The organism is Shewanella olleyana (genome assembly GCF_023283825.1).
In the GTDB taxonomy this organism is placed as follows: domain Bacteria; phylum Pseudomonadota; class Gammaproteobacteria; order Enterobacterales; family Shewanellaceae; genus Shewanella; species Shewanella olleyana.
Genome location: NZ_JAKILD010000012.1, coordinates 1 through 57,671, shown reverse-complemented (window position 1 = coordinate 57,671; position 57,671 = coordinate 1). Strand labels below are relative to the sequence as shown.

Below are 57,671 nucleotides of genomic sequence, written 5' to 3'. Positions count from 1 at the left end.
TTTTCGATAGCTCTGTTGACCGTGGTCAAAGTATTGATTTCCCACTTAACCGCGTTATTCCAGGCTGGACTGAGGGCGTACAATTAATGAATGTTGGCGACAAATTTAAGTTTTTTGTACCAAGTACATTAGCTTATGGAAATCGTGCTGCAGGTAAAATTGAAGGCGGCTCAGTGCTGATTTTTGAAGTTGAGCTTTTAGCGATTAACTAATATCTAATTGCTGATAGTTAATTATTAATAGCTAATTACTAATAGCTTCTTCAATCCAATAAAAATGCCCGATTGGTTTAGCCAATCGGGCATTTTTCTGCCTCTTATTACAGCTAGTCTGTTATATAGATCGAATATATTAATTAAATCAGCTTTAGGTCTGTGCAGTAAAATCAGCCTAGATAAAATGGGTCATCAATAGATTTTGCCGGCAGCGTGAACCAAACAGGGCCAGATTCTGTCATGTAAAAATGATCTTCATGACGCACACCAAACTCACCAGGAACACATAACATAGGTTCGTTGCTAAAACACATACCTGCTTCTAAAGGTGTGTGATCATTTAACACTAAATAAGGCCACTCATGAATATCAAGTCCTACACCATGACCTGTTCGGTGCGGCAATCCAGGTACATCATATCCAGGTCCAAAACCAGCATCGACAATCACTGCTCTAGCGGCTTTATCGACATTAGCGCAGGTTTCACCAATTTGTGCTGCAGCAAAAGCGGCTAATTGGGCCTCTTGTTCAAGTGCCCACAAACTGCGTTGACGATCATTTGCCTCACCATAAACATAAGTTCGAGTAATATCAGAGTTATAGCCGCCTAACTGACAACCAGTATCAATCAAAACAGTATCATTTTTTTCGAGTGTTTTAGGAGATTTAACGCCATGCGGATAAGCGGTATCTTCACCAAATAGCACGATACAAAAATACGAACCAGCAGCTGCGCCAACACGTTTATGGGCTTCATGGATAAAGGCTTCAACCTCTGATGTGCTAATCCCTTCATGTAGCATGCTGGCTGTAGCAACATGCACAGCTAAAGTCATATCTTTAGCGCGTTGAAGTAAAGCAAGCTCAGCTGCAGACTTAATCATTCTGCAACCTGCAGTAATGCTTTTAGCATTAATGTAGTTATAGCTGTCATCAGCAAGTCGCATACCATCAAAAATGAAAAAAGCAGTCGACTCATCAATGCCTACCTTTCCGTCTTTAATCCCCATATTTGCCAAGATCTTAGCGAATAAAGCATATGGACTTTCATCTTCTTGCCAAGTATTTACCTTGCCTTTAATTGCCATATACCCTTCTAAGGTATCTAACTCAAATGCTGGAGCAATATACTCAACCTCGCCAACAGCGGGAATAATAGCGCCTACAACTCGCTCACTGGCGTACCATTTTGTGCCCGTAAAATAGTACAGGTTGGTGCCTGCATTAACATAAATGGCTTCAATACCTTGCTGTTGCATTAAGCGCTGAGCTTTAGCAATACGCTGTTCAAATTCATGTAAACCTATGCTAGCAACATCCATTGTCATATCCGACAAACTAGATAATGCCTGCTCTTGGGTTTGAGTACCGACACCTATGGTCATAAGTGACTCCAAAATTAAGGGTGATGAGATATTTGCCATAGTGTAAACTGCAAATCAAAAATGTATACAATATAAAGTTACAAAATATGTTTAATGGTTTATCACAAATGCAACAGCAAAGCATGCAAGCTCTTTACTTGCAAAGCACCTAATGCAATTGCGATAATCGCCTTTCCTTAATAAGACTGAGCCAATCAGCAACCTCCAATGGAGCTACCATGTCAGAGATCATTAATCAGCGCCTTGATGCCATTCGTCAGGAACTTACCAAACATAATCTAGATGCATTCATTATTCCTAGAGCTGATGAATACCTCGGGGAATATGTCCCAGAGCGAAATGAGCGCCTACTTTGGGCAACGGATTTTACCGGTTCAGCTGGCATGGCTATCGTATTAAAAGATAGCGCAGCAATTTTCATTGATGGTCGTTATACCGTTCAAGTTAAGCAACAAGTGAGTGCTGAGTTATTTAGTTACCAAAGCTTATATGACACACCACAAGTAGAATGGTTAATTGAGCAACTTGGCGCAGGTAAAAGAGTGGGTATCGATAGTCGCTTACACACGCTAGCTTGGTTTGAACAAGCCGAGCAGAAACTGATTAAAGCTAATTTGAGTTTAGTTTGTGTTGATGAAAACCCAATTGATATCCATTGGCATGACCGACCTGCGCTTTCAAGTGAGTTAATTACCTTATTTAGCCATGAAGGTGCGGGCCGTAACAGTCTAGACAAACGCCAACAAATAGGTGAGTTAGTTGCGAAAGAAGGCGCTGATATGGCTTTGATTTCTGCACTTGATTCATTTTGCTGGTTATTGAACATTCGTGGCAGCGATGTGCCACGACTCCCTGTGACACTTGGTTGTGCCCTGTTATCAGCTAATGGTGATATGACCTTATTTGCTGACAGTAATAAACTGCCAGAAGGCTTTATTGAGCATGTAGGCAGCGGCGTTGAATTTAAAGATGAGTCATTACTTGCCGATGCTCTAGCTCAATTAGACGGTGTTAAATTACTTGCTGACCCAAATACAGCAAATGCTTGGAGTCAATTAACAGCTAAAAATGCTGGGGCAATTCTAATCGCAGGTAGCGATCCTGTCGCACTACCTAAAGCACAAAAGAATGCAGCAGAACTTAATGGTATGCGTGAAAGCCATGTCAGAGATGGCGTTGCTGTCAGCCGTTTTCTTGCCTGGCTTGACCGTGAAGTGGCTGCAAATATCATGCACGATGAAGCAGAACTCGCTGATAAACTTGAATCGTTTCGCTTAACCGACCCGCTATATCGCGAGCCAAGTTTTGATACCATTTCTGCCACTGGCGGCAATGGCGCTATGTGTCATTACAACCACCTCGATGGCACTCCAAGTAAAATGACCATGAACAGCATTTACCTTGTTGATTCTGGTGCACAGTATATTGATGGCACCACTGATGTTACCCGTACGGTAGCCATTGGCGATGTGACTGCTGAGCAGCAAAAAATGTTCACATTAGTCTTAAAGGGACATATCGCGTTAGACCAAGCTAAGTTTCCTAAAGGAACTTCAGGTCAGCAACTTGATGGCTTTGCTCGTCAATACTTATGGCAGCAGGGTTTTGATTACGATCATGGTACTGGCCACGGTGTTGGTCACTTCTTGAGTGTTCATGAAGGGCCGCAGCGTATCGGTAAAAATGTCAATGGTGTAGCACTTGTACCAGGTATGGTGCTTTCAAACGAGCCGGGATATTACCGCGCAGATGAATTTGGGATCCGTATTGAAAACCTAGTCGCCGTCGTGCCGTCTAAGCTCGTAAATCCTGAAAGAGAAATGATGGAATTTGATGCACTTACACTTATCCCAATGGATAAGCGTTTAGTTGATAAGTCACTATTGTCTGATGCTGAAGTGAACTGGTTTAACGCATATCACGCGCTAGTATTTAAGACGATTTCACCATTGATGCAAGGTGAAGACTTAGCGTGGTTAACTGAAGTAACTCAAGCAATTTAATCGCTGCGTAACTGAATTTAGTTAAAGTTAATTCTTTCGAAAGCCAAGCTAGTTAAAGCTTGGCTTTTTTATGCCTACATTTGAGGTAACTTCTAACCGAACAAAACACAACTAAAACCCTGATTAATCAACTAAACCAGTTCGTTAAAAATTAAGTTAAGAATTAATCAATTTTATTTGTTATACTCCGCCGCCGCTTGTAATAGCCGTTATACTTCTATCTACAATCGGCAAGCATTTAAACTGTTGAATAATGTGATTACCATAGGAATATAAACCGATGAAATTTGAATCTTTTAGCTTCGCCCCAGAAATATTAAGTGCGATCGCTGATTGCGGCTATAAAACTATGACACCTGTTCAGCAGCAAGCTATTCCAGCGATTCGCCGCGGTGAAGATGTACTCGCAAGTGCACAAACAGGTACGGGGAAAACCGCAGCGTTTGCCTTACCAATGCTGCAAAAAATGGTAGAAAACCCACGTGAACTTCACCACTCAAACACTCGCGCATTAATTCTTACCCCAACACGCGAATTAGCTGCGCAAGTTGCCGAAAACATTAACGACTACAGCAAGAACATCAACATTGAAGTGTTGACTATTTATGGTGGCGTTAAAGTCGCAACGCAAGCGCAAAAGCTTAAACGTGGTGCTGACATTATTGTCGCTACACCAGGTCGTTTATTAGAGCACCTTCTAGCGTGTAACTTGAGCTTATCAAACGTTGAGTTTCTAGTACTTGATGAAGCTGACCGTATGCTAGATATGGGTTTTAGTACTGACATTCAAAAGATCCTTCAAGCAGTCAATAAGCAACGTCAGAACTTACTATTTTCGGCGACTTTCTCAACGGAAGTTAAAAAGCTGGCAAACGAAATGCTCGATAAGCCAAAAGTGATTACTGCCGATAAACAAAACACCACAGCAGCAACGGTAAGCCAAGTAGTTTACCCTGTTGAGCAGCGTCGTAAACGTGAGTTGTTATCTGAATTAATTGGCACTAAAAATTGGCAACAAGTGTTAGTGTTCACTGCAACTCGTGATGCTGCAGATGTATTAGTAAAAGAGTTAAACCTTGATGGTATTCCATCAGCTGTAGTACATGGCGAAAAGGCACAAGGTAGCCGCCGCCGTGCATTACGTGAGTTTGTTGAAGGTAAAGTTCGCGTGTTAGTCGCAACAGAAGTGGCTGCACGTGGCTTAGATATTCAAAACCTTGGCTATGTAGTTAACTACGACTTGCCTTTCTTAGCAGAAGATTATGTTCACCGTATTGGTCGTACTGGCCGCGCGGGTAAATCAGGTACAGCTATTTCGTTTGTAAGTCGCGAAGAAGAGCGCACATTAGCCGATATTGAAAAGTTAATTGGTCAGCCGATTCGTCGTATCACAGTGGCTGGCTATGAAGTTGGCAGCCGTGAGCTATTACTTAAGCAAATTCAAAAACGTCGTAGTTTTGCTAAAAAACAACAGCGTTCAGACAGTGCTGGCGCTCAGGTTGCTGCAGAACGCAACATGCAAGGCCGTCGAGTCACCGTCGGTAAATCTAGCAGCACAGTAAAATACAAAAAACTTAAGTAATCTATATATTTGAGCTGTGAATCCATTAAAGACGCCGATAGCGCCTTTTTTATTGCTTGCTGCTTATCTTTGATAACAAAAAAGTAAATCCATATTCACTTTTATTTTAATTTGATGAAATAAAAACTGCTATGCTCGGGTCTAGTAAAAGTCAGGGTGATATCAAATGATATTACGGATAACACTCGACATTAACAAATAGCCAAATACCCATTTATGGCATTCAACCAGATCTTCCCTTTTAATTGAATATGGATTTCAGCATGTTAAAAAAAATTATCTTAGCCGCCGCAGTGACTCTATTTAGCTTACCTTCATTGGCTAAACCTATTGCTAGTGATGAATACCACGTCATGCCATTAATGAATGGCCAGCAAATCCCTAATGTCGAGCTTCAGGATGTAGAAGGGAATAAAGTTAACCTTGAAGAGCTCACAGCAAAAAAACCAACGATCTTCTTTTTCTATCGTGGCGGTTGGTGTCCTTTTTGTAACGTGCAAATGGGCCAATTAAAGGCAATTGAGCCAAAACTGATTGAAATGGGCTTTCAATTAGTAGGGATTTCACCAGATTCACCAGAAAAATTAAAAGCGTCAATCAACGACAACGAATTAGATTACTTACTCTTGTCTGATGAGAAAATGGAAGCATCACAAGCATTTGGTATTGCGTTCTACACCAGCGAAAAAGTGACTTCTATGTATCAAGCAAAGCTCAAAGTAAACAACACTCTTTGGACTACGCCTGAAGGTGACAAGCGTTTAGTGTTACCTGTTCCAGCCGTTTATGTAGCTGATAAATCAGGTCTGGTACATTTTCAGTACATCAATCCAAACTATAAAGTTCGCCCAGCTCCAGAGCTAATTTTAACTGCTGCGAAATTACTTCAAAACCAGTAGTTTTTAGCTCACCGTTACATTAAGCGACATATATCCTTAGCAGTACATTAAGTTTGTAGCGGCGGTTTAACCACCTCTGCTACAATACAGCTAGAGTTATTTATCCAGTTGCAACGTTCCATCATCGAAAATTTCTGTGATGGAACAATTTAATGAACGGTGCCCCAATAGTGCAAACCCAAACATACAATCAAGCCATTTTAGACGTCGCTGAAGCAGGTATTCAAGCACTGCAAGATTCTGCTGAAAATCAAAAAGCCAAACGCACTCCCGCTCAAGAAAGTCATTTTTTGTGTGCATGGCTAGTTGAATCTTTTCGTATTAAACGTTTTTCAAAATTGGTAGCCGATGACCTATCAGCTTGGATAAGAATGGCTCGTAGTCAAGGTGCTGGTGCTATGCTACCTCAGCTATTTGAGCGCATAGCCAAGCAATACCGACAAGTACAGCAATCTGAATTATCCCAACATCAAGGCATAACTCAATTATTGGCAGAACTTGAAAGCGAAGATTGGTTTGTTATCGCTGATAGCGCTTTTTCTGATGACCGCGGCACTAAGCTCAAACTTGCAGGTAATGGTCAATCAAGCCTTGTGGTGTGTGAGTTGCAACTTGAAAGCCATTTTGATGGTGAAAAGTTAGTTAAATCACTGCCTATTTATGTTCGCGGTGATGAGAACCATTTTGCTGAAAAAGCCTTAGAGAAAGGCTTGTTAGTCAGTCCTGGCAACAAGAAAACCAGCATGATAAAACATCATAAAACTTATCTTATTGCCCCTAATAACCAACTGAAGCAACTGTGTTTTTTGATTAAATAATCTTATTTCTTATTTCTTATTGATAATTAAAGTCGTGGCAAGCTGTCACGACTTTTGTTTTTTAGCAGCCTCATCCACAATCTCATCTGCATGTAGTCGACGAATAGCTATAAACTAATCGCCATAAACTAATAGTCATAAACGAATAGCTATATACGAAAAGCCATGGAATGTTCTAAACATGTCACATCAATCTCTCCTTTAGCCCAGACTTTAAAAGTAAGAGTTTAGAAATAAAAGTTTTGAAGTAAGAGTTTAAAAGTAAGAAGCTACAAATAGAAAATAACAACTAGAAACTGACAAATTTGGATTTCCACTAAAGCTTTCTTATACTGATTTGGATGTGAGTCAACATCACTTTCGAACAGTCAGCTTTCATTCAAATCAGAGGAAATGAAACATGGACGTGCTTTATAGTGTTTTATCTTGGGGATCACCTGTTGGATTAGGGTTATTCTTTTTCCTTTCTTGCTCAGGAACTGGCATTTTATTCTGGGGCATATCTCATTTAAAAAATGACCGCCAGTAGTATGACTATAGCGCTATAAACTCTCGCTTCGATGTTCTGCTACACTGCGGTTGGTTTTACTCATCTAAAGATTTATTTGTTATGCAACGTCAAACTCTTCGCCAAGCCAAAACCATTGATAATGTGTTTAACAGTGCCTATTGGCACTTAAGTCAGCAGGATTTCACTATTAGTGAAATTCGAACCAAGTTAGAAAGAAAAACTGACAATCAACAATGGGTTGATACTGTTCTCGCTAAACTGATTGAAAACGGTTATTTGAAAAATAATCAAGACTTTGCGGTGCGTTACTGTGAATTGGCTTTTCATAACGAAATTGGTACTGGCGCCATAAAACGTAAATTACAGCAGCGAGGTATATCAATAACCGAAATTGATAATGCGATTAAACAAGTCATGGAAACTCAACAAGTTGATACCTTTGAAATGGCAAAATCACGATTGCTCAATAAGTTTGAACACTTCCAAAGCACTAATAAAGAAAAAGTCTATGCTCAGATGACCAATAAAGGGTTCTCAAGAGCTGAAATCGATCATGCTCTATCAGTACATCCACAGCGGGAAACATTACGCAGTAAATTAGCTTTAAAAGCTGACAAAGCTGATTTAAGAACTGAAATCATCAAGCTTTATAATAAAGGCAAAGGCGAGAAGGTTATTTTACAAGAATTAAAACAACGCCTGATTGATGTCAGTGAGTTTGAAGATACGATTTATCAGTTAAGCTTGGCTGAAGAAGTCGATTTTTATCAAAGCTGTAAAGAGCAGTTGATGAAAAAGCGTTACGACTTATCAGACTATAAAGATAAATCGAAAGCCTATGCCTATTTATCACGTAAGGGGTTTGGCAGTGATGAGATTAAACAAGCGATGCAACTTGATGATGATTAACATCGCCGCTTAGTTTTAGTAGCTCAGTTAATCTAGATTCAAAACCAGTCAGCCATGACATCCTAAAATGGATTTAAGCTATAACCTTGCTGCGCCAATACAGCATGTGCTGTCATAGCCGATAACGCCATTTCAACTCCTGGCAACAAGGACGCATTATCTAATCCGTAATAAGCGGCGCTTTGACCACAAATATATATTTTTACGCCATAGTTAACCAATTGCTCAACTAAATCTTTGTTGGCATTAACCAGCTGCTTATTTGCTAACTCTTTGGGTAATTGCCCCTGGTAAAATGAATCCTTTGCTAAATCAGCAACCGATGCGCCATGAACCACCATTGCTAATTGAATATTCTCAGCCTTCACACCTACCGCTAAATGCATATTAATAAAACGTGCTAAGGTATTTAAATTGCGATTAACCTCACCTGGTTTGGCAGCTTTACTCATATCAAAAGCAACTTTAAACACCATATCTTTGGGAATAGATAACTGAGACTCAATTTTTGCAATCTGACCATACCCCTTGATTGCACTGCCATCTTTAAATGCTTCCATCCCAGCATGAGCTGGAATCGCCATAACTTGTAAAGCCAACCCTATGACGCCAATCACCATCATCTTAAGACTTACAGACATTCTCTTTTCCTTTTTGTATTGTGCCCAAATGGCATCCCTAGCAACTCATCGTCGCTCATCTAATTAAAAACAGCTTTCGGTTTGGTTTATGACAAGGTTAACCATGTTTTAATTGCCAGTAAAAGCTATTCAACAGTGCTATCTTGCACCTTCAGCTTTCGTTATAATAGCCAACTTATTACAGCCGTGTCAGCATGAAAAGTGCAGCTGCTTATTTAGCCGTATGAGTTTATTTCCACTCATACCTCAGAACCCGATTTTAGGAGTTTCCATGGCTCGCCAAGTCATTTATATCTTTAAAGGTAAAACCAAAGTTATCCCGTTTAGCTATGACATTCATCATGACTTATATGAAGCCGCAGCTGAAGCCGAAGGCATAGATTTAACCCGCTTTCTAGCGATGGAACAACAAGTAGCGATGACCTCAAAAAAAGGCGCTAAGGCTGAAAAAGAATTCCGTAAAACTGAGTTTGCTCGTTTTGGATTTAGCAGCATTAAATTTGTCAGAGAAGACGACGAAGAAACACCAACTAGCTAATTCAAAGGGTTTACATGATTAATTCAGAACACGCGAACTTTCCTCGAGCCAGCTTTATCAAACGCTGTGGCGCTATGATTTATGATGCTTTACTTGCAGTAGCCGTTTATATGGTTGCAGGTGTGATTGGCTTCGGACTCTTTTTTGGCTTAACCAGCACTGGTGTTATCAGTATTAATGGCCATGAACATGTTTCTGATTTACTAAACCAAACACCGCTTTACCAAGGCTTTTACCAACTTTGGTTAGTGATTTGTGTAGCTGGCTTTTACGCTATATTTTGGAGCCGTGGTGGACAAACATTAGGCATGCGTGCTTGGCGTTTGAAAGTACAACACCCAAATGGGCAAAACTTAAGTTTTATTACCGCTGTCGCCCGTGTGGTTTGGTCTTTTGCAGGAATAGGCAATTTATTTATCCTGATTAATCCAGACAAACTGGCCTTACAAGATAAAATGACTCGCTCTGAAGTTGTGGTTTTATCTGTTGAAGCCAACCAAATGCGAAATTGGCATGGCGCCTAGACTTAGCATTTAAGACTTAGGACTTGGACTTGGTATTTAAGGCTTAGCGCATAAAACTATTTTATAAAGAGTCAGTTTTACTTTTGTAGCAAGAGCCATCCCATTAAAGCCAATTGTTTAATCAATTGGCTTTTTTCATGCTTAATCTTTACCCCAATCTCTCAGTGCTGAGTGCTTTAGGTACGTCATAAAGCAACAGTAAACTTCCAGAGACAAACACATTATTACCAATCGGGAGAAATAAGTGATCAGATATTGCGTAGCAAAAATCGCTTAGTTCAAGGCAGAAATTGCCGCTAGCTAGTTGCTCTACCTACAAAATTTATAGCGAAGTTTTAAAGGATTTTAACCAGTAAGAATGTTCACATTCTTATACTGATTGGTATAAGCCAACATACGATTGTTACTTGGCGAGATTGATATAGTGGAGTATCTTAGGAAGAAACGGCTTTCAGTTTATTAATGGAATATATTGCGTAAAGGGATGAACGGAAAACTTTGAATACCATAATTGCGATTAAAAAATTGCTTTTAAACTATCTGAACCGAGGTACAGAGCTTTATGACGATCCTGAAAAACGTCATAAAATCCTGATTATTAATTGGTTTGGTATGGTTGGGTTTTCAATTACCTTTATTCTCGGCATCAATGCATATATTGACAATAACTCCACCCTCGCGATGGTATTATTGCTCTCCAGTATCTTGTTTTTTCTCTCGCTACAAAATCATTGGCTTTTCCTCAAACAGTACAGGTTCGAAACTTCTAGCACCCTGATTCAGCTAAGTTTACTTACGTTAATGCTGTATCTAGTTTATAGCGGAGGAGCAAACAACACTGGACCATTATGGATATTTTTAGTCCCACCTGTGATGATGTTTTTTGGTGGTTTAAAAGGTGGACTTAGAAACACCCTCATATTTATTGCCTGTTATTGCCTAATAATGTTTTACCCTAATGATGAATTATTATTAGCCACTTACACTTACGAATTTAAAACCCGTGTGCTTTACTCATTAATGACCTTAACGTTTTTAGCAGGTTATTATGAATACTCGCGCCATCAATCTTTCTTGCACGTAAAACAGCTCAGCGAAAAATTTGAGCAACAAGCCCTTCGTGATCACCTCACCAATATTCCAAATCGCCGTGCGATGATGGAGCAACTTAGCTATGAATATGCCAGAGTATTACGCAATAAACATTCGATGAGCATTTTATTGATTGATGTTGATTTTTTTAAGCAAGTTAATGATCAATATGGCCATTCTTATGGTGACGAAGTATTAGTAAAACTGGCTAAATTATTTGTTGGCACTTTACGCAAACAAGATATGATTTCGCGCTGGGGTGGGGAAGAATTTTTAATTTTACTACCGCAAACTCCTTTTGAGGACGCTTATGAAGTGGCCGAAAAGATCAGAAATATCATTCATGCCAATCCGATTGTTTATGAAAATATCACCATTCCTATCACTGTGAGTATTGGTATAGGTAAAGCTGATATCACTCACTCTGTCGACTCCGCCATATCCCAAGCTGACGAGTACCTCTATTATGCTAAAGAACATGGTAGAGACAGTGTTTACCCGAAAAAAGCGAGTTAACTCAACTTACCCTTATAAAGCGTAATTCTATTTGAAGGCATAAAAAAACCAGCCATTATTTGGCTGGTTTTAGTTTATTTTATTGTTGCTGAGTTAGACACCGAATAAAGCTCGAGGCACCTAGGCCCCCTGATTAATCCTTGATACAGCTTATCTTCTAATGCTGGTTATTTCCTAATGCAGCTTATTTCCTAATAAAATATAGCGCCCCTGCACTAAACAACACCGCAGGCATACTGGCACTAATGTATGCAGGTAAGCCATAAACAATACTTAATGGCCCAAATATTTCACTACAGATATAAAAGCTGAAACCTGCAACAACACCCAGTAACACCCTGGCGCCCATAGTTACCGTTCTTAAAGGACCAAACACAAATGACAATGCCACGAGTATCATTACTGCAACGGTAATGGGTTGCATAATTTTACGCCACAGCGCTAGCTCATATCGACTTGGATCTTGTTGGTTCACTTTCAAATAATCCAAATAACCAATCAAGCCCTGAATACTTAATGCTTCAGGCTTTACTGACACCACACTTAATTTGTCTGGCGTCAATGTCGAGTTCCATACACGCTCTTCTTGGTACTCCAAGGTAATTTGGTCTTCGGTAATGTGGGTATTTTTAACGTCGAATAAACGCCAGACACCATTAGCAAAGTTAGCTCGCATTGCTTGGGTCATGGTCTTTAGCTTTAAATCATCGTCAAATTCATAAAAGGTGATGTTATTGAGGGTGTTGATGGTTTCAACTTCACCAATATTAACGAATAAATCACCATCTCGAGCCCAAACCCCTCGATGGGATTTTATCAAGCTGCCGCCAGACACTTTGGTGGCTTGTAACTCTTTAGCGCTTCGCTCTGCAACGGGTGCGCCCCACTCACCTAACGCCATCACGATAATCATCAGCGGAATAGCGGTTTTCATCGCTGAAATAGTAATTTGTAGACGTGACATGCCTGACGCTTGCATCACCACAAGCTCAGAATTTGACGCAAGCATTCCCATACCGATTAATGCGCCTAGTAACACCGCAATAGGAAAGAACATTTCAATATCACGCGGAATTAAGAAGATGACATAAATCATCGCATCCAACATGGTATAAGCACCGCGCCCTACCACTCGTAACTGATCTACCCACTTAATAATACCGGACAAGCCTGTCAAGATAAGTAGACACAAAGCTGATGTGCTAATAATAACGCGCGCAATATAGAGATCTAATATCTTCATGATGCCACCTGCTTGCGCTTAAAGCTTTGCAGTATTTTAGCCCCACTTGGACGCTCTTTACCCAGTAAAAACAAGCCCATCACCAGAGCAGAACCATGGATCCACCACATACCTAACGCTAGCGGAATGACTTCATCTTCTAATGCTTTACGCCCAGCGACCATCAAACCAAAATATCCAAGGTACAATAATATCGCGGGGAACATCTTGGCAAACTTACCTTGTCTGACATTCACCCTCGCTAATGGCACAGCAATGAGTGTCATTAATGGAATAGCCAGTGGCAATGCAAGACGCCACTGGAATTCAGCAACAGCTTCAGGCCCAGGGGTACTTAATAGCTCATTAACAGGCAAAGCTGATAACTTTCTGCGCCTTTCATCAACTTCCTGCTCTTTAATTTCCATTCGATAACCACCAAACTCAATCATTTGGTAATCAAGATGATGGGCACTGCCCTGATAACGAATACCGTTATCAAGCTGTAACTGTTGACTACCAAAGCGATCTTCGACCACTCGACCTTGCTCAGACACCACAATATTAGTGAGGCCTTCTTCATCTTCAGGATCAGGAAGTTGCGCTACAAAAACTTTTTGTAACTCATTGGATTTCGATATTTTTTCAACGAATAATACGGCTCGGCCATTGGGGCTTGCTTGAAAACGCCCTTGCACAATAGCTGCTAGACCCGCTTCAGACTGAGCCTGCTCTAACACTTGGTTTTGCTTCTCTTCGGCCCAGGGTCCGACATAAAGCGATAAAATACCAGTAAACACTAAGTTAGCGACTGCAATAAGCAAGGTCACTCGTGTCACATACCATTCACTAATGCCAACGCCATGGAGTACCACCATTTCGTTTTCGGCATACATTCGCCCATGAGCAAGCAAAATCGCTAAGAAAAAACTCAGCGGCAGTACCAGTACGGTAAGTTGCGGTAGATTAAGCCCTAACAATGTCAGCACTAAAGATGCAGGGAAATCGCCATCTGAGGCATCCCCTAATACACGTACAAATTGCTGGCTAATAAAAATAGTTAACAGCACCAAAAGTATCGCAAATTGGGCTTTTAAAACTTCAACGATCAAGTATCTAAATACAATCACAGGTAGGATCCACTGTCTAAACTTGTCTTTTTGCTGGTATCAGAGTAAGTTCACTATAAAATGTCTGCTTTTAGCAGTTATTGATAGTTTTCTGACCAGCTCGTGAGCTTCTTTAAGTGTAATTCATTTAGCTGCGTAGCAGAAAATTACCAAGGATTTATTTCCTTAAAGGTTTGTAAATATGGCCTAACAGGCCTAATTAAAACATTATCTAATAAATATAAAAATTTGTCTTTAATAATCTAGGAGTGCTCATGGAGTTTAGCGTAAAGAGCGGCAGCCCCGAAAAGCAACGTTCAGCTTGTATCGTTGTCGGTGTATACGAACCTCGTCGTTTATCTGGTATCGCAGAGCAATTGGATAAAATCAGTGAAGGTTACATCAGTAACCTACTTCGACGTGGTGATTTAGAAGGCAAACCAGGACAGATGCTATTGTTGCATCATGTACCAAACGTGCTCAGTGAGCGCGTTTTGTTAGTCGGTTGTGGCAAAGAGCGTGAACTCGATGAGCGCCAATACAAACAAATTATCACCAAAACCATTAACACTTTAAATGAAACTGGTTCAATGGAAGCTGTTTGTTTCCTAACTGAATTACACGTTAAAGGTCGCGACACATATTGGAAAGTGCGCCAAGCTGTTGAAACAACTTATAACAGTTTATACAGTTTCGATACCTTAAAAACCCGCAAAGGCGAAACTCGTCGTCCACTTCGTAAAATGGTATTCAATGTTCCGACTCGTCGTGAACTGACCATCGGCGAACGTGCTATTGAGCACGGAATGGCAGTTGCTGCAGGTATGGACTTATGTCGTGATGTGGCAAACATGCCACCAAACATTTGTAACCCTGCTTATTTAGCTTCTCAAGCTCGTCAGATTGGTGAAGTTCATGAGAACTTAACTGTTACCACCATTGGTGAAGAACAAATGGCTAAACTAGGTATGAATTCATACTTAGCAGTGGGCCGTGCAAGTGCTAATGAATCAATCATGACCATAATGGAATACAAAGGCGCGGTTGATGAAACTGAAAAGCCAATTGTGCTTGTGGGTAAAGGTTTAACCTTCGATTCAGGCGGCATCTCATTAAAACCAGGCGATGGTATGGATGAGATGAAATATGACATGGGCGGGGCAGCCGGTGTTATCGGCACGATGAAAGCTTTATGTGAAATGAATTTGCCAATCAACGTTATTGGTATTCTTGCGGGTTGTGAAAACATGCCTGCAGGTGATGCATACCGCCCTGGTGATATCCTTACTACCATGTCAGGTCAAACTGTTGAAGTGCTTAATACCGATGCTGAAGGTCGCTTAGTATTATGTGATGTTCTAACTTATGTAGAACGTTTCGACCCTGAATTAGTCATTGATACTGCTACGCTAACGGGTGCATGTGTTATCGCACTCGGTAAGCACGCTTCAGGTTTATTCTCATCTCACAACCCATTAGCTCACGAGCTGTTAAATGCGGGCGAACAATCTGGTGACCGCGCATGGCGCATGCCGATTTGGGATGAGTACCAAGAAATGCTTGAAAGCCCATTTGCTGACATGACTAACTTAGGCGGTCGTCCAGCAGGTTCTATTACTGCAGCATGTTTCTTATCTCGCTTTACTAAGAAATATAACTGGGCACATATTGATGTTGCTGGTACTGCATGGAATAGTGGCGCAAATAAAGGGTCAACAGGTCGTCCTGTACCATTATTAAGTCAGTTCCTAATCAATCGCGCAGGTGTAGATCAAGGCGAATAAGCCTTATTGAAGCAAGCCGATAGATTGAGCTTTATAAGAAAAGGTGAAGAAGCAATTCTTCACCTTTTTTATTTTTCTAAATGAATTAAATAACAAACACATCTAAATGTTAATTTAACCGCTGTCCGCCCTAGCCCCACGAGTTGCTTTTAGTGTAAAATCCGTCTTTACTTCGTCAAATATAGTAAAAGCATGCCAAAGACTCTGTTTTACTTAATGCCCGCCATCAATACACAGCCCAGTGCTATCGAAAGTGTATTGTTAAGCGCCTGCCAATTAGCAGAAAAGCATTACCGTCAGCAGCAATTAATTTATATTCATTGCCAAGATAAACAGCAGGCATACGCCATTGACGAATTACTTTGGCAATTTGAGCCAACGGCATTTGTTCCTCACAATTTAAAAGGGGAAGGACCTGTAACCGGTTCACCTGTCGAAATTGGTTTTGATAAATTAGGCGCCAATAAAAGTCGTCATTTACTCATTAACCTCGCAGATCAAGTGCCATCATTTGCGGTTAACTTTCCGCATATTATCGATTTTGTTGCTAATGATGATGCGCTTAAACAAATTGCACGTGCTCGCTATCGTGAATACAAGCAATTAGGCATTGAACTCACTACAACTGAGTTCACTGGCGTTTAAGCCAGTTGATTCGTTAACAATACCAACTATTAATTTAGATTGAGAAAACAAAAATCCCATGGAAAAAACATATAATCCGCAGTCAATTGAGCAATCTCTTTACCAAAACTGGGAAGAGCAAGGCTACTTCAAACCACATGGCGATGAGTCAAAAGGTAATTATTGCATCATGATCCCGCCACCGAATGTGACGGGTAGCTTGCACATGGGTCATGCATTCCAAGACACCATTATGGATACGTTGACTCGTTATCAACGCATGAAGGGTAAAAATACCCTTTGGCAAGTGGGTACTGATCACGCAGGTATTGCTACCCAAATGCTGGTTGAGCGTAAAGTGTTTGCTGAAGAAGGTTTAGGCCGTCACGATTTAGGTCGTGAAAACTTCATCGATCGCATCTGGGACTGGAAAAAAGAATCTGGCGGAACTATCACCAAACAACTACGTCGCCTTGGCGCATCGGTAGATTGGGAACGTGAACGTTTTACTATGGATGAAGGCATGTCTGAAGCCGTACAAGAAGTGTTTGTACGTTTATATGATGATGAATTAATTTACCGTGGTAAACGTCTGGTTAACTGGGATCCAAAACTACACACCGCAATTTCAGACTTAGAAGTTGAAAACAAAGAAAAGCAAGGCAGCATGTGGCATTTCCGCTACCCGCTTGCTGAAGGCGCATTGACTGCTGACGGTAAAGACTACTTAGAAGTGGCAACGACTCGTCCAGAAACCATGCTAGGCGATAGCGCTGTTGCTGTACATCCAGATGACGAACGTTACCAGTCATTAATTGGCAAGTTCATTCTACTGCCAATTGTTAACCGTCTTATCCCAATCGTTGCTGACGACTATGTCGACATGGAATTTGGTACTGGCTGTGTGAAAATCACTCCAGCTCATGACTTTAACGATTATGAAGTCGGTAAGCGTCACGCTTTGCCTATGTTTAACATATTAACCATCAATGCTGACATTCGCAGTGAAGCTGAAGTGGTTAATACTGACGGCACTGCAAATAACGATTTAGATAACAGTTTACCTGAGCGTTATGCAGGTCTTGAGCGTTTTGCAGCTCGTAAAGCCATTGTTGAAGAATTCGAAACTTTAGGTCTATTGGGTAAAATTGATCCACATGGACTTAAAGTGCCATACGGCGATCGCTCTGGTGTGGTAATCGAACCATTACTGACCGACCAATGGTATGTATCAGTTGCACCTATGGCTAAAACGGCCATGGAAGCGGTTGATAATGGCGACATTAAGTTTGTACCGCAGCAATACGAGAACATGTACAACTCTTGGATGCGCGATATTCAAGACTGGTGTATCTCACGTCAGCTTTGGTGGGGACATCGTATCCCTGCATGGTATGACGAGTCAGGAAAAGTCTATGTTGGGCGTGACGAAACAGAAGTTCGCACTAAACATAAACTAGATGACTCGGTGGTACTACGCCAAGACAACGATGTATTAGATACATGGTTTAGCTCTGCGTTATGGACATTCTCAACTTTAGGTTGGCCAAAAAATACTGAAGAGTTAAAAGCATTCCACCCAACAGATGTGTTGGTTACAGGCTTTGACATTATCTTCTTCTGGGTTGCCCGCATGATCATGATGACCATGCATTTCATCAAAGATGAAAACGGTAAACCACAAGTGCCATTCAAAACGGTTTACGTCACCGGACTTATCCGTGATGAAGCCGGTAATAAGATGTCAAAGTCTAAAGGTAATGTCCTTGATCCGCTTGATATGATTGACGGTATCGACCTTGAGTCATTAGTTGAAAAGCGTACTGGCAATATGATGCAGCCTAAAATGGCCGCAAAAATTGAAAAAAGTACCCGTAAAGAGTTTGCTGAAGGTATCGAGCCACATGGTACTGATGCATTGCGCTTTACCTTAGCATCAATGGCTTCAACAGGTCGCGACATCAACTGGGACATGAAACGCTTAGATGGTTACCGTAGCTTCTGTAACAAGATTTGGAACGCCTCACGCTACGTATTAATGAACACCGAAGTGCAAACTGAAGGTGCTGATGAAGATGCGATTGGCGAAGCATTAGATTGTGGTCAATTACTTGTTGATGGCAAGCCTGGTGAAATGGAACTGTCACTTGCTGATCGTTGGATTATCGGTTTGTTTAATCAAACCGTTAAAGCCTATGACGAGCATATGGCTAACTACCGTTTCGACTTAGCAGCAAATACCATTTACGAGTTCACTTGGAACCAATTCTGTGACTGGTACTTAGAATTAACTAAGCCTGTTATGCAAAATGGCACTGAAGCTCAGCTTCGTGGTACTCGTCATACTTTGGTCACTGTATTAGAACAAATGCAGCGCTTAATGCACCCAATGATGCCTTACCTTACTGAAACCATTTGGCAGCGTGTTAAACCGCTTGCAGGTGTTGAAGGTGACACATTAATGCTAGCTGCATTCCCTGAGTTTGATGCTGCTAAAGTTGATGACCAAGCGATGGAAGATCTTGAATGGGTTAAGCAAGTCATTACTGCTGTGCGTAATATCCGCGCCGAGCTAAATATTGCCCCTTCTAAACCACTTAATGCACTATTACGTGGCGTAAGTGAGCAAGATAAAGCGCGTATTGAAGCAAACCAAACCTTCTTTAAAACCCTAGCAAAACTTGAGTCTATGACTATTCTTGCTGACGGTGAAACTGCGCCAATGTCTACCACACAGCTTGTGGGTGACATGGAGCTATTAATCCCTATGGCAGGGCTTATCGATGTGGCTAAAGAAGTTGCCCGTATCGACAAGTTACTTGAAAAAGCTGCAGGTGAGTTTAAACGTATTGAAGGTAAGTTATCTAACCAAGGTTTTGTTGCTAAAGCACCTGCTGCCGTTATTGAAAAAGAACGCGCTAAGCAAGCTGAATATCAACGCGATATTGAAAAGCTTACTGAGCAGAAGGCTGAGCTTGCTAAGCTCGAAGGCTAAATTCTAGCAGCAATTGCAATGAGGAAAGCTATCAATTTTTATTGGTAGCTTTTTTATTTGCAACACAGCGAAATTGAGGGTGCTTCCTTAATTCAACTATGGACGGTTATATACCTCTACTTATTAGCATTGAATCCATTTTTTATTAGGCAAACAAGCTCAAGTCCTGTATAAAGCTTCGCCTCTGGTTCTATTTTTCAATAACCGCAGTTTTAAATTGCCGTTATTAAAACTGTTTTACACTCTTAATATTTACGATGGGCAGGTACGATCATGTCAGACAAATTTTTCTTTAAAGGCCGTCAAACGCCAAAACCTGCCTATGGCGAAAGTGGTTATAATACTAAGCGACAAGCTAAAGTCGGTACACCCACTAACCCACTTGCACTAACTGTTCAAACTGAGGAACGCCAGCAAGCAGTTCAGCTTATTGTCGAGCAGCAAAAGTTAGTGGCAAATATTACTATCAATCCAGAAGTGGCTGAAGATATCCTCCAACTTGAAGGGATTTTGAATAAGCCTAAAGCGATTACTGCTGAAGCGAAAATCAACCGTAACGATCCATGTATTTGTGGCAGCGGCAAAAAATACAAAAAGTGCTGCGGATAAGCTCTTTACCTAGCAACACTTTATTTACAAGCGAGCATTAAGCTCGCTTTTTTGTGCAAAAAATCCACCACCAATTAAATAATTTGTTATTCCCTCATTGTTGCTTTGGTAAATCCAGTTAAATTAGGTAAAGTGTCTGCCGACCTATTGTTAATAACAATTATAATAAAGGGTGAGACATGAGTAACAATTCACACTCAGGTAACGACCTAAGTGAAGTTAAACAGCTGGGAATGTGGGCATCTATTGCCAGCTTAAGTTATATATTTTGGATCGTCGGCGGCATGGAGCTGGTTGAACGTATTGCTTACTACGGTGTAAAAGCCAGTGCGGGCTTATACGCGAAAACACCGGTTTCTGAAGGCGGCTTAGGGATCAGCCTTAGCGATTACGGTGTTATTATTGCTATCTGGGCAATGATGCAAACCTTTATTCCTGTGTTTACCGGCGGTATCTCAGATCGCGTTGGTTACAAAGAAACAATTTTTGCCTCCACCATAATCAAGATCTGTGGTTATTTGGTGATGGCACTGTTCCCAAGCTTTTATGGTTTCCTCTTTGGGGCGATACTGCTCGCTGCAGGTACCGGGATATTTAAGCCAGGGATCCAAGGAACCTTAGTTCTCTCAACGGGAAGGCAAAACACCTCAATGGCTTGGGGTATCTTTTACCAAGTGGTTAATATTGGTGGCTTCTTAGGCCCGTTAGTTGCTGTACATATGCGTCAGCTTTCTTGGGACAATGTGTTTTATGCCTGCGCCGCGATTATCTCACTTAACTTTCTATTTTTGCTGGCCTACAAAGAGCCAGGTAAAGAAGAACGTTTAGAGCGAAACCGTAAAATTAAAAGCGGTGAAATCAAACAAGAAGCACTATGGCGTGATGCACTGCATGAACTGAAAAAGCCTGTGGTTATCTACTACATGCTAGTGTTTGCAGGCTTCTGGTTCTTATTTAATGCCTTGTTCGACGTATTACCTATTCACATTGCTGAGTGGGTCGATACCAGTGTGATTGTGACCTCTTTATTTGGCCCTGAAGGTACATCTAATGGCTTTTTCCAATTCTGGCTTGGACTAGATAACACCGGTACTAAAGTCATGCCTGAAGGCATGCTTAACTTGAATGCCGGTATGATCATGACTACGTGTTTCTTGGTTGCTGCGCTTACTGCTAAGTACCGAATTACCACGGCCATGCTTGGCGGTTGTTTACTGAGTATTCTGGCATTTGTATTAATTGGCGCAACCAATGCAGCTTGGATGATTGTTTTAGCCATCGCCCTATTCTCTTTTGGCGAAATGATGATTAGCCCGAAGAAAAACGAATTTATGGGCAATATCGCTCCTGAAGGTAAAAAAGCCATGTATCTTGGCTTTGTGATGTTACCTCAAGGGATAGGCTGGACATTAGAAGGTTATTTTGGTCCTAAGCTATATGAAATGTACGCATCAAAAGAGATATTTTCATTACAGCTATTAGGTGAGCGCGGTATGGATGCAGCAACAGTTGCCGCCATCCCGCAAGGTGAAGCTTTTAGTACCTTAGTTGCCTTTACTGGAGAACCAGCTCAAGAACTAACGACCTTACTTTATAACACCCATAATATCGGTATGGCGTGGTACATCATTGCCGCTATCGGTACTATTTCTGCTGTCGGGATTTTCTTGTACGGTAAATGGTTATATCGTTTACAACAAAGCTGATTCTAATTTTAATTTTTAAAATAAGTTGATGGTAAAGCTGGCAAGTGTTCAGCTTTACCTTTATCTCTGAACACTTAAACACAATATGCTATTTATTTACTGCAAACCACTTACCCTTCGGTTACTCAGACAGCTTTCAATTAAAATATATTATCGACATACATTAGGTTCCCATAAAAGGATAAGCTTGCAACTTCCTCATCGTATGCACCTCCCATTCGGTGAGGTGGCGATATTCTCCTGCATCTAAATTATTATCAAGAATAATGCCTCCGATAGATTCACGATGTAGCGCCACAACAGGGTTTCGAAAGCGGCCAAACATTCGCTTAATTTGATGGTACTTGCCTTCTTGTAATGTCACCCTTGCTTGAAATTTTGACACCAACTCAAACTTTGCAGGTTTTGTAGTGATATCTTCGTAACCAAAGTACATTCCATCAGCAAAAGCCTTTATATAACTCTCATCAATAGGGTTTGCCAGCGTCACTAGGTATTGTTTGTCGACTTTCGTTTCTGGCGCCATTAAGGCTTGTGACCACTGACTATCGTTGGTGATTAACAAAAGTCCGGTTGAATTCAAATCTAATCGCCCTGCAATATGCATTAACTCAGGGTCGACATCTTTAAGTAAAGACAAAGCCGTAGGATGAATATCATCTATCGTAGCGCTCACAACACCCACAGGTTTATTGAGCATGTAGTATTGACTACTTCGGTGTTGTAACCATGTCTCATCTAATCGAATGCGGCTAAATTCATTAATCTGCTTATCCACTTCCTTACAGATTTTATCATCCAGTTCAATCCTATTATCAATCAATAGCTGTCTAACCGCTTTTTTGGAAATCTGCAGTTTTTGAGCAATAAACTGGTCTAATCGGCTTCTTTTACTGCGCATTAATTATTTATTCTCATTTAACTAGTTAAAAGAATTAACTTATTCCTATTCATTTTAGCGGTTCGTTTGAGTTAATAAACCAAATCGAATACTCTGTTTGTGGGCAAAACAATAAGGAGTAACATGTCTTTGCAACCAGCTTATCCGATTTTACAACCAGAAATGAGCATTGTAGAGCTTAAACAAGCCATTACTGAGTTTGATACCTGGTTAGAACAACAAATCAGTAGTTGTTCTATCGCAGAAATCCTGCAGCATCGCGCGCAGTTTTTCGACATATTACTTAGCCATATATGGCATGCTTTTCAATTTGAAGCTAAAACCATCTCCCTTAATGCCGTCGGCGGCTATGGCCGCAAAACCCTCCATCCATTTTCAGATATTGATATCTGTATTATCCATGACGACGAGATATCCAATAACGATGCCAGTGCCCTTGGAGACTTTTTAACTCAACTTTGGGATTTAGGGCTAGACCTTGGCCACGCAGTAAGAAGATTAGATGATACTTTTATTGCCTGTGCTGAAGATGTCACCATTGCCACCACTTTGTTAGAGATACGTCATATTTGTGGCCATGAAAACCATCAACATCAGGTGCTAAGCAAGCTATACGGTGAAACAATTTGGTCTAGTGAAGCCTTTTTTGAAGCGAAATTTAATGAGCAAAAAGGTCGTCATCATAAAGCCCAAGGTACCGCATTTAATATTGAACCTAATTTAAAAAATAGCCCAGGCGGAATGCGTGACATCCAAACCATCACTTGGATTGCACGAAAACATTTCTCCATTGATGGCCTGAAAGATTTACGACGCCTCAAGTTTTTAACTGACGATGAATATGCTGAATTCATGGAGTGTCAAAACTTCATTTGGCGGGTGCGTTTTGCATTACATCAAGCCTCGAACCGACCTGAAAATAGACTGCTCTTGCAACATCAAGCAGAAGTGGCTCGTCTTCAAGGTTTTGGTGACAGTGGTAATATTGCCATCGAAAAAATGATGCGCCAGTTATTTAGAGCTATGAAACGAATTCGTGAGCTCAACCTAATGCTAATGGCTTATTTTGAACGTGAAATTGTGCCACAAAAAAAACCAAAAATAGTTAACATCAACGAAGACTTTCAAATTTACAACGGCCAAATTCACGCAGAGAACCAAGACGTATTTATCGACCGCTCACAAATTATGGCCATGTTTAACTACATAGCCGTTCATCATGAGCAAGTCACAGGGATCACCCCTGAAACACTAAGATTATTAAGACAAGTTCGTCGCCGTTTAATGGGTGACTTGCAAGACTACCAAGTTTGTCGTGAATTATTCGTCAGGTTATTTAAAAACCCTCATGGAATGGGTTTAGCAATAACCTTAATGCATCAACATGGCATTTTGGCTTCATATTTACCTCAGTGGCGTGAAGTCGTAGGCCAAATGCAATTCGATTTATTTCATGCATATACAGTCGATGAGCATACACATAAGCTATTAAAAAACTTATACAAACTCACTCAAGATAGTGTGTCACCAGATCAAAAATTAGCCGCTGATATTTATGAACGATTCCAAGCTAAAGAGTCGATTCTTTTTGCTGCTTTATTTCACGATCTAGCAAAAGGTCGTGGTGGTGACCATAGTGAACTCGGTGCAGTCGATGCCAAATTATTTGCCAAGTTTCATGGGCTGAAAACGTCTCAGCAACAATTAATCAGTTGGTTAGTGGAGCAACATTTATTAATGTCGATCACTTCCCAGCGAATGGATATTCACGATCCAGAGGTGGTAAAAACCTTCGCTAAATCGGTAGGTAGTGTGACTAAATTAGATGCACTCTATTGCCTTACGGTTGCAGATATTCAAGCAACTAACGACGACTTATGGAATGACTGGAAAGCAAGCTTACTCACAGATTTGTACTTTGCGACCCGTAAAGCATTGCGTAACGGCCTAGAAAACGTATTACAGCTCAGAACAGTTGTCAGGGAACACAAGCAAGAAGCTTTAGGATTAATTAATGCCGATGAAGCTCAACTTGTAGCCGTAAATAGATTATGGAAACGCTTACCGTTATCATTTTTCAGTAATGCTATCCCCACTGAGATAGCCAAATATACACTTGGAATATTAGCTCATGAGTCCCAGCATGAACACGGGCCATCTGTCTCGGAAGCTCATGCGACTGAAGCTAATGCTACTGAAGCTAATGCGCCTGAAGATAATGCTCTCAAAGATAATATAGCTGTAGATAGTATTCCTGAGAAGAATTTCAGTGAGCCACCTTCACTCATCATACTCGATGACAGTAGTGTTAAAGGCTGTAGCGATGTGTTTGTTTATACTAAAGACAGACCAGGCTTATTTATCTCACTGTTTAATACCTTGTCGACATTGAAAATATCGGTCAATCAAGCGCAAATATCTAAAACTAAAGATGGCTATGTTGTAGAAGCTTTTAAAGTGCTCGACTTTGACGGCAAACCTATCTTTAGCTCTCAAAGACGTAAACAAGTCACTAAAAAACTACGACAGATTTTAGATGACAATATGTCACCACCTAAAAACCGGCCTTCAAGACACACCAAAAACTTTGATAACAAGCCGACAATTGAGTTCATCCATTCTAAAAAAGCAGATCGCACCTTAGTGCATATTTTGGCGTTAGAGACCCATGAGTTTATGGGACAAATAGCAAGTGCATTCAGAACGCTAGATCTTAATATTCACTCTGCTGCTATCAGTACTGTTGGTGAACGGGCCGATAATGTGTTTGCTTTATCGAATCAGCATGGTGCTCAATTAACGGAATTAGAACAAATTGAGTTACAGGAGAAATTAGTTAAATCGATTACCTCAAGCTAATACTCAAGCATAAATAAGTTCGAACTATTTGGCTTTTAATTGATAGGTTATGAGCTGTGAGGATGTGTCAACGACCTATAAGCTGATTTAATGACTTTGGCATGCTGCTCTTTTCTATCAAATCTAAATAACAAATTTAGATAACAGGCTTAAATAACAGACATAGATAACAGACTTTGCGAACTGGTTTAAATAACAGGTCTTACTCTAGCTTAGCTGCAGGAAAAACTAGTCAATTAGTTCACTTCAACCTTATAATTACCCCATTAAGATTGATTATGAGCACATTATGTCTGCTAGCAATACTCCAACGACTGAAACCGATAACTTAACTGATATCGGTTTTAACTTTTCTAAAGAATATATTCTAGATAAATCTCACTTCGCTGAAACCTTTGACGAGTCTGTGGTCATTAACCATAGCCCAAAGCGTTATTTAAAAGCTTTAGCTTTTATTGTAGCTGGGGTCTTAATGACTCAAACCGATGTCTCCCCTTATCTTGCGTACTTTTTCATTGGCTTAGGAGCCGTTGAAGCACTTCAAGTACGCTTTAATCGAGCTTGGTGGTTGATGAGGCAACTCATCAGTAAGTCTGCGAATAACCCTGTCACATTAACCATCAATGACCAAGGCATTCACTCCAAGTCTGCATATATTGATCATTTGCTCAAATGGACTGATATTTATCAAGCGCAAGAAACAGAACAAGGTTTTTTATTAACGACAGAAAAGCTTAAACATTACGTTTCAAAGCGTTGTTTAAACGATGCAGCAATTGAATTTATAAAACAAAAAATGAACTAATCGTGCATCTATTTGACTAACTATCTGTTCAATTTACAAACAAAGCTGTTATTACAAACAAATCGATTTACAAAGAATATATGCAAAAGTCTATTGCAAAATGATTTGCAAAAGTCTATTGCAAAAAAACTCGATAAATTCACAAGATATTAATAATAAGTTCTCATAAAGGACAACCCATGCAAAATTTATCATTATCAGCCCTACTGGCAACGACTGTTATATTGAGTACTTCAGCTTTAGCAAATGACGTTAAAGCGCCTAAAGAAACGCTAATTTCTCTTACGGATATTTGTACTAAAGCCGCTGCAGAAGAACAAATTGAATCCGGTGAAGCGCAACAATTTGTATCTGATTGCGTCAATGCTCAATTGATCGAAATGGGATATCAACGCCAATTTTCTCTAGCTAAAACAGAGTTAACAAAAGACAACTTATAACATACAAAAACAAAGGCTTGACCAAAATCAACGCAACCAACAACATCATTAACAACCAAGAACTACAAGTATCAGTTTGTATCATTTTAATTAAAGCAATTTTTCCGACTTCATTTTAGTGATAAAGTCGCTTTTATTAGGTGTTTTTATTTTGATATTACGAAGGTTGTTTGTTGTTGATGTATAAATTTCTTATCATTTTCACACTGTTTTTTCTGTCCGTTGCACCAGCAATGGCTGATGAACCTTGTCAAAGAGATGGAGATTGTATCGTTGTCGGTGAGTGGGATATCAGTGTTGCATTTGGTTATGGCAATAAGACTAACCCATTAACAAGCTATGACGACATACCTCTTTATGTAATACCTTCAATAGCTTACTACGGCGAAAACTGGTTTTTTGATAACTTCAACTTTGGTTATACATTAACGGAACAAGAAAGCTTTACTATTAATCTCGCGACCAGTTACAGCGACGAACGTGCATTTTTCTATCGTTGGGATCCTTCCAATATTTTTTTACCTCAATCAGCAAGTATTAACAATGCGAAAGACTTACGACCATCGGATGATTTTGGAATTGAAGAAGTAAGTCAACCTGCTGTTTTAAATGAACTTGAAAGTAGAAACTTCACCGTATATGGTGGGGTTGAACTTTTCTGGTATGGCAAATTAGGCGTTTTAAAAATTGCCGCCGCTCATGACTTGTTAAATGTACATAATGGTCAAGAAATAGATATCAACTGGACATATTCACTTGCCATTTCTGACTGGCGTTTTGATTTAGCGTTAAAAACAGCCTGGAAAAGCTCAGAAGTTATTGACTATTACTTTGGTGTTCGAGCCAGTGAAAATGCATACTGGAGTGAAAAATACCAACCCAACTCAGATTGGAGTAATTCAATAGAATTGACAACGCGTTACCATATTTCACCCAGCTGGGACTTACTTTTAGCAGCGCGTTATACCCAATTAGCCAATGAAATTATCGACAGTCCAATTATTAATGAAGATTACACAAGCTCATATTTTGTTGGAGCTGCATACAGGTTTTAACCTTGTCCTATAAAGAACCTAAGGTCTATCACCTTTTAGGTATCTTAATACTGATTTTTAGTGCTTTCTATGCCAAAGCTGATACGCTTACCGGGCAAGCACAGTTTTCGGCTACCCCTCGTTTATGTCTAATTGATGCTGGTGACAGTATTTGTGAAATTGACATTAAACTAAATTGGAATGTCGATACTGATCAATTGGTGTGTATTATCTCAAATTACCCATCTTTATCGCGGTGGTGTAGTGATTCAATCAATGAACGCTCATTGCAAATTTCTGTAAAAACAAACAAAAACATTCATTTTGTTTTAATAAATAAGAATAATAATAAAGAACTGGCGGACGTATTACTTAAAGTCACAACTACGTCAGAAACAAAAGTACGTAGACGTTACCGTAACCCTTGGAGTTTATTTTAATGGCAACCCCCCCATCAACTCATAGAGTTTTGTTGGTCGAAGATGATATTCGTCTTGCCAACTTAATTGTGGATTACCTTAAGTCACACGATATGCACGTCGAAGTTGAACGACGTGGTGATACCGTTTTAACACGATTAATTAGTTACAAGCCTGACATCATTTTACTTGATATCATGCTACCTGGACTTGATGGATTAAGCCTGTGTGAAAAACTACCTGATTACTTTGCAGGTCCGATTTTATTAATGAGTGCGCTAGGTTCTCCCGAAGACCAAATCAAAGGCTTAGAGTTAGGTGCTGATGATTATGTGGTTAAGCCTGTAGAACCAAGCCTATTAGTTGCTCGAATCAATAATTTACTGCGCCGTCAGGCTCAACCTTCAAAACCTGAGTCTCACTGTTTAAGCTTTGGGAAACTCAGTATTGATCCTCACACCCAAGCAATCCGTTTAGGCAATACAGAAGTAGACCTTACTAGCCACGAGTTTGAATTATTGTGGTTATTAGCCTCACAAGCAGGTCAGGTACTAAGTCGTCAGTATATTTATCAATACCTTCTTAATATCGATTTTGACGGTAAAGATAGAAAAATTGATGTTCGTATCTCGCGCTTACGTAAGAAGTTAGGTGATAGCATCGAAACACCATTCAGGATTAAAACTGTTTGGGGACAAGGTTATTTATTCGCGCCGGAAGCGTGGAATAATTAATCAGGTTATAGAAGACTTTGAAAAGACTCTTCATCAGCCTATACCTATTACTAAGCTTAAGCTTTTTAGGTATAGGCTGGACACTAGATAGCCTATGGCAAAAACAAGTCGAAGATAACGACCACCTTGACTCACCTTTAATTGCCTTTGCATTACTTCTTGCTCAGCAACCTAAACCCGATCGCCAAGCCTTACTTGATAACATCAGTAAACAATTCCTTTATCCACTGCAATTATTTGAACAAAATGAAATAGCCTTAAGTGGCGATGTGGTCTTGTCGAACAATCAACTTGTTACTACAACTACTGCAGATAAAAGTCATGAATTACAGTTCATTGCTGTCGGTGACCAAGTGCTTATGGCCGGGCCAATTGATGTTGACCCACGTGGTCAATTACGTAGTTTATTTACTATTTTCTTCTATTTATCATTAGCTTTTGTTGCATTAATTTGGGTTTGGCCACTGTCTAAAGATTTAAAGACCTTAAAAAAGGCCACTCAAAATTTTGGTGAAGCAAAATGGAATACCCGAATTGAGCTAAATGCCAGTTCTCAAGTCGCGCCACTAGCTAATACCTTCAACGATATGGCGCAACATATTAGTGACCTTATCGAAAACCAAAAACATTTATCTAATGCGGTTTCTCATGAAATAAGAACTCCGCTCGCGAGGCTCAAATTTGCTCTTGCCCTGCTTCCACAATATTGTCAGCCCAAAAATGATGAGCAGCGAACGCAAGAGTTTCTAGAAGAAATGCAACTTGATATCAAGGAAATGGAAACCTTGCTACAAGAACTACTAACCTATGCAAGCCTTGAAGTGCAACAAGAACCTACTTTTGAAAAGTGCGAGCTAATTAGCATGACAGAGGAGTTAACAGCGCGCTTAACACCACTTAGTGATAAGCCTATCAACTTCCATTATTCTATGGACAATATGCTGATTATGGCTGAGCCACCTCTAGTTGAACGTGCTATTCAGAACCTCATCACCAATGCCCAACGTTACACTCAAACCAGTATTGAACTGTATTTGAGTTACGATGAAAGGTTAGTGTTCTTATCTGTTGTAAATGATGGTGAAGCAATTCCAGAAGAGGACCAAGAAAAACTGTTTGAGCCTTTTTATCGCAGTAAATCTCAACATATAGGTAATAAAGGGCATGGTTTAGGCTTAGCGATTATTAAACGGATCATGCATCGCCATAAAGGCCGAGTTAACTTAGTTAGTGATGAAGATAATACTTCGTTCACATTAATTTGGCCAAGAGACCATTTATTTGTGAAGCCAAAGATGGATGTTTAATTTGCCAACAAATTAATCTAAAGAAAAATCACCAAAATCTAGTTTGTCTTCTTTCTCTTCTTCGAAATCGAGTTGAGTGTTAACTTCAGCCTGCTGTTCTTTAATCGCTATCTGTTGCGCTTTATACTTTGCATATTGCCTACGGCGTTTACGCTGTAAACACAGGCGAATAATATTATGTTTTTGCGCATCACTGAAATGCAGCCAATTGAAGCGTTCATCTCTGTTACGTAAGCAACCCGCACAATAACCACGCGCATCAGTTTGACACACGCCTATACACGGACTAGGTACTGATAGAAAACTAAGTTGTTCCATATCCTCACTAACTTGTGGTCATTTATTACTCTAACTTAGCACTAAACTGGCCAAAAGGCATATTCATACATGCTTATTTATCAAATAAATCAGCACGTAAGATCAACTAAGATTGGTTTAAACAGCCAAATTACATTAAGCTCATAAAAAGGCTTAACCGCTGTACCACTAAATTTGTGAATAAATTTGCGTGTATATTACCCTGCTGACAGCCATCAATGTTTAACCCTATGCCATACTAAAATTGAAGCCTGCCACAAATGGAGAGTGCTATGTTATTGCGAAACCTAATCCTGCTTTCGGTGATACTGTGTTTCACCGCTTGTAAAAGTACCAACAGTAATTCTGACTATGACACCAAGTACGATTTTAGCCAGCTTCAAACTTTTTACTTTATTGAAACACCAGATCAAGGCGATCAGCTGAGTGCTGAGCGAATTCGAGCTAATATCAGAACCTCTCTAACCGAGAAAGGGTTTGTTGAAAAAACAGATCAAAGTGATTTTGCTGTTAGCTATGCATTTTTAACTAAAGACAAGCCAAAAAGTTCAGGCCTTTCAATTGGATTAGGCACAGGAACCAGCGGTAGTCACGGTGGAGTTGGCGTCGGTACCAGTATGGGGATCCCAATCGGTAGTGACAGTGCAAAAATTCAAGTAATTCAAGTTGATATTATTGATGCCAAAGAAAATCGCTTAATCTGGCGTGGCACCGACGAATTTGATTTTGAATCCGGCGGCGATGAAAAGGTGGCTGAAACCAGTAAGACCATTAGCAACATATTGGCACAGTTCCCTCCCTTACCCGAGACAAAGTAATTTTCTTATAGCTGAAGCTATTTCAATAAAAAAAGTCCGCTATATGCGGACTTTTTAGTAAAAATAATTACTCTATCAATCGATACTTAGCGGGCAATTATTTTAGTGTCCTTCAGCAAATAAGTAATTCAACCAACCTTGCATTCGCAGTAACACTTTACGAATAATTGACACATGACTGAAATGTTCTGTGTATATCGCTGATTGTCCAGCAACACCAGCGGGTAATGTAGCAAGGAGTTCATTATCATCATTAAGTTCAATTAAGACCAGCGCGCGACCACGTTGAAAAAGTTGATTTGATGAACGTAGCGCACCACCGAATTGCAGCTCACCTTCAGCCATTGCAGGTAATACTTTCGCAACTCGCCCTTTAAGAACGACCCCAGGCATAGCATCTAAAATAATCTCTGCATCATCCCCTTCTTTAAGACGTAAAAGTGAATTTTGCCAGAATGCACCAGCAAAATACCTGTCTTCATCTGGAATAAATGTCATTGCTGGGCGCAATGGAATAGGTACAGCCATGACACCAGGACGTAATGCCATTTGCGTTACAATACCATCAACAGGCGCTCTTACTTCGGTACGATCTAAGTTAAACTGCGCTTCATCAAGCTCAGCCTGAACGACTGCGACATCGGTATTCACACCATCAATGTTTGATTCATACGCCAATCTATATCGAATTTCCTCAGCTTCAGCCGCTTTAAACTGTGCCTCAGCCGATAAGTATGTTTGTCTTTTATTGTCTAATTCAAGTTCTGAGAATGGCGAGTTTTTACCGCCTTTACGCTTACCTTCATCGTATCTCTCATAGGCAGATTTAGCTCTATCACGATTAGCTTCAGCTTGTGTAACACGCGCAATTGCGCTGTCCCATGATGCTTTAAGCTGCGGCACAGCTTGTTTTGCATCTTCTAATGCAGCTTGTTTTTGTTTTACCGCTGCAATAAATGGAGTTGGATCGATTTTAAATAGTAAGTCGCCTTTCTTAACAGGCACATTCGGTTTTACATTCACTTCAACGACCAAGCCACGAACTGCGGGGTTGATAGGAATAGAAACAAAATACTCTCTAGCAAATCGACTATATGGATGATTGTAATTCATCAAAATTAACAAGGTGCCAATAAGCACAATGCCACCTAATACCGCTGTTGGCACAGTCCATTTGTTTAATGGTATTTTGAATATTTTGAATATCGCAACACAAAAAGCGGTGTAGGTTAAAATCAGTAGCAGATCCATAATTACGCCTCTTGTTCTGGTTGTTGTGGTTTCTGACTTGGTTCAGCATTACCTTTTGCTTCAGGTGCGGCTGTTGAGGACTCTGGCGTCTCTATAGATGCAAGTCGTTGGTTTAGGTTCTCAACTTTCTCCATCAGTTCACGCACTTCTCCTTCGAGGATAAATTCACGTTTCTTACCATTACTAAAGCCCCAACCTCTATCTTCACGATATAAGGTTGCCCAAATCCATAAAAATGGCCAAATCGCATGCAAGGTAAATAAGCTCACCCAACCCGCGATATGCAACGCATCTTGTTGCGGGTGGTTACGCTTCTTGGCAATTTCATAGGGAATATCATGAATTGCAATCACACCATAAAAAATGACTAGAGCGACAAAAAAAAGTAGCCCTAACGCAAAATAATCCAAAAACATATAGCTCTCCTATCAACCCACCAACAAGAAAAATACCGAGTTTTCATTAGTGCTAAACCGTAAACTGTTTAACCTAAAATCTAAATTTGATAAATCGGTAATTCACCCAACATAAAACGCAACACAAGCACAACCTAAAGGTAACACAAGAATATCAATAAATATCTGTAAAAGACTGTTTATTCGCTAAAAAAATAACTCTTTTCTCGTGATCTTTTACACATTTATAGCCTTTGCTAATCAATCAATTTCGAATACAAGATAAAATCCTGATGCAATAACCCTACGAAGCTTCCTAGAAGGTAAAACAATGAACGCGAAGACCCCATTTGATTTTGGTACAGCTGGCACTGATGGCTCAATTAAAGCGATGCTGTTAGGTTGTGGTGAACTTGGCAAAGAAGTTGCCATTGAACTTCAACGATTTGGAATCGAAGTCATTGGTGTAGATCGCTACCCTAATGCGCCTGCAATGCAAGTTGCTCATCGTTTTCATGTGGTCAACATGCTTGATGAAGTTGCTTTAAAAAATGTGGTTGAACTAGAGAAGCCACACTTAGTTATCCCAGAGATTGAAGCGATTGCGACTCAAACCTTAGTTGAAATGGAAGCCTGTGGGATTAACATTATCCCAACAGCCAAAGCAACTCAGTTGACCATGGACAGAGAAGGTATTAGACGTCTTGCTGCTGAGACCTTATCAATCCCAACTTCACCTTATTTCTTTTGTGATACGCTCGCTGAGTTTAAAGCAGCAATTGTACAAATAGGCCTTCCTTGCGTTGTTAAACCTGTCATGAGTTCATCAGGCAAAGGTCAAAGCGTTATTAAAACTGAACAGCAAATAGAGCAAGCTTGGCAATATGCCCAAGAAGGAGGAAGAGCTGGCGGTGGACGCGTTATTGTAGAAGGTTTTATTGATTTTGATTATGAAATCACTCTGCTAACAATTAGTGCGATTAATGGCATTCATTATTGTGCTCCAATCGGTCATAGACAAGAAGATGGCGACTATCGTGAATCTTGGCAGCCACAAGCTATGTCAGCAATTGCGTTAGCTAAATCTCAAGAGATTGGTCAATTGGTTGTTAAAGCCTTAGGTGGATTTGGTTTATTTGGCGTAGAGCTATTCATTAAAGGCGATGAAGTCTATTTCTCTGAAGTTTCACCACGCCCACATGATACCGGGTTAGTGACGTTAATTAGCCAAGATACCTCTGAATTTGCATTGCATGTTCGAGCAATCTTGGGACTACCTATTACAGATATTAAGCAGCATGGCGCAAGTGCATCTGCGGTCATTCTTGCTGAAGGTCAATCATCAAACATTCGCTACCAAGGCGTGGCTAATGCCTTAAAAGAGGCCGACACTCAAGTTAAGTTGTTTGGTAAACCCGATATTGATGGCCGAAGAAGACTTGGTGTCGCGCTTGCTAGAGATAAAGATATTGAATCTTCAATCGCGAAAGCCAAACGTTCTGCTGCAGAAGTTAAAGTCATTTTTTAACTCGTTATTTAAAATAGAATGACTTAGTTGCGATACGAAAAGCCTAACATATGAGTGTTAGGCTTTTTATTTGAGACTGCAAGTTAACTGAATTTATGAGACATGCTAGTTAACAGTATTAATAGGTGTTCCCTTCAAAAACTGCTGCACATTATTCAGGGCAATATTCAATAGGTTCTGTCTAGCTTCTATCGTTGCCCAAGCAATATGTGGAGTAATGATAATATTATCGGCTGAAAGCAAAGGATTATCTTTGTCTGGTGGTTCTGTAGAGAGCACATCAACAGCAGCGAATAATTGTTGCTGAGATAATGCTTGAGCCAATGCTCCTTCATCAATTAATCCTCCCCGTGCAGTATTCACCAACAAAGCACCTTTTTTTAATAGCGATAAACTATCCGTATTAATCATCTTATCTGTCGCCTCATTAAGCGGGCAATGCAGTGAAATAATATCGGCTTGAGTAAGTAAGCTATCTAAAGGCTGCCAACTGATGTTATCGGCTAAACCTGTTTTCTCACGACTACTCGTAATGATGACCTTCATATTAAATGCTAGCGCTAATTTAGCCACTTGTTGGCCAATGTCACCAAAGCCTACAATCCCGATTGTTTTTCCTTTAAGCGACATTAACGGCGATAAAGTGAAACAAAAATCCCGAGACTGTGTCCATTGACCTTGTTTAACGGCATTGTCATGCAAAGACACTTGCTGACTGTGCTGCAAAATTAATGCAAAAACCATCTGGGCTACCGCATCAGGGCCGTACGCTGGGACATTAGTGACGACAACATTACGTGCACTCGCGGCTTTCACATCGACAACATTGGTGCCTGTTGCTGTCACACCAATGTATTTAAGCTTGCTACATTGCTGAAGAACAGCATCAGAGATAACCGCTTTATTAGTCAATACTATATCGGCTTGATGGCAACGAGGAACGATTTGATCAACTGTACTGTGCTCAAAAACGTCTACATCACCTAAGGCTGACAATTCTGACCAGCTAAGATCGCCAGGGTTTAATGTATAGCCATCAAGTACCACTATTTTCATGCGCAAAGACCTATTTAAAATTTAAACTCTAAACCGACATTGGCTTGTCCTTGCCACATCACATCTGCCGATATATTCCATATACATTCATCGGGGCCACAAAAAAATGTGTTATCAGAATTAACGAATGTCGCATAACCCCTTACATCAGCAAACAAGGCAACTTGAGGGGTAATCTCAAATGCAGCGCCACCACCAAACCCCATTGAGAAACGTGTTTCTGAAGAGTAGTTACCACTAGGGCGCATATGCGTCGCGCCCGCACTGACAGTCACATAAGGCTTAAACTTGCCTTTAGGGAAATATAAACTGCCGCCTAAATGGAAATAATCAACGTCTAGTTCATTGAAGACTTCATCAGTAAAGGCGCCATTTCTGATATCCGTCGCTTGAGTGCTGTATAAAAAGTAAATGTTGCCAGGATCTTTGGTGGTGGTACCAATCATCACGCCATAATGTTCAGCCTCAGTAATTTTTAACTTACCACTCTCATTAGTATTAGGATCTGAAATATCAAATTCACTACTACCGAAACTATAACCACCGAAAGGCGATACATAAATTTCAGCTTTAACAGGAAAAGTCATCGCGGCAGAACAGACAGTAGCAACAAAACTAGCAATAACAGTTTTTCTCATGTGTAACTCCATATACAACAATCAAGCTTTATCGAAATCGCTCGAACATTTCAATCCGAACGATTCTTTTTAGTTATAAGTTCTTTTAGCGCATCCCTCTGGACGTTTTTACTGTTTCATAAGCAGATTGAATATCTTGAGCTTTTGCTTTGGCTAGCTCCATCATTTCTTCAGGAAGTCCCTTGGCAACTAATTTATCTGGGTGATGTTCATTCATCAATTTCCGATAAGCCCGTTTAATCTCTTGATCACTTGAAGACTCTTGCTTGCCTAACAAGGAATAGGCGTCGTCAAGTTGCATTGTGTTGCCTTGCCCCGACTGATGATGGTGAAACTCAGCTTGCCAGCGATTTAATAACGCATCTAAATGAGCTTGTCCCAACCCTAACTCTTTGGCAACGGTAGATAAAATTTGCTTTTCTTTGCTGTGTAACTCGCCATCAGATAAGGCTGTTTGGATTTGAATTTCTAAAAACATCTGCAGAATTTCATTACGGCCTTGAGTCATTGTCCTAAATTCACGGAGCGTCTGCACCAAGTCGAAGTCAGCATCACGGCCTTTTCTGAATGCAGCTTGTGCATCTCGTCTGGCATCGCCAGTTAACTTCATTTGATCCATCAACATCGACGCTATGCGAATATCCACATCGGTTACATGACCAGATGCTTTGGCCACATGTCCCATTACAGTAAATGTGGTATTGAAAAACTGCGCTTGCCTTGCTTGACCTTTACGCAGCATGTCGGCGAAGCCAGCTCGCTTATCAAATAAATGGCCTAACCATAGTCCAATGAGGGCACCAAAAAATCTGCCAAACATAAAACCAATGATAACCCCAAAAAACTTACCCCAAATACGCATCAAACTTCCCGCTAAATAACACCGGCATATGTAAAGTGTGCCGGTTAAATGAATTAATGCTTTTCAACAACTTGCTAAAGGCTTTTTATAAGTCGCTAAAAACTTAAACTAACCAGCTAATGGCTCATTCATAAACCGCTAAAGGCTTTTAATAACCAACTAATGGCACATATATAAACCGCTAATGGCTCATCTATAAACCGCTAATGGCTTTCAATATACCGTGTCAGTTGCTCTAACCGCTCGACAGTGCCTACGTCACACCAATACGACGAGCTATGACTTCCGGCTACTTTATGTTGCGACATTTTCTGTCTTAATATCGGCCCTAAGGCTCTTTTACCCGGTGCGATATCTGCAAACATTTTCGGATGATAAATTCCCATACCGGAATACGTCAGCTTATTTTCAGTAGATTCAGCTAATTGATTATCAATAATAGCAAAATCTCCGTGTGGGTTGTGCTGTGGATTATCAACTAGCCATAAAAAAGCATCTAATGCTAAATTATTTTGCATAATCGTTTTAGCATGCTCTAAATCAGGTAATTCATCGATATAAATATCGCCATTGATCACCAGAAAAGGTTCTGTACCAAGCAAAGGCAAAGCGTGTTTTATTCCGCCAGCGGTTTCTAGTGCGGTATCTTCAGCGCTATATCGAATACTTAACCCCCAGTTACTGCCATCACCTAATAACTCTGGTAATTTATGCCCTAACCAAGCATGGTTAATGACAATGTCTTTAAAACCTGCCGCGGCCAGTTTTTCTAAGTGGTAGACAATTAATGCTTTCCCTGCAGCTTTAACCAAAGGTTTAGGTAACGAATCCGTTAGGGGTCTTAAGCGTTCACCACGACCGGCAGCCAAAATCATTGCTTTCATCGTTTATCCTTTATCACTCATTCTAGTTAAAACATGTTGCTCAACCCATTGACTAAATGGCATTAGCTTGGGATACAAGGCAGCTATTTCAACGATATAAGACAATGTGAGTGGAATATCTTTTAAGTAACCTGATTTAGCATCACGATGATTTAATCTGGCAAATATCCCTGCCGCTTTTATATGTCGCTGCAAACCCATCAAGTCAAACCAAGACTGATATTGCTCAAAGGTAACACTTTCACTAATTAATTGATTATTTTGGCATAATGTAAAGTGCTCATGCTTTAGCGTATCAATAACCTCTACAGGCCATTTTATATAACAGTCTCTCAGCAATGAAACGGCATCATAAGTCACAGGGCCGATAACAGCATCTTGAAAATCGATTAAAGCTAATGCTTTATCAACCACTAAAATATTTCGGCTATGGAAATCTCGATGCATGCCGAATGCAGGCTGCTCAAGCGCAGACACTGTCAATTCAGCAAATGCATTTTCAATTATCGATTTATCTTGTTCAGATAACGTTATACCTAAATGCTTAATCAACAACCACTCAACGAAAATATCCAATTCTCGCTTCACAAATGCTTGGTCATAGGTAGGAAGTGGGCCATTTTCTGTCTCAGTTACAGCGGCAACTTGAGGTAACAATGCCAACGCTTTTTGATAAAGCTGGGTCGCGGTTTCCTCATTTAATTGATTTAAAAGCTGCTCATCACCTAAATCTGACTGTAAAACAAAACCATTTTTATCATCTTGAGCAATTATTTCAGGGACTAACAGACCCGCTTTTTTATAAGCATCGGCCATTTGAATGAAAGGTAAAATAGGAACCAGCTCAATAGGTGAATCAGAGACGATATAAGAGTTTGCTAAATGTTGAACTCGAAAGTAACGACGAAAACTGGCATCTCCGCATATAAGTTCTACAGACACTTCTGTCTTGAAATATTGACTTAACCAGTTCGTTAATAAAATAAATCTTGTATCAGATAAACTCATCTCAATGGCTCTTATTGGAAAATTGCTTTATTATAGCCACATTACACTTGGAAACAGCTAAAGATAAATTGTTAGCTGCGGCTTTTTTTCGATTCATTTTGTCTAGACTAAGAATTCAAATCATTAATTAAAATGCAGATCCGCTACTTTCTGGCATTAAGCCTGTTACCTAACCTAGTCTTGGCACAAGAACCCTCTGACACAGAAGCGGTTGAGCTTCATTGTGTAATTAACCCTCCGGTTTCTAGCTCTATTGACGAACGTCAACAAGTCCCTAATTTATCAGCAGAAGATATTGTGATCATTTCAGATCGCTCCGAAGCTGCTATGGGAGATAAAGCCCATTTTTCTGGTAACGTTAGTTTCAGCCAAGGCGCTCGTCACATTAGTGCAGATGAAGCTATTTTGGACCAAAAAAATGAACAGCTAGACGCCAATGGCAACTTAATTTTTTCCGATGAAATGTTTACCGTTACGGCAGACTCTCTCAATGCTCAGATGCTTTCTAATAGCGCAACGTTAAAAGGTGCGCAGTATTGGTTACACGGCCAGCAGATTCATGGTGATGCCGAGCAACTAAAAGTAACAGAGCAAAATAACCTTGAATTAAAGAATACCAATTTTACCACTTGTCCTGTCGGAGATAATTCTTGGCTGTTAGAAGCAAAAGAGATCAAAATTGATAGCACTGAAGAGTGGGGAGAAATTTGGGAAGCTAAAATTCGAATTGCAGGTGTACCAGTTATGTATGTGCCTTACATGACTATCCCTGTTTCAGATAAACGTAAATCAGGCTTTTTATTCCCAGGTTTCAGTACCAGTACCACTAATGGTGTGGAAGTCAGTGTACCTTATTATTGGAATATTGCTCCTGAATACGATTTAACCTTTACCCCAACTTATATGTCGTCCCGTGGATTTTACTCCAAAACTGAATTCCGTTACTTGGCTGGTGAAGACCAAGATGGTCAATTCAACCTCGAATATTTAGCCAATGATGACAAACTCGACAATAGTCCTGACCGATACCTCTACCATTGGCGTCATCAAGGATCCATCAATGAAAACTGGCGGGTACAGGCAAACTTTACTGATGTTTCAGACAATAACTATTTCAATGATTTAAGTTCTGACGTCAATCGCTCGACCGATAATCAGCTGTCACGTGTTGGTGAAATCAATTACTTTGAAAAAGATTGGGATTTCGGTATGAAAGTCCAAGATATTAAAGTGCTCGGTGAAGATGAAGTCCCTTATCAGGTTATGCCGCAACTTAACTTTAATTATCAAACGAATAACTTTTGGGAAGGGTTAGACTTTAAATTCAATTCTGAGTTAACTAACTTCCAACACAAAGAAAATGAATACTCGACAGCGACTCGATTACACATGGAACCGAGTATTACACTACCAATTCAAGGGCCTGCAGGCTCACTAACCAGTGAAGTTAAACTACTGCAAACCCAATACTGGCAAAATAATATCGATGAAAGCAGTGAACTAGAAGACTCTGTTAACCGTACAATCCCGCAAGTTCGGCTTCACGGTCAAGTCAACTTCGAGCGTCAAACTCATTTATTCGATGCTGACTTTAAACAAACATTGGAGCCTCAATTTCAATACCTATATGTTGGTTATGAAGACCAAGATAACATCGGAATTTATGATTCTGCCCAACTGCAAGAAGATTATTTCGGTCTATTTAGGGATAGACGCTACTCAGGTTTAGATAGAGTTGCTGATGCAAACCAAATGACTCTAGGTGTGACAACTCGGTTGTTTGACGATGCAAATATTGAAAAATTTAAATTCAGTATTGGCCAAATCATCTTTTTCGAAAACAGCAAGATTAACTTCACGGATGAGAATATAGAAGCAGCCCCGTCGACTTCTGTATTAGCCGCAGAAATAGATGCCAATCTTTATGAAGATTGGTTTATCAGTGGTGCAGTTCAATTTGATACTGAAAACGGTGACACGAAAAAGAGTGAAGTAACCTTAGATTTTAGACCGAGTAATGATAAATTACTTCAATTCAGCTACCGCTATGTACCTGACTTATTGAATACTAATACTAATGACCGCGTTGATATCTCTCAAGTTGGTATGAGAACCTCTTGGCCAATCAATGATGATTTGTATTTTGTAGGTAATTTTTATTACGATATTAATGAATCTCGCAGTATCGAAACCTACACTGGCGTTCAGTATGAGTCATGCTGCTGGGCAATGCGCTTGAGTTACCATTACCGTATTAAAACCAATTATGATGATGATCTAAACCCAAGCCTTGATGCTAGAGAACAATTTGAGAGCGGCGTATACCTCAACTTTATTATTAAAGGTTTAGGTGGTTCTGGCCCTCTCGGTGTTGAAGATATGTTAGATGAAGGGTTATTTAACTATCGTAAACCACTTTACTTAAGCAATTAGCCATCATTTATGCATCATTTGTGATAGATTGCTGAACCTAGTGGAAAACAAATAGTCCTATTAAACGTTAACAACACTATTTTGGCGAACGTGCCAATAATAATTAAAAAATTTAAGTGCCAAGGATTCTGTGGATGAAACACTGTAAGAAAATGATTTTAGCTTTATTTACTCTGGCTGTTAGCCAAGTATCGATAGCCGCTCCCGTACCATTAGATAGCGTCGCCGTACAAATAAATGAAGGCATCATACTAGAAAGCGAAATCAGCCATATGGTCACTTCAGTAAAAGCCAATGCTGAAAAGGCAGGTCAAGGCTTACCTTCTGATAATGCCTTACGTACTCAGGTTATTGAGCGTTTAATACTGACTCATTTACAGTTACAAATGGCCGAGAGAATTGGTTTATCAATTGGTGATTTACAGCTTGATCAAACCATCGAAAACATTGCAAAAGAACAAAACCTCACTGTTAGTCAAATGCAGCAGCAAATTGAAAGTGAAGGGATGAGCTTTGGCCAGTACCGTGAGCAATTGCGTGAAGAAATCACTATTGGTGAAATTCAACGAATCCAAGTTCAGCGTCGTATCCAAGTTTCACCGCAAGAGATCAATAACTTAGTTAAAATGATCCAAGAGCAAGGCCTTAAAGATGTCGAGTTCCAAATCGGTCATATTTTGATTGAAGTGCCAAGCAACCCAACAAGTGAGCAACTTGAAGCTTCAAGCAAACGTGCCAACATCGTACTAGAACGTTTAAATGACGGCGAAGACTTCCGCAGCACAGCCATTGCATCATCTTCAGGCCCGAAAGCACTAGAAGGTGGCATTTGGGATTATATGAGCATTAACGAAATGCCGACGCTATTTGCTGAAGTCGTAACAGATGCCAAAAATGGCGATGTGATTGGCCCGATTAAAAGTGGTTCAGGTTTTCATATCATCAAAATCATGGATGCTCGCGGATTACAGACCCAAGAAATTAAAGAAGTACGCTCACGTCACATATTGTTGAAGCCTTCTCCAATCCTTTCAGAAGATCGCGCTAAAGCGATGTTAGAAAGCTTTTTATCGCAAATACGTTCTGGTGAAGCTGACTTTGCAGACCTTGCCCGCCAATATTCTGAAGATCCAGGTTCAGGGGCAAAAGGTGGTGAATTGGGTTGGGCTGAACCTTCTGTTTATGTGCCTGAATTTGCCCAAACACTGAACAGTCTAGAGATTTATGAAATCAGTGAACCATTCCGTACCACACATGGATGGCACATTGCCCAGCTAGAAGAAAAACGTACCACTGACGCAACGGAGCAGTTTAATAGTAACCGTGCTCACCAGTTAATCTATCGTCGTAAGTTTAACGAAGAACTACAAAACTGGTTAGATGAAATGCGTACAGATGCTTACATTGAAGTTTTTGAGCCAGAGAGTACGCGAGGTTAATCTAACTTAATGACACAAAGAATTGCGATTACGCCGGGTGAACCGGCGAGTATCGGCCCAGATATTGTTATTAAACTTGCTCAGCAGGCTTGGCCTGCTGAGTTAGTTGTTTGTGCAGATCCACAATTATTAACCAGCCGAGCTAAAATGCTTGGCTTACCACTGAGCTTACGTCCTTACCAGCCTACTCTTGATGCTAAACCTCAAGAGGCCGGCACATTGACGATAGCGCCTTTTACCCTTGCTGCTGATGTTGAATGTGGCAAGTTAAATGAATTAAACAGTGCTTATGTTGTAGATACCTTGCGTTACGCTGGTGAAAAAAACATGAGTAATGAGTTTGCCGCTGTGGTTACTGGCCCTGTTCATAAGGGAATCATTAACCAAGCGGGTATTCCATTCAGTGGCCATACCGAATTTTTTGCTCTTCAAGCTAATTGCCAAGATGTGGTCATGATGCTTGCAGCTCCAGGGCTGCAAGTGGCATTAATGACCACTCATATTCCATTAGCTTATGTTGCAAAAGCGATTACTCGCGAACGTTTACACCATATTATCCAAATTTTGCATAGCGAATTAGTGCAGAAATTTGGCATCACTTCACCAAAGATTTATGTATGTGGCTTAAACCCCCATGCAGGTGAAGATGGACACTTAGGTCGGGAAGAGATAGATATCATGATCCCTGCTCTTAATGAGCTGCGCGAGCAAGGTATTGATATTGTCGGGCCACTGCCTGCTGATACGCTATTCCAACCTAAATACTTACAAGAAGCAGATGTGGTTCTTGCTATGTATCACGACCAAGGACTCCCAGTACTTAAATCTTTAGGTTTTGGGAAATCGGTTAACATCACCTTAGGTCTTCCGTATATTAGAACCTCTGTCGATCACGGCACTGCATTAGAACTTGCAGGAAGCGGTGAAGCAGATTGCGGTAGTTTTACCTGTGCATTAAATAAAGCCATTGAATTGGCCTCAAAAGTAAGTAAATAAATTTCCAATGAGCAGCAATAAAGTACATTTAGGCCACACGGCCAGAAAACGTTTCGGACAAAACTTCTTAACTGATGAGAGTGTCATCAGCAGGATCGTGGGCGCTATTTCGCCAGATAATGATCATGTTATGGTTGAAATCGGTCCAGGTCTTGGTGCATTAACTGAACCAGTAGCTGAAGCTGTTGATAACTTAACTGTTGTTGAGCTTGATAAAGATCTTGTTGAACGTCTGCAAACTCACCCAATACTAAAAGATAAATTAACCATCAACCAAGGTGATGCGCTTAATTTTGATTTTAGTAAGCTTCAACAAGATGGTAAGAAGATGAAAGTGTTTGGTAACTTGCCTTACAACATCTCTACCCCGCTGATGTTTCACCTTTTCGAGTTTGCCGAAATAATTGAAACGATGCACTTTATGCTACAAAAAGAAGTGGTTTTACGCCTTTCTGCGAGCCCAGGAACTAAAGCTTATGGCCGCTTAACCGTCATGGCTCAGTATTTCTGTAAAGTCGTGCCCGTTCTTGAAGTTCCACCAGAAAGCTTCAAGCCCGCGCCAAAAGTTGATTCAGCAGTAGTTCGTTTATTGCCTTATGATGTAAAACCTTACCCTTGTAAGGATGTAAATGTCCTTCGTCATTTGTGTACGACAGCATTCAACATGCGCCGTAAGACTTTAAGAAATAACTTAAAGCAAATGATCACTGATGAAGAGTTTACTCAACTAAACATTGACTCAACTTTAAGACCAGAGCAAATAAGCGTTGAACAATACGTCGCGCTAGCCAATCTGGTTTGCGATAAAAGTTAGATTTTTAAAGGGCACTTTTCATAAGTTGCCCTTTCTTTTTTTAGGAAGTTTAATGACCTCTGTAGCTGCTAACGTAAAAATCAAAGTAGAAACTAAATACCTAGAAGAACAATCATCAACTGAAGATGAAAAGTATTTGTTTAGTTATACCATCACCATTATTAATCTCAGTGAAACCCCTATCACGCTTAAAGATCGCCATTGGATAATCACCAATGCAAATGGTGATACGAGTGAAGTGAAAGGACCTGGCGTTGTAGGTGAAACTCCTACCATTGACCCTGATACCGCTTATCAATACTCAAGTGGCACAGTCATGGAAACGCCCGTTGGTTTTATGGAAGGAAGTTACGGAATGGTGACTGAACAAGGTGATAATTTCAAAGCCGAGATTCCGACCTTTAGATTGGCCGTTCCAGGTATTTTGCAATAACACTATGGCACATTATTTCGTTGGAGATATACAAGGCTGTTTTGACGAACTGCAATTACTACTGGCTAAAGTTGATTTCAACCCGGCTAAAGATGAGCTGTGGGCAGTAGGAGATTTAGTCGCACGCGGCAAAGGCTCCTTACAAACCTTACGTTACTTAAAATCTTTAGAAGGCAGCGTTAAAATCACTTTAGGCAATCATGACCTTCACTTACTCGCACTGCACGGTAAGCTCAAAAGAGCGAACCCTAAAGATAATCTCGCTGAGTTGCTAGCGGCTGAAGATATCACCAACCTTATCGATTGGCTAAGACAGCAACCTTTAGTGCAAACATTATCATCACACAATATCGTAATGACCCATGCGGGAGTGCCACCACAATGGGATCTAAAAACACTGCAAACTGAAGCCCTTGCCGTCAGTGATGCGCTGAAAAAAGACGATTATTTATCCGCATTAATCGCGAAAATGTACACTGAAGCACCTGACTTATGGGATAGTAAGTCGAAGGGTTTACCTCGCTTACGATATTGTATTAATGCACTCACTCGTATGCGCTATTTACAGCCAGATGGCAGTTTGGACTTTGCCTGTAAAAAACCGCTTAAAGAAAAGTCCAATGGTCTTACGCCTTGGTTTGATTTTGATTCAGAACTAAAGAAAAACCACACTTTAGTATTTGGTCATTGGGCCGCCCTTATGGGAGTGACTCACCAAGAGAAAGTATTAGCGTTAGATACTGGCTGTTGCTGGGGAGAATACATGACACTTTGGCATGCTGAAACCAATGAAAAAATTACTCAGCAAAAACTAAAATAATTAAGAAATTGTTAAACTAATAAAAACCTTAGCCGATAAAGCTAATAGATCTCACATGATCACATTACCCTGAGCGATCAAGAGACAAATTCGGGATAAAATAATAACAGCCGGAGTATGCTATGAAAATTAATGTTGCCACCAGAGTTATTGGCGGTTTTACTGTTGTCACACTTCTATTGATTGTATTGGGGGGCGTATCTCTGCTTACCAATAGTACAATCAAAGATAGTACTTCAACATTGCAAAAAGTCAGCCTACCAGCCCTTACTGCAACAGGTGAGTTAACACAAAATTTAAGTGCGCAGCAAATTCAAATTTTATTTGGTTATTATGCTGATGAGTCTTCTCAAATCCCAGCTGTTGAGAAAAAGATTGATATAGAGTCAGCTGAATTCACTAAGACACTCAATAAATTATCTAACCTTATTTCTGACAGACAAGAATTCTCTTCAAATCTATCCCAGTTAAAGTCTAGCTATGCAAGTTTTGAAAAGAACAGCCATTTAATGCTGAACGAGCATGAAAGTGCACTTATAAAACATGAGAAGTTGCTTCAGTTACGTGGTGACTTAGAAGATAGCGCTGATGAAGCTTCATCAATCTTATTAGATCTAATAGATTTAGAAATGAGTGACGATGCAACAGAGCAAAGTATTGCTGCAACAGCCGGCGTTGTAGACAGTAGCTTTATCAATATTATTACTACCGTTTATGATTTAGTCGCCGCTAAAGACGACAGTAAATATAACGTCATCGTTAACGAACTAGATTACATGGTCAGTGATACACGCGGAAAGATTGAGCATATTAATCGTCAAGGCCGTGGGATCATTAGCGACAACACACTCAGTGATTTGAATGCTGAAAGTGAAGCTGTTTTTAAATTAATTAATGACAGTAACACTATTATAGCCTTGAAAGGCCAGCAACTAAAACACGATCAACAAGCAGCAAAATTGCTAGCAGCTACCGATAAAGATCGCTTAGAAGTTAATGCAAAAATGGTTAATTTAGCCAATAACATTGAAGGTTTTACAGGTCAAATTAGTGATGATGCTATTGAAAATATCGATTCGGCCAGTTTAAAAACCATGTTCGTGGTTGTACTCGCGATTATTGTTTCAATTGTGGTTAGTATCGCGGTGGTCAAACCGTTAACTCGTTCATTAGCAAAAGTAAATCAGGCATTAAACATATTAGCTTCAGGTGATTTAACCCATAAACTTGATGATTCAGGACATGATGAATTTGCTGAGTTAGCTAAAAACTGTAATAGCTTAGTCGATAGTTTACGTAATCTGATTGTTGGCATTTTAGACCGCTCCAACCAGCTTGCTGCTGCTGCAGAAGAAACATCGGCCATTACGACTCAAACCACAAGTGGTATTCAAGAACAGAAGAGCCAAGTTGATCAAGTTGCAACAGCAACAACTCAGTTAAGCTCAAGTGCGCAACAGGTTTCAATGAGTGCCGACCAAGCATTAGAGCAAATCAAACAAGCTGATGAAGAAACTCAGCATATGCGCTCACTCGCTGAAGAGAACAAGCTTACAATTCTCGCTTTAGCGGATGAAGTTGCCAAAGCTGGCCAAGTTATTAATAAAGTTCACTCAGACAGCGCATCAATTGGCTCAATCCTGGATGTTATTAGAGGGATTGCAGAACAAACCAATCTACTTGCACTGAATGCTGCAATTGAAGCTGCACGTGCCGGTGAACAAGGTCGAGGATTTGCGGTAGTTGCTGACGAAGTACGAAGCCTAGCTTCTAGAACACAAGAATCAACCAGTGAAATTCAGCAAATGATTGAGGTATTGCAGCAAGGTGCTCAACAAGCGGTCTCGGTGATGGAGCTAGGACGTAGCCAAGCAACTAGCTGTGTTGATAAAACAGAGCAAGCTAACTTAGCACTTGAAACAATTAGCCAGTCTGTTCATAAAGCTTACGACTCTGGTAACCACATTGCACAAGCTGCTCAAGAGCAAAACTTGGTTAGCCAGCAAGTTTCTGAGATGCTTGAACATATTGCAGCAATATCTGAAGAAACGGCAACAGGCGCAGATCAAACCGCCCAATCAAGTCATCAAGTTGCAATGTTATCTGAAGAGCTACAAAGCTCTGTAGGCGAATTTAAAGTTTAAGCAACTATAGACATTCATTTTACTAAAAAGGCTCTTAGGAGCCTTTTTTAATATCTTAAATTAATGACTGACAAGCAGTTCTGTTTTTAAATCTATATCTCATCAAACATCTTGTTTGTTATTAGACTCAACCAACAAATCATACAATGAATACCAACACAACTTTTGATCTATGCATTAATACCAATCAGCATTAGAATATGATCATTCTTACTGGTTAAAATCGCTTATAACTGCGTTAAAAATTTTGTAGGTAGAGCAACTAGCTAGCTGCAATTCCTGCCTTGATCTAAGCGATTTTCCCTACGCAATATCTGAACACATATTTATCCCGACTGGTATAAATTTATCATTAACCATCCCTAATATTTGGCCCATAAAAAAACCGCCATAAAGGCGGTTTTTAGACTATCTGTTATTTGTGCTAAAAAATGCTCAAACTAACAATTAGTTTATCTTGTTATAACGCATCATCAATATCAATCAGTTGCTTTATAATGTAACAGTGAGGTTTAATAAGCTTAAAGCTTATTCACCACTGTTGATACGATCTTGAACAGCAGCAGTAATAGCGCTACCGCTATGACCATTTGCATTTGCCCAATCAAGAATACTTTTACCGTCAGCCTCAGGTGAACTTAGATCACCAGCAGGAAGACGTTTAGCGATATACTCACCTACTTCTAATGAATTAGAGTTGTAAGCTGTTCTTAATAAGCTGCTACCGTCACAAGAAACACCAGTGTAGATATTGCGTAGTTTTACGCGGCTTTCTTTCAACTTCTTACGCAAACGGTTTTTGTCATTAGATTTTACATAATCACAAATGTTCGCGACAAGTTGGTCAGTATTGGCTTCGGCAGGGGTTGACACAAAAGATGCTGCAATTAGGGCTGCTAAGGCCACTGGCATTAAACGCATCTGACACTCCTTTTTAGGTATTTTTATTTTGTACCTACCATCAAGGGTAAGTATCTATTCAGGGTAACACAGGGCACAATTTAACATTATTTCACCAAAGTGTTAAAGCTATATTGCAATTGTGATTCATTTATCTCAACAACCTTCTCTGTTAACTTCCAGCTACCATCGTCCCATTCAGGGAAAAAGGTATCACCATCAACAGTTAACTCTATGAAGGTTAGATAAAGGGTATCGGCCACTGGTAGAATTTCTTTATAGAGTTGACCACCACCAATCACAACTAATTCGTCACAACCTTTCACTAACTCTTTTGCTGCCTCAAAAGAATTAACACAACTGACACCTTCTGGTTGATAGTCATCCTGACGAGTAATCACAATATTATGACGCCCTGGGAGTGGTCTCCCTATTGATTCGAATGTCTTTCGCCCCATCACTACCGGTTTTCCTAACGTCATGGCTTTAAAGTGTTTTAGGTCTTCAGGTAAATGCCAAGGCATTTTATTGTCTTTACCAATGACACGATTGTTTGCCATAGCGGCGATCATAGCGATGCGCATGTAAAATCCTTATAGATGCTTAAGAAATTAAATAATGGGTCTAGTGCGGTAATACACAAGGGAAGGCATAGCTAAGCCGACAGCTAACGCACCAAGAATAAATACAGTTTTTAAACCATTGAAGATAACGAGAGACGTTAAGTCACTACTAATTTGATCTTGTACGCTCAGCTGTACGATTGAAATAAGCGTATTGTATGCGTAGGTACCAGGCACCATAGGTATAATTGCAGCTACTGAATACATCAAAGGTGGAGCTAAGTGCTTTTTGGCAAATCGAATCGTAATCAAGCCGACAAGGGCTGCAGCAGTAAAGGTTGCCCATTCAATTGGCATATCAAAATGCATCAGCAAGGTGCGAAAACTATGGCCTATCGCACCAGCTAGTCCGCTGTAGGGTAAAAATCGCTTTGGGACATTAAACACCATAGCGAAACCCAGTGCTGGAATGGCTGAGAAAAACGCATCATGCAATAACTCTAGAATGAGGTTCATAGAAATAAGCTTCCACCTAATGCCATAGCAAGGGTTATACCTATTACTGTTGCTAGGGTTAATAGCGTGGCGTGTCCCCAACGAGAAATACCGACATTCATATGGCCTTTAACCATATCTGAAATTGCATTAATTAAAGGGAAGCCTGGAACCAGCATTAAGACACTCGCCGCCATGGCCGTTTTTGGAGTGCTAGTCACATCGACGATATAGCCCATTTGAGCAATGAGTGTAGTTATGAACGCAGTGATTGAAAAAATAATCAATAAGTTGAAGTGTTTTTTGACTAAGGACAGTCGCACTGACATCCCGATAGCTGAAGCAATAAAAGTAATAATGCACGATGCTATATCGCCACCAAATAAGTGACAAAAACTGGCACATGATAGACCAATCATCCCAATGACATACTTCGCAGGATAACTCTTAGGCTCAATTCTTTCTAATCGCCTTTTGACTTGCTTATCATTGTAAATGCCTTTTTCTGCCAACAAGCAAATCCGCTGCACTTCACACACAACCATCATATTGATGCCGTGCTCTCTAATACGTCTTGTTGTAGTAATACATCGGCCATGAACTAGGCTGGTTAACACGAGGGAGTTTGAAGAAATAGAAAGCTCTACACTGGCTAAACCAAGTGCTTTGCCTAAGCGCTGACTAATCTCTTCAACAAGATCAGATTCAGCGCCATAAGCTAAGAGTAATTGCGCACTGCGTACGACGAGACGAGTGATGTCATTTTGAGTTTCTGCGTACACTGGTCTCTCTTATTACCCTTTTAATGACTCAATGATAATCGAGTATAATTTATCTCACAATATTAACGTTGATAAATAATTTCTACATCATAATCGTCTTCATCAAAATCATCATCAAAGTCATCGTCGTAATCTTCGTTAACAGATTCAACGTTAGCTTGATGATAGTTATCCCACTTGAATTCAACTTCATCATCAGGATTTGCTAGTTCATCTTCAGCAGGAAGCGCTGAAATGAAGTCTAACAATTTCAAACTTAGATCTTCGGTGTTAGTACGGTTGAATGCTGACATAGTATAAATGTCACCTTTCCAATCCATTTCCTTAACGATGTGCTCCATTTTTTCAGCAAGCTCATCTTCTTGAAGTAAGTCGATTTTATTGAACACTAACCAACGTGGCTTAGCAGCCAGTTTCGGTGAGTATTTCTCTAACTCAGCGACAATTGAACGTGCAGACTCAACAGGATCGCTACCATCAATAGGATCGATATCAATGATATGGAGTAATACACGACAACGCTCTAGATGTTTTAAGAAGCGAATACCTAAACCTGCGCCGTCTGAAGCCCCTTCAATCAAACCTGGGATATCCGCAATCACAAAACTTTGACCAGGACGTGGGCTGACCACACCTAAGTTAGGTACTAATGTAGTGAAAGGATAATCAGCTACTTTCGGTGTTGCACGAGAAACAGAGCGAATAAACGTTGATTTACCTGCATTTGGTAAGCCTAATAGGCCTACATCAGCAAGCAGCAACAACTCAAGCTTCAGCATACGAACTTCGCCAGCTGTCCCTAAGGTTTTTTGTCTCGGCGCACGGTTAGTACTACTCTTAAAGCGTGTATTACCAAGACCGTGGAAACCACCTTTAGCCACTAATAGCTTTTGACCATGAGTGGTTAAATCACCTAATAATTCTTCAGTTTCAAAATCCATAGCACGCGTACCGACAGGTACTTTTAATAACGTGTCTTCGCCACCATGACCTGTACAGTCACGACCACGACCATTCTTACCGCGCTCAGCGATATAAGAACGAACAAATCGAAAATCAATAAGCGTGTTCATGTTTTCGTCTGCGACTAAAAATACGCTACCGCCATCACCGCCGTCACCACCATCTGGGCCGCCGTCTGGCACATATTTCTCACGTCTGAAGCTAACGCAGCCACTGCCACCGTTACCCGCTTCAACTTTGATTTTAGCCTCATCTATAAACTTCATACATACTCCTGACACCACTTAATGTGCCAATTATAACCTCAAAAGACTGAGATGTGCAGGGAAGCGTAGAAGATACAATCACCATAAATCGCTTACTGCAAAAAAATAACTATCGATGCTATACATCGAAATACTTCATTGAAGTTTAGTTAACTAAATTCAACAATGAAGTAATAAACACAAAAGCCCCGCCAGAAGGCGGGGCTTTCAAAGACTGATTAGAGTCTAGAATTAAGCTTCGATGCTAATAAACTTACGGTTATTAGGACCTTTTACTTGAAACTTAACTTTACCGTCTGTTAATGCAAACAAAGTATGGTCACGACCAATACCTACGTTTACACCAGCGTGGAACTTAGTACCACGTTGACGTACGATGATGTTACCAGCAACAACTGATTCGCCACCGAAACGCTTAACACCAAGACGTTTACTTTCTGAATCGCGGCCGTTACGAGTAGAACCGCCAGCTTTTTTATGTGCCATGAGTTAGACTCCTAAATTATGCGCTGATCGCAGTGATTTTAACTTCTGTGAACCATTGACGATGGCCCATTTTCTTTTCGTGATGCTTACGACGATTGAACTTTTGAATAGTTACTTTCTCACCGCGACCGTGGCTAACCACTTCAGCAACAACTTTACCACTAGCAACTAGAGGAGTACCTACGTGAACGTTCTCACCATCAGCAACCAATAATACTTGATCAAACTCTACAGTTTCACCAGTAGCAACTTCAATTTTTTCTAAACGAACTGTATGACCTTCAGCAACACGATGTTGCTTTCCGCCACTTTGAAAAACAGCGTACATAGCTATTTCACTCCAAATGGACTAACACTCCGGTTCATAATTGTAGATACCGGGTGCTAAAAACTTTTAATGACAATGGGCGCGGATTCTACGGGAAGATTTGCTGTCTGGCAAGCGTTAAATTTGAATCAATAAAAAAAGCTCGGTTTAACTCCCACATTCTAAGAACAAAAGCTGTCTAGGGCATGAATTTTAGTTAAAATTTGTTAATATACAATTTGAACCTTATATAGTGGGCAATATAATTTGCCTGACAGCCTAATAACTAGAGACCATTATGGATTTGAACGCCATTCGTCAACTAGCTGATAATGACATGCAAGCCGTTAATCAGTTAATTTACAAACAACTTGAGTCTGATGTTGCATTAATAAACCAACTAGGTTTTTACATTATCAATGGTGGCGGTAAACGACTTCGCCCACTACTTTCTGTATTAGCAGCACGTGCTATCGACTATAAAGGTGAAGAACATCTTAAGTTAGCCGCTATTATCGAATTCATCCATACGGCTTCTTTACTACACGATGACGTAGTAGATGAGTCTACATTAAGACGCGGCCGTAAAACTGCTAACGCGCTTTTTGGTAACAGTGCTAGCGTACTCGTTGGTGACTTCTTATACACTCGTTCGTTCCAAATGATGACAGAGCTCGACAGCATGAAAGTGCTACGTGTTTTAGCTGATACCACCAATATTCTTGCTGAAGGCGAGGTTTTACAATTAATGAATTGTAATGACCCTGAGACCACTGAAGAGAATTATATGCGAGTGATTTACTGTAAAACAGCTAAATTATTCGAAGCCGCGACCTTACTCACAGGTGTCATTGCAGATGTGAGTAAAGAGCAACAAACTGCATTAGGTGATTATGGTAAGTTTCTCGGCACAGCATTCCAGTTAACTGATGATTTACTTGATTACACGGCTGACGCAGATGAGCTTGGTAAAAACATCGGTGACGACCTAGCCGAAGGTAAACCCACTCTTCCGTTAATCTATGCTATGGCACACGGCAATGACACCGCGAAGGCGTTAATTAAAGAAGCCATTGAAAAAGGCGACGGCACCAAGGCAATTGATGAAATTGTCGCGGCATTAAAAGAATCTGGCGCACTGGAATACACTAAGCAAAAAGCAGATCAAGAAGCAGATAAAGCTATTGCAGCTCTTGCGCCATTAGCTGATAGCGAATATAAAACCGCGCTGATTTCATTAGCCAAAATTTCAGTTCAGCGTAATAACTAGGACGTGTTGTTCTTTGCTGGTTGGATTTTGTTCGAGATAAAAGTGTTTTAATTGAGGCGGATGGATTGATGCCTAGTCATCTAAGCTAAATTCATCCAACAAAGAGTAAAACACTTTTAGTCGAACCCTTTGGGCAGCGTTTGTTGGCCATTCTTACTGCGTTATCGACTTTTTAAGTAGAATAACTACACCACAAAGTCTCTGCCTTGTATCAATGGCCAACAATTCGCTGCAAAAACAACCTTGAAAGATCAACACGCCCTAATATACTGAAAAAATCATTGTGAAAATAAATGCCCTGCACTCCAAGAGTTCGGGGCATTTTTATTGCTTTATTTTTATAGCTATAAATGACACTGACAGTTTTATATTTTTTAAACTTGCCAATTAATTGGAGTTTTCCCCAAGTCACTCAATAACTGATTTGTTTTTGAAAAATGCTGGCAGCCGAAAAAACCACGATAAGCAGATAATGGTGAAGGGTGCGGCCCGGTCAATACTTGATGTTTTGAAGTATCAATTAATTTACCTTTTTTAATTGCATGAGCTCCCCACAACACAAATATGATAGGCTCTTCTTGCGCATTGAGGTAATGCATTACGTTATCCGTAAAAGTCTCCCAACCAGCCTTTGAATGCGAATGCGCCTTGCTTTCTTCCACTGTTAACACCGTATTTAATAATAATACTCCCTGCTGCGCCCATTGGGTTAGATTTCCGTGTTGTGGGATCTCAAAACCATTGATACTTTGGTACAACTCTTTATAGATATTTACCAGCGAAGGCGGCACTTTAACGCCATCTTGAACAGAAAAACATAACCCATGAGCTTGACCTGCACCGTGATAAGGATCCTGGCCAAGAATCACCACTTTTACTTTATCTAAAGGTGTTAAATCAAATGCGCTATATATCGCATCCGTTGGCGGAAAAATCACTTTTTTTAGCTGTTTTTGTTTGGCTAAAAAAGCATCCAGTTCTTGGAAATAAGGCTTACTTTGTTCAACTGCTATAAATTCTTTCCAACTTTTCATCTGGTTCTTTGCCTCATACAATATGCATTGACTCGCAAAAATATGTCACTTACATTAAAATTTAATAATTACAAAATAAAAAAGGATGTTCATTTATGATACAAAAATTGAACACCAATAAAAGTTTAGGCTTTACCCTTATTGAATTAGTCGTGGTCATTATTATACTCGGCGTAATTGCAGTTATCGCATTACCTAAGTTCATCAATATTAAACAAGATGCAGAGATATCAACAGTGCAAGGGACTGGAGGTGCTTTTTCGAGTGGGATCTCACTCGCTAACGTTAAGTGGGCGGCTTTAGGTAACTCAGGTCCTGCCGACAACTTACAAATTTTCCCAAATGCTGGTGCTGATGGTCAGCTCGATATTAATCAATGGGGTTTCCCAGCCCAAAACTGGCCACCTTTTGAGGCTTCACCTCGACTCAACAATACTAATGATTGCATGTCTGTTTGGAGAACTATTTTACAGGATGCACCAACAATATCGACCAGTAGCGATCCCGAAGACTCTATCTACCAAGCAACTTATATCTCCCCCGATCAATGTCGCTACTTATATAATCCATTAGCTAATTTATCGATTTATTATGACTCCCGTAATGGACAAGTGATCACAGATTCTGACCCTAATACTTAATTGACACTTTATTCTGTCAATAAAGTAGGTAGACTCTTTGCTAATTCTTAAATCATTATGAGAAAATTTTCATGTCTGAAGAAAAAACTGAAACGACTATGTATCAGCTAGCTGATCAATTTATCGCACTTGCAAATCAACTTGGCCAAACAGAAAATGATATTGGTAAAGTCGGTACAGCATTACGTTTTGCTGCCGCACGTTATAATGCTTTCGAAGCCGCGATCAAATCTTCTGATTTAGAAGCTGAAAAAGAAAATGCGTTAAACTGGTTTTCTGATGAATACAAAGGCATGTTGAATGAAAACCTAAACGATCACATCAAGAATCCTCCTGGCGGCCAAAAAGCCTCAGAAGAAAAAGCTGACGACTCAGTACAAGTATTCAAGAACTAATTGAAACCCTAAAGTTCTGATTTACTGTACCTAAAAAGCCATCTCACGATGGCTTTTTGCTTTTGACATGATTTTCAACTTGAGCTTACTGTCACTAAAACAAGTTAATGATAACCCGCAAAGCAAGTAATATAAGTACAATGCCAGAAAGCTTATCAATTAAAGCTGCCTTATCTCTAAGTCTCGATAAAATGGGCCCATGAGACAGTACTACCGCAATGATGGTATACCACAGCCCATCAACCACCAACGGCGTTAACACAATTAAAGTTTGTCCAGTTAGCGTTTCTGCCGCCATGACAAACTGGCTAAATAACGCTAAAAAGAAAAGTAGAATCTTGGGGTTAAATAACGAAATGGCTAATCCATCCCGAGCTGCTTGTAATAGTGTACTCGACTCTCCGGATTGTAATTTTTGCTCCATCCCGCCTTTAGATTGCAGCGCCTGAAACCCCATCCAAGCAAGGTAAAGTGCCCCCACAACGGCGATACCATTAAACACAATTGGTGATTTTTCGAGTACGACAGCTAAGCCTAATAATGTGACTAGCGCGTAAACCCCAATGCCAATTGAATGCGCCCAGGCACAAACAACACCATGTAAACGGCCACCAGATAATGTATGCCTTAACACCATCGCTAAGCTAGGCCCTGGCGACATCGCGCCTAAACAACAAATGGCTAATAAACCTAACCATGTACTCAATGCCATTCTGTTTTTATCCTTAATGAGTTATTTTTATTGGGTAGAAATCGGGTAGAAGAAAAAGCCGTACGGTATCATGATTTTGCCTTAACAGCATTCAGTTAACCTCAATTTAAGCAATTGTTGATATAGTCATAGGCACACAGATCCTTCTTATTGAGATAAAGATATGTCATTAATGCTACTCATTCTTCTAGGGCTACTGCTAGCAGGTATTGCGGTGCTCATTTTTTTTAAAATTAAAGGCAAAAATATTCCTACGACCATTATCGTATTATTGGGTTTTATGACGATATGCTTTACCGGCGTGTATTCATTTCTAAATAAAACAGAAGATTATAATGCTTATCAGAGATTACAATGGCAACCACTTAACCCTGAACAAATAGCCCCGTTAGTAGAGCAAGGTTACATCGTATTTGTTGATATATATGCTGACTGGTGTCTGCCGTGCAGGGCAAATAAAGCCAATGTCACTCGCCGTGAAAAAGTCGTCGATGTGCTTGATGCTGATAATATTATATTGATGAAAGGCAACTGGACAGAACCTAATCCTATGATAGAAAATTATGTCGGTAATCAAGGGGGAATAGGCACCCCCTTCAATAAAGTCTATGGCCCTAGTCACCCTAAAGGGATCATATTGCCGGTAGAATTGACGATAAATGCAGTATTCCAAGCCTTAGATGCAGCGAAGTAATTGCTTTTGGTAAAAAAAAGACTGCCTAAGCAGTCTCAGATTAATGACAAACCCCCACTTTTTTTAAGTGGGGGTTTTATTTTATTGGTTTATACGCATTTCACGACGTTTATTTAAAAACACATCTTGAGCAATATTGTTGGTT

At 40.2% G+C, this 57,671-nt stretch carries 56 protein-coding genes (1 of these 56 running past the window's edge); 34 read left to right on the top strand and 22 right to left on the bottom strand.

Annotated features, from left to right (window positions below; translation table 11 throughout):
* A protein-coding gene (gene bamJ, locus L2735_RS10270) for a BamJ family beta-barrel-assembly machinery protein (RefSeq protein ID WP_248984619.1) crosses the window boundary here: on the top strand, positions 1–212 show its end. It extends 259 nt beyond the left edge of the window; the window shows 212 of its 471 coding nt (coding positions 260–471); its start codon lies off the left edge, out of view; the stop codon is at positions 210–212.
* Positions 213–385: 173 nt separating this feature from the next.
* Here bamJ and L2735_RS10265 read toward each other — a convergent pair whose 3' ends face one another.
* Positions 386–1,600 (bottom strand): M24 family metallopeptidase, encoded by a 1,215-nt coding sequence (locus L2735_RS10265; RefSeq protein WP_248984618.1) that lies wholly within the window; start codon positions 1,598–1,600, stop codon positions 386–388.
* A gap of 218 nt (positions 1,601–1,818) precedes the next feature.
* Between L2735_RS10265 and L2735_RS10260 the strand changes: the two genes are divergently transcribed.
* The 5 genes from L2735_RS10260 to L2735_RS10240 all read left to right on the top strand — a co-directional run bounded on the left by L2735_RS10260 (position 1,819) and on the right by L2735_RS10240 (position 8,322).
* Complete coding sequence (locus L2735_RS10260; protein ID WP_248984617.1) at positions 1,819–3,603, top strand: aminopeptidase P family protein; 1,785 nt, start codon at positions 1,819–1,821, stop codon at positions 3,601–3,603.
* A 280-nt stretch (positions 3,604–3,883) separates the two neighbouring features.
* Entirely contained in the window at positions 3,884–5,185 is a 1,302-nt protein-coding gene (locus L2735_RS10255; protein ID WP_248984616.1) for a DEAD/DEAH box helicase, read from the top strand.
* 263 nt (positions 5,186–5,448) lie between these two features.
* A complete protein-coding gene (locus L2735_RS10250; RefSeq protein WP_248984615.1) occupies positions 5,449–6,084 on the top strand; it encodes a peroxiredoxin-like family protein in 636 nt (211 codons plus the stop codon).
* Between the two features lie 170 nt (positions 6,085–6,254).
* Positions 6,255–6,902, top strand: coding sequence for a DUF2913 family protein (locus L2735_RS10245; RefSeq protein WP_248984694.1), 648 nt, complete (start codon positions 6,255–6,257; stop codon positions 6,900–6,902).
* Between the two features lie 610 nt (positions 6,903–7,512).
* The gene (locus L2735_RS10240; protein WP_248984614.1) at positions 7,513–8,322 is read left to right on the top strand and encodes a RecX family transcriptional regulator; all 810 of its coding nucleotides are present in this window, start codon (positions 7,513–7,515) and stop codon (positions 8,320–8,322) included.
* A gap of 62 nt (positions 8,323–8,384) precedes the next feature.
* On the opposite strand, the gene L2735_RS10235 is transcribed toward L2735_RS10240, so the two are convergent.
* On the bottom strand, positions 8,385–8,963 hold the full coding sequence (locus L2735_RS10235; protein ID WP_248984613.1) for a DsrE family protein: 579 nt from the start codon (positions 8,961–8,963) through the stop codon (positions 8,385–8,387).
* Between the two features lie 271 nt (positions 8,964–9,234).
* On the opposite strand from L2735_RS10235, the gene L2735_RS10230 reads away from it, so the two are divergent.
* The 3 genes from L2735_RS10230 (at position 9,235) to L2735_RS10220 (ending at position 11,633) form a co-directional block, all read left to right on the top strand.
* Positions 9,235–9,501 carry a DUF2960 domain-containing protein gene (locus L2735_RS10230; protein ID WP_153913603.1) on the top strand — a complete coding sequence of 89 codons (267 nt, stop codon included), beginning with the start codon at positions 9,235–9,237 and terminating at the stop codon, positions 9,499–9,501.
* A 14-nt stretch (positions 9,502–9,515) separates the two neighbouring features.
* Complete coding sequence (locus tag L2735_RS10225; RefSeq protein WP_248984612.1) at positions 9,516–10,025, top strand: RDD family protein; 510 nt, start codon at positions 9,516–9,518, stop codon at positions 10,023–10,025.
* A gap of 498 nt (positions 10,026–10,523) precedes the next feature.
* The gene (locus L2735_RS10220) at positions 10,524–11,633 is read left to right on the top strand and encodes a GGDEF domain-containing protein (protein WP_248984611.1); all 1,110 of its coding nucleotides are present in this window, start codon (positions 10,524–10,526) and stop codon (positions 11,631–11,633) included.
* A gap of 184 nt (positions 11,634–11,817) precedes the next feature.
* Here L2735_RS10220 and lptG read toward each other — a convergent pair whose 3' ends face one another.
* Positions 11,818–12,876 (bottom strand): LPS export ABC transporter permease LptG, encoded by a 1,059-nt coding sequence (gene lptG, locus L2735_RS10215; protein ID WP_248984610.1) that lies wholly within the window; start codon positions 12,874–12,876, stop codon positions 11,818–11,820.
* Positions 12,873–13,985: an LPS export ABC transporter permease LptF gene (gene lptF / locus L2735_RS10210; RefSeq protein ID WP_248984609.1), complete on the bottom strand. Its 1,113-nt coding sequence runs from the start codon at positions 13,983–13,985 to the stop codon at positions 12,873–12,875. The genes lptG and lptF overlap by 4 nt, the downstream gene beginning before the upstream one ends.
* 254 nt (positions 13,986–14,239) lie before the next feature.
* Here lptF and pepA point away from each other — a divergent pair, with 254 nt between their 5' ends.
* The 5 genes from pepA (at position 14,240) to L2735_RS10185 (ending at position 21,682) form a co-directional block, all read left to right on the top strand.
* Positions 14,240–15,748, top strand: a complete 1,509-nt coding sequence (pepA, locus tag L2735_RS10205) for a leucyl aminopeptidase (RefSeq protein ID WP_248984608.1) — start codon at positions 14,240–14,242, stop codon at positions 15,746–15,748.
* Positions 15,749–15,940: 192 nt separating this feature from the next.
* On the top strand, positions 15,941–16,393 hold the full coding sequence (locus L2735_RS10200) for a DNA polymerase III subunit chi (RefSeq protein WP_248984607.1): 453 nt from the start codon (positions 15,941–15,943) through the stop codon (positions 16,391–16,393).
* Between the two features lie 58 nt (positions 16,394–16,451).
* Positions 16,452–19,367 (top strand): valine--tRNA ligase, encoded by a 2,916-nt coding sequence (locus L2735_RS10195; protein WP_248984606.1) that lies wholly within the window; start codon positions 16,452–16,454, stop codon positions 19,365–19,367.
* A gap of 273 nt (positions 19,368–19,640) precedes the next feature.
* Positions 19,641–19,976, top strand: a complete 336-nt coding sequence (locus L2735_RS10190) for a PBPRA1643 family SWIM/SEC-C metal-binding motif protein (RefSeq protein ID WP_248984605.1) — start codon at positions 19,641–19,643, stop codon at positions 19,974–19,976.
* 179 nt (positions 19,977–20,155) lie between these two features.
* Positions 20,156–21,682 (top strand): MFS transporter, encoded by a 1,527-nt coding sequence (locus tag L2735_RS10185; RefSeq protein WP_248984604.1) that lies wholly within the window; start codon positions 20,156–20,158, stop codon positions 21,680–21,682.
* 163 nt (positions 21,683–21,845) lie between these two features.
* Here the strand turns inward: L2735_RS10185 and L2735_RS10180 are convergent, their stop codons facing one another.
* Positions 21,846–22,583 (bottom strand): 16S rRNA pseudouridine(516) synthase, encoded by a 738-nt coding sequence (locus tag L2735_RS10180; protein WP_248984603.1) that lies wholly within the window; start codon positions 22,581–22,583, stop codon positions 21,846–21,848.
* 123 nt (positions 22,584–22,706) lie between these two features.
* Between L2735_RS10180 and glnD the strand changes: the two genes are divergently transcribed.
* The 7 genes from glnD (at position 22,707) to L2735_RS10145 (ending at position 30,181) form a co-directional block, all read left to right on the top strand.
* Entirely contained in the window at positions 22,707–25,442 is a 2,736-nt protein-coding gene (glnD, locus tag L2735_RS10175; RefSeq protein WP_248984602.1) for a [protein-PII] uridylyltransferase, read from the top strand.
* Positions 25,443–25,731: 289 nt separating this feature from the next.
* Positions 25,732–26,247 carry a YcxB family protein gene (locus tag L2735_RS10170; RefSeq protein WP_248984601.1) on the top strand — a complete coding sequence of 172 codons (516 nt, stop codon included), beginning with the start codon at positions 25,732–25,734 and terminating at the stop codon, positions 26,245–26,247.
* Between the two features lie 179 nt (positions 26,248–26,426).
* Positions 26,427–26,687 carry a hypothetical protein gene (locus L2735_RS10165; RefSeq protein WP_248984600.1) on the top strand — a complete coding sequence of 87 codons (261 nt, stop codon included), beginning with the start codon at positions 26,427–26,429 and terminating at the stop codon, positions 26,685–26,687.
* A gap of 179 nt (positions 26,688–26,866) precedes the next feature.
* On the top strand, positions 26,867–27,742 hold the full coding sequence (locus tag L2735_RS10160; protein ID WP_248984599.1) for a MipA/OmpV family protein: 876 nt from the start codon (positions 26,867–26,869) through the stop codon (positions 27,740–27,742).
* Positions 27,743–27,744: 2 nt separating this feature from the next.
* Entirely contained in the window at positions 27,745–28,161 is a 417-nt protein-coding gene (locus tag L2735_RS10155; protein WP_248984598.1) for a DUF3019 domain-containing protein, read from the top strand.
* Entirely contained in the window at positions 28,161–28,874 is a 714-nt protein-coding gene (locus tag L2735_RS10150; RefSeq protein WP_248984597.1) for a winged helix-turn-helix domain-containing protein, read from the top strand. Before L2735_RS10155 ends, L2735_RS10150 begins: the two co-directional genes overlap by 1 nt.
* A 17-nt stretch (positions 28,875–28,891) precedes the next feature.
* Positions 28,892–30,181: an ATP-binding protein gene (locus L2735_RS10145; RefSeq protein WP_248984596.1), complete on the top strand. Its 1,290-nt coding sequence runs from the start codon at positions 28,892–28,894 to the stop codon at positions 30,179–30,181.
* A gap of 12 nt (positions 30,182–30,193) precedes the next feature.
* Here L2735_RS10145 and L2735_RS10140 read toward each other — a convergent pair whose 3' ends face one another.
* Positions 30,194–30,499 carry a DUF1289 domain-containing protein gene (locus L2735_RS10140; protein ID WP_248984595.1) on the bottom strand — a complete coding sequence of 102 codons (306 nt, stop codon included), beginning with the start codon at positions 30,497–30,499 and terminating at the stop codon, positions 30,194–30,196.
* A 272-nt stretch (positions 30,500–30,771) separates the two neighbouring features.
* Between L2735_RS10140 and L2735_RS10135 the strand changes: the two genes are divergently transcribed.
* A complete protein-coding gene (locus L2735_RS10135) occupies positions 30,772–31,317 on the top strand; it encodes a DUF4136 domain-containing protein (RefSeq protein ID WP_248984594.1) in 546 nt (181 codons plus the stop codon).
* 102 nt (positions 31,318–31,419) lie between these two features.
* On the opposite strand, the gene L2735_RS10130 is transcribed toward L2735_RS10135, so the two are convergent.
* Positions 31,420–32,568 (bottom strand): HlyD family secretion protein, encoded by a 1,149-nt coding sequence (locus L2735_RS10130; RefSeq protein ID WP_248984593.1) that lies wholly within the window; start codon positions 32,566–32,568, stop codon positions 31,420–31,422.
* Positions 32,569–32,570: 2 nt separating this feature from the next.
* Positions 32,571–32,984, bottom strand: a complete 414-nt coding sequence (locus L2735_RS10125; protein WP_248984592.1) for a DUF3302 domain-containing protein — start codon at positions 32,982–32,984, stop codon at positions 32,571–32,573.
* Between the two features lie 310 nt (positions 32,985–33,294).
* Here L2735_RS10125 and purT point away from each other — a divergent pair, with 310 nt between their 5' ends.
* On the top strand, positions 33,295–34,491 hold the full coding sequence (gene purT, locus L2735_RS10120; protein WP_248984591.1) for a formate-dependent phosphoribosylglycinamide formyltransferase: 1,197 nt from the start codon (positions 33,295–33,297) through the stop codon (positions 34,489–34,491).
* 105 nt (positions 34,492–34,596) lie between these two features.
* Here the strand turns inward: purT and L2735_RS10115 are convergent, their stop codons facing one another.
* The 5 genes from L2735_RS10115 to L2735_RS10095 all read right to left on the bottom strand — a co-directional run bounded on the left by L2735_RS10115 (position 34,597) and on the right by L2735_RS10095 (position 38,939).
* Positions 34,597–35,547 (bottom strand): D-2-hydroxyacid dehydrogenase, encoded by a 951-nt coding sequence (locus L2735_RS10115; RefSeq protein ID WP_248984590.1) that lies wholly within the window; start codon positions 35,545–35,547, stop codon positions 34,597–34,599.
* Positions 35,548–35,561: 14 nt separating this feature from the next.
* Positions 35,562–36,185, bottom strand: a complete 624-nt coding sequence (locus L2735_RS10110; protein ID WP_283104604.1) for an outer membrane beta-barrel protein — start codon at positions 36,183–36,185, stop codon at positions 35,562–35,564.
* Between the two features lie 85 nt (positions 36,186–36,270).
* Positions 36,271–37,047, bottom strand: coding sequence for a co-chaperone DjlA (gene djlA / locus L2735_RS10105; RefSeq protein ID WP_248984589.1), 777 nt, complete (start codon positions 37,045–37,047; stop codon positions 36,271–36,273).
* Positions 37,048–37,250: 203 nt separating this feature from the next.
* Positions 37,251–37,931 carry an N-acetylmuramate alpha-1-phosphate uridylyltransferase MurU gene (gene murU / locus L2735_RS10100; RefSeq protein ID WP_248984588.1) on the bottom strand — a complete coding sequence of 227 codons (681 nt, stop codon included), beginning with the start codon at positions 37,929–37,931 and terminating at the stop codon, positions 37,251–37,253.
* A 3-nt stretch (positions 37,932–37,934) separates the two neighbouring features.
* A complete protein-coding gene (locus L2735_RS10095) occupies positions 37,935–38,939 on the bottom strand; it encodes an aminoglycoside phosphotransferase family protein (protein WP_248984587.1) in 1,005 nt (334 codons plus the stop codon).
* A 132-nt stretch (positions 38,940–39,071) separates the two neighbouring features.
* Here L2735_RS10095 and lptD point away from each other — a divergent pair, with 132 nt between their 5' ends.
* The 7 genes from lptD to L2735_RS10060 all read left to right on the top strand — a co-directional run bounded on the left by lptD (position 39,072) and on the right by L2735_RS10060 (position 48,018).
* A complete protein-coding gene (gene lptD, locus L2735_RS10090) occupies positions 39,072–41,372 on the top strand; it encodes an LPS assembly protein LptD (RefSeq protein ID WP_248984586.1) in 2,301 nt (766 codons plus the stop codon).
* Between the two features lie 134 nt (positions 41,373–41,506).
* Positions 41,507–42,811, top strand: a complete 1,305-nt coding sequence (gene surA / locus L2735_RS10085) for a peptidylprolyl isomerase SurA (RefSeq protein ID WP_248984585.1) — start codon at positions 41,507–41,509, stop codon at positions 42,809–42,811.
* A 9-nt stretch (positions 42,812–42,820) separates the two neighbouring features.
* The gene (gene pdxA, locus L2735_RS10080; protein WP_248984584.1) at positions 42,821–43,807 is read left to right on the top strand and encodes a 4-hydroxythreonine-4-phosphate dehydrogenase PdxA; all 987 of its coding nucleotides are present in this window, start codon (positions 42,821–42,823) and stop codon (positions 43,805–43,807) included.
* Positions 43,808–43,814: 7 nt separating this feature from the next.
* The gene (gene rsmA / locus L2735_RS10075; protein ID WP_248984583.1) at positions 43,815–44,621 is read left to right on the top strand and encodes a 16S rRNA (adenine(1518)-N(6)/adenine(1519)-N(6))-dimethyltransferase RsmA; all 807 of its coding nucleotides are present in this window, start codon (positions 43,815–43,817) and stop codon (positions 44,619–44,621) included.
* A 52-nt stretch (positions 44,622–44,673) separates the two neighbouring features.
* Positions 44,674–45,054, top strand: a complete 381-nt coding sequence (apaG, locus tag L2735_RS10070) for a Co2+/Mg2+ efflux protein ApaG (protein WP_248984582.1) — start codon at positions 44,674–44,676, stop codon at positions 45,052–45,054.
* A 4-nt stretch (positions 45,055–45,058) separates the two neighbouring features.
* Positions 45,059–45,874: a symmetrical bis(5'-nucleosyl)-tetraphosphatase gene (locus L2735_RS10065; protein WP_248984581.1), complete on the top strand. Its 816-nt coding sequence runs from the start codon at positions 45,059–45,061 to the stop codon at positions 45,872–45,874.
* A 122-nt stretch (positions 45,875–45,996) separates the two neighbouring features.
* Positions 45,997–48,018 carry a HAMP domain-containing methyl-accepting chemotaxis protein gene (locus L2735_RS10060; RefSeq protein ID WP_248984580.1) on the top strand — a complete coding sequence of 674 codons (2,022 nt, stop codon included), beginning with the start codon at positions 45,997–45,999 and terminating at the stop codon, positions 48,016–48,018.
* A 528-nt stretch (positions 48,019–48,546) separates the two neighbouring features.
* On the opposite strand, the gene L2735_RS10055 is transcribed toward L2735_RS10060, so the two are convergent.
* From L2735_RS10055 to rplU, 7 genes are all read right to left on the bottom strand, one after another.
* Positions 48,547–48,939 carry a DUF3718 domain-containing protein gene (locus L2735_RS10055; RefSeq protein ID WP_248984579.1) on the bottom strand — a complete coding sequence of 131 codons (393 nt, stop codon included), beginning with the start codon at positions 48,937–48,939 and terminating at the stop codon, positions 48,547–48,549.
* A gap of 86 nt (positions 48,940–49,025) precedes the next feature.
* Entirely contained in the window at positions 49,026–49,502 is a 477-nt protein-coding gene (locus tag L2735_RS10050; protein ID WP_248984578.1) for a dihydrofolate reductase, read from the bottom strand.
* Between the two features lie 27 nt (positions 49,503–49,529).
* A complete protein-coding gene (locus L2735_RS10045) occupies positions 49,530–49,997 on the bottom strand; it encodes a threonine/serine exporter family protein (protein WP_248984577.1) in 468 nt (155 codons plus the stop codon).
* The gene (locus tag L2735_RS10040) at positions 49,994–50,758 is read right to left on the bottom strand and encodes a threonine/serine exporter family protein (protein ID WP_248984576.1); all 765 of its coding nucleotides are present in this window, start codon (positions 50,756–50,758) and stop codon (positions 49,994–49,996) included. Before L2735_RS10040 ends, L2735_RS10045 begins: the two co-directional genes overlap by 4 nt.
* 62 nt (positions 50,759–50,820) lie before the next feature.
* Complete coding sequence (gene cgtA / locus L2735_RS10035) at positions 50,821–51,987, bottom strand: Obg family GTPase CgtA (protein ID WP_248984575.1); 1,167 nt, start codon at positions 51,985–51,987, stop codon at positions 50,821–50,823.
* Positions 51,988–52,218: 231 nt separating this feature from the next.
* Positions 52,219–52,473: a 50S ribosomal protein L27 gene (rpmA, locus tag L2735_RS10030; protein WP_055024328.1), complete on the bottom strand. Its 255-nt coding sequence runs from the start codon at positions 52,471–52,473 to the stop codon at positions 52,219–52,221.
* Positions 52,474–52,489: 16 nt separating this feature from the next.
* Positions 52,490–52,801 (bottom strand): 50S ribosomal protein L21, encoded by a 312-nt coding sequence (gene rplU, locus L2735_RS10025; protein WP_102529859.1) that lies wholly within the window; start codon positions 52,799–52,801, stop codon positions 52,490–52,492.
* 277 nt (positions 52,802–53,078) lie between these two features.
* On the opposite strand from rplU, the gene ispB reads away from it, so the two are divergent.
* Positions 53,079–54,050, top strand: a complete 972-nt coding sequence (ispB, locus tag L2735_RS10020) for an octaprenyl diphosphate synthase (RefSeq protein WP_248984574.1) — start codon at positions 53,079–53,081, stop codon at positions 54,048–54,050.
* 374 nt (positions 54,051–54,424) lie between these two features.
* On the opposite strand, the gene ung is transcribed toward ispB, so the two are convergent.
* Complete coding sequence (gene ung, locus L2735_RS10010) at positions 54,425–55,084, bottom strand: uracil-DNA glycosylase (protein ID WP_248984573.1); 660 nt, start codon at positions 55,082–55,084, stop codon at positions 54,425–54,427.
* 95 nt (positions 55,085–55,179) lie between these two features.
* Between ung and L2735_RS10005 the strand changes: the two genes are divergently transcribed.
* Both L2735_RS10005 and L2735_RS10000 read left to right on the top strand, forming a co-directional pair.
* Positions 55,180–55,725, top strand: a complete 546-nt coding sequence (locus L2735_RS10005) for a prepilin-type N-terminal cleavage/methylation domain-containing protein (protein ID WP_248984572.1) — start codon at positions 55,180–55,182, stop codon at positions 55,723–55,725.
* A 71-nt stretch (positions 55,726–55,796) separates the two neighbouring features.
* On the top strand, positions 55,797–56,120 hold the full coding sequence (locus L2735_RS10000) for a DUF3144 domain-containing protein (protein ID WP_248984571.1): 324 nt from the start codon (positions 55,797–55,799) through the stop codon (positions 56,118–56,120).
* Between the two features lie 94 nt (positions 56,121–56,214).
* Here the strand turns inward: L2735_RS10000 and L2735_RS09995 are convergent, their stop codons facing one another.
* Positions 56,215–56,832 (bottom strand): LysE family translocator, encoded by a 618-nt coding sequence (locus L2735_RS09995; RefSeq protein WP_248984570.1) that lies wholly within the window; start codon positions 56,830–56,832, stop codon positions 56,215–56,217.
* Positions 56,833–56,995: 163 nt separating this feature from the next.
* Between L2735_RS09995 and L2735_RS09990 the strand changes: the two genes are divergently transcribed.
* On the top strand, positions 56,996–57,526 hold the full coding sequence (locus L2735_RS09990; RefSeq protein ID WP_248984569.1) for a thioredoxin family protein: 531 nt from the start codon (positions 56,996–56,998) through the stop codon (positions 57,524–57,526).
* Positions 57,527–57,671: the final 145 nt, after the last annotated feature.

Bases quoted from the DNA above. Each gene is read 5' to 3' on its own strand.
- L2735_RS10150 (WP_248984597.1), top strand. From the start codon at position 28,161: ATGGCAACCCCCCCATCAACTCATAGAGTTTTGTTGGTCGAAGATGAT.
- L2735_RS10130 (WP_248984593.1), bottom strand. From the start codon at position 32,568: ATGGATCTGCTACTGATTTTAACCTACACCGCTTTTTGTGTTGCGATA.
- L2735_RS10195 (WP_248984606.1), top strand. From the start codon at position 16,452: ATGGAAAAAACATATAATCCGCAGTCAATTGAGCAATCTCTTTACCAA.
- djlA (WP_248984589.1), bottom strand. From the start codon at position 37,047: ATGCGTATTTGGGGTAAGTTTTTTGGGGTTATCATTGGTTTTATGTTT.
- L2735_RS10005 (WP_248984572.1), top strand. From the start codon at position 55,180: ATGATACAAAAATTGAACACCAATAAAAGTTTAGGCTTTACCCTTATT.
- rsmA (WP_248984583.1), top strand. From the start codon at position 43,815: ATGAGCAGCAATAAAGTACATTTAGGCCACACGGCCAGAAAACGTTTC.
- L2735_RS10235 (WP_248984613.1), bottom strand. From the start codon at position 8,963: ATGTCTGTAAGTCTTAAGATGATGGTGATTGGCGTCATAGGGTTGGCT.
- L2735_RS09995 (WP_248984570.1), bottom strand. From the start codon at position 56,832: ATGGCATTGAGTACATGGTTAGGTTTATTAGCCATTTGTTGTTTAGGC.
- L2735_RS10185 (WP_248984604.1), top strand. From the start codon at position 20,156: ATGAGTAACAATTCACACTCAGGTAACGACCTAAGTGAAGTTAAACAG.
- rpmA (WP_055024328.1), bottom strand. From the start codon at position 52,473: ATGGCACATAAAAAAGCTGGCGGTTCTACTCGTAACGGCCGCGATTCA.
- pepA (WP_248984608.1), top strand. From the start codon at position 14,240: ATGGAGTTTAGCGTAAAGAGCGGCAGCCCCGAAAAGCAACGTTCAGCT.
- L2735_RS10140 (WP_248984595.1), bottom strand. From the start codon at position 30,499: ATGGAACAACTTAGTTTTCTATCAGTACCTAGTCCGTGTATAGGCGTG.
- L2735_RS10250 (WP_248984615.1), top strand. From the start codon at position 5,449: ATGTTAAAAAAAATTATCTTAGCCGCCGCAGTGACTCTATTTAGCTTA.
- lptD (WP_248984586.1), top strand. From the start codon at position 39,072: ATGCAGATCCGCTACTTTCTGGCATTAAGCCTGTTACCTAACCTAGTC.
- rplU (WP_102529859.1), bottom strand. From the start codon at position 52,801: ATGTACGCTGTTTTTCAAAGTGGCGGAAAGCAACATCGTGTTGCTGAA.
- L2735_RS10095 (WP_248984587.1), bottom strand. From the start codon at position 38,939: ATGAGTTTATCTGATACAAGATTTATTTTATTAACGAACTGGTTAAGT.
- L2735_RS10180 (WP_248984603.1), bottom strand. From the start codon at position 22,583: ATGCGCAGTAAAAGAAGCCGATTAGACCAGTTTATTGCTCAAAAACTG.
- L2735_RS10260 (WP_248984617.1), top strand. From the start codon at position 1,819: ATGTCAGAGATCATTAATCAGCGCCTTGATGCCATTCGTCAGGAACTT.
- L2735_RS10050 (WP_248984578.1), bottom strand. From the start codon at position 49,502: ATGCGCATCGCTATGATCGCCGCTATGGCAAACAATCGTGTCATTGGT.
- L2735_RS10065 (WP_248984581.1), top strand. From the start codon at position 45,059: ATGGCACATTATTTCGTTGGAGATATACAAGGCTGTTTTGACGAACTG.
- L2735_RS10265 (WP_248984618.1), bottom strand. From the start codon at position 1,600: ATGACCATAGGTGTCGGTACTCAAACCCAAGAGCAGGCATTATCTAGT.
- pdxA (WP_248984584.1), top strand. From the start codon at position 42,821: ATGACACAAAGAATTGCGATTACGCCGGGTGAACCGGCGAGTATCGGC.
- L2735_RS10240 (WP_248984614.1), top strand. From the start codon at position 7,513: ATGCAACGTCAAACTCTTCGCCAAGCCAAAACCATTGATAATGTGTTT.
- L2735_RS10110 (WP_283104604.1), bottom strand. From the start codon at position 36,185: ATGAGAAAAACTGTTATTGCTAGTTTTGTTGCTACTGTCTGTTCTGCC.
- L2735_RS10055 (WP_248984579.1), bottom strand. From the start codon at position 48,939: ATGCGTTTAATGCCAGTGGCCTTAGCAGCCCTAATTGCAGCATCTTTT.
- L2735_RS10255 (WP_248984616.1), top strand. From the start codon at position 3,884: ATGAAATTTGAATCTTTTAGCTTCGCCCCAGAAATATTAAGTGCGATC.
- lptG (WP_248984610.1), bottom strand. From the start codon at position 12,876: ATGAAGATATTAGATCTCTATATTGCGCGCGTTATTATTAGCACATCA.
- L2735_RS10115 (WP_248984590.1), bottom strand. From the start codon at position 35,547: ATGAAAATAGTGGTACTTGATGGCTATACATTAAACCCTGGCGATCTT.
- L2735_RS10170 (WP_248984601.1), top strand. From the start codon at position 25,732: ATGTCTGCTAGCAATACTCCAACGACTGAAACCGATAACTTAACTGAT.
- L2735_RS10200 (WP_248984607.1), top strand. From the start codon at position 15,941: ATGCCAAAGACTCTGTTTTACTTAATGCCCGCCATCAATACACAGCCC.
- L2735_RS10000 (WP_248984571.1), top strand. From the start codon at position 55,797: ATGTCTGAAGAAAAAACTGAAACGACTATGTATCAGCTAGCTGATCAA.
- L2735_RS10225 (WP_248984612.1), top strand. From the start codon at position 9,516: ATGATTAATTCAGAACACGCGAACTTTCCTCGAGCCAGCTTTATCAAA.
- ispB (WP_248984574.1), top strand. From the start codon at position 53,079: ATGGATTTGAACGCCATTCGTCAACTAGCTGATAATGACATGCAAGCC.
- L2735_RS10135 (WP_248984594.1), top strand. From the start codon at position 30,772: ATGTTATTGCGAAACCTAATCCTGCTTTCGGTGATACTGTGTTTCACC.
- L2735_RS10060 (WP_248984580.1), top strand. From the start codon at position 45,997: ATGAAAATTAATGTTGCCACCAGAGTTATTGGCGGTTTTACTGTTGTC.
- apaG (WP_248984582.1), top strand. From the start codon at position 44,674: ATGACCTCTGTAGCTGCTAACGTAAAAATCAAAGTAGAAACTAAATAC.
- L2735_RS10190 (WP_248984605.1), top strand. From the start codon at position 19,641: ATGTCAGACAAATTTTTCTTTAAAGGCCGTCAAACGCCAAAACCTGCC.
- L2735_RS10125 (WP_248984592.1), bottom strand. From the start codon at position 32,984: ATGTTTTTGGATTATTTTGCGTTAGGGCTACTTTTTTTTGTCGCTCTA.
- L2735_RS10160 (WP_248984599.1), top strand. From the start codon at position 26,867: ATGTATAAATTTCTTATCATTTTCACACTGTTTTTTCTGTCCGTTGCA.
- ung (WP_248984573.1), bottom strand. From the start codon at position 55,084: ATGAAAAGTTGGAAAGAATTTATAGCAGTTGAACAAAGTAAGCCTTAT.
- L2735_RS10045 (WP_248984577.1), bottom strand. From the start codon at position 49,997: ATGAACCTCATTCTAGAGTTATTGCATGATGCGTTTTTCTCAGCCATT.
- purT (WP_248984591.1), top strand. From the start codon at position 33,295: ATGAACGCGAAGACCCCATTTGATTTTGGTACAGCTGGCACTGATGGC.
- L2735_RS10230 (WP_153913603.1), top strand. From the start codon at position 9,235: ATGGCTCGCCAAGTCATTTATATCTTTAAAGGTAAAACCAAAGTTATC.
- glnD (WP_248984602.1), top strand. From the start codon at position 22,707: ATGTCTTTGCAACCAGCTTATCCGATTTTACAACCAGAAATGAGCATT.
- murU (WP_248984588.1), bottom strand. From the start codon at position 37,931: ATGAAAGCAATGATTTTGGCTGCCGGTCGTGGTGAACGCTTAAGACCC.
- L2735_RS10165 (WP_248984600.1), top strand. From the start codon at position 26,427: ATGCAAAATTTATCATTATCAGCCCTACTGGCAACGACTGTTATATTG.
- cgtA (WP_248984575.1), bottom strand. From the start codon at position 51,987: ATGAAGTTTATAGATGAGGCTAAAATCAAAGTTGAAGCGGGTAACGGT.
- L2735_RS09990 (WP_248984569.1), top strand. From the start codon at position 56,996: ATGTCATTAATGCTACTCATTCTTCTAGGGCTACTGCTAGCAGGTATT.
- surA (WP_248984585.1), top strand. From the start codon at position 41,507: ATGAAACACTGTAAGAAAATGATTTTAGCTTTATTTACTCTGGCTGTT.